Annotated in this window: 64 protein-coding genes (2 of these 64 only partly in view); 25 read left to right on the top strand and 39 right to left on the bottom strand. The window is 59.6% G+C overall.

The window, feature by feature from the left end; translation table 11 throughout:
• The 3 genes from FHT86_RS11860 to FHT86_RS11870 all read right to left on the bottom strand — a co-directional run.
• A protein-coding gene (locus FHT86_RS11860; RefSeq protein WP_133706918.1) for a chromosome segregation SMC family protein crosses the window boundary here: on the bottom strand, positions 1 to 480 show its start. It extends 2,982 nt beyond the left edge of the window; the window shows 480 of its 3,462 coding nt (coding positions 1–480); it begins with the start codon at positions 478 to 480; the stop codon falls past the left edge of the window.
• A 123-nt stretch (positions 481 to 603) separates the two neighbouring features.
• On the bottom strand, positions 604 to 1,341 hold the full coding sequence (locus FHT86_RS11865) for a DsbA family protein (protein WP_133706919.1): 738 nt from the start codon (positions 1,339 to 1,341) through the stop codon (positions 604 to 606).
• A gap of 163 nt (positions 1,342 to 1,504) precedes the next feature.
• Positions 1,505 to 2,002, bottom strand: a complete 498-nt coding sequence (locus tag FHT86_RS11870) for a DUF721 domain-containing protein (protein WP_133707135.1) — start codon at positions 2,000 to 2,002, stop codon at positions 1,505 to 1,507.
• A 95-nt stretch (positions 2,003 to 2,097) separates the two neighbouring features.
• Between FHT86_RS11870 and mutY the strand changes: the two genes are divergently transcribed.
• The 3 genes from mutY to FHT86_RS11885 are packed head-to-tail and all read left to right on the top strand — an operon-like array spanning position 2,098 to position 4,194.
• Positions 2,098 to 3,213 carry an A/G-specific adenine glycosylase gene (gene mutY / locus FHT86_RS11875; protein WP_133707136.1) on the top strand — a complete coding sequence of 372 codons (1,116 nt, stop codon included), beginning with the start codon at positions 2,098 to 2,100 and terminating at the stop codon, positions 3,211 to 3,213.
• A complete protein-coding gene (locus tag FHT86_RS11880) occupies positions 3,210 to 3,824 on the top strand; it encodes an HAD family phosphatase (RefSeq protein WP_133706920.1) in 615 nt (204 codons plus the stop codon). The genes mutY and FHT86_RS11880 overlap by 4 nt, the downstream gene beginning before the upstream one ends.
• A 4-nt stretch (positions 3,825 to 3,828) precedes the next feature.
• Positions 3,829 to 4,194: a nuclear transport factor 2 family protein gene (locus tag FHT86_RS11885; protein ID WP_133706921.1), complete on the top strand. Its 366-nt coding sequence runs from the start codon at positions 3,829 to 3,831 to the stop codon at positions 4,192 to 4,194.
• A 174-nt stretch (positions 4,195 to 4,368) separates the two neighbouring features.
• Here the strand turns inward: FHT86_RS11885 and FHT86_RS11890 are convergent, their stop codons facing one another.
• The 3 genes from FHT86_RS11890 to FHT86_RS11900 form a co-directional block, all read right to left on the bottom strand.
• Positions 4,369 to 5,499: a site-specific DNA-methyltransferase gene (locus FHT86_RS11890; protein ID WP_133706922.1), complete on the bottom strand. Its 1,131-nt coding sequence runs from the start codon at positions 5,497 to 5,499 to the stop codon at positions 4,369 to 4,371.
• A 119-nt stretch (positions 5,500 to 5,618) separates the two neighbouring features.
• On the bottom strand, positions 5,619 to 5,993 hold the full coding sequence (locus FHT86_RS11895; protein WP_133706923.1) for an antibiotic biosynthesis monooxygenase family protein: 375 nt from the start codon (positions 5,991 to 5,993) through the stop codon (positions 5,619 to 5,621).
• Positions 5,990 to 6,319, bottom strand: coding sequence for an NIPSNAP family protein (locus FHT86_RS11900; protein ID WP_133706924.1), 330 nt, complete (start codon positions 6,317 to 6,319; stop codon positions 5,990 to 5,992). The genes FHT86_RS11895 and FHT86_RS11900 overlap by 4 nt, the downstream gene beginning before the upstream one ends.
• A 73-nt stretch (positions 6,320 to 6,392) precedes the next feature.
• On the opposite strand from FHT86_RS11900, the gene FHT86_RS11905 reads away from it, so the two are divergent.
• Positions 6,393 to 7,115: a helix-turn-helix transcriptional regulator gene (locus FHT86_RS11905; RefSeq protein WP_133706925.1), complete on the top strand. Its 723-nt coding sequence runs from the start codon at positions 6,393 to 6,395 to the stop codon at positions 7,113 to 7,115.
• A gap of 42 nt (positions 7,116 to 7,157) precedes the next feature.
• Here the strand turns inward: FHT86_RS11905 and FHT86_RS11910 are convergent, their stop codons facing one another.
• The 3 genes from FHT86_RS11910 to FHT86_RS11920 all read right to left on the bottom strand — a co-directional run bounded on the left by FHT86_RS11910 (position 7,158) and on the right by FHT86_RS11920 (position 9,116).
• Positions 7,158 to 7,583 (bottom strand): DUF1284 domain-containing protein, encoded by a 426-nt coding sequence (locus FHT86_RS11910; RefSeq protein WP_133706926.1) that lies wholly within the window; start codon positions 7,581 to 7,583, stop codon positions 7,158 to 7,160.
• A complete protein-coding gene (locus tag FHT86_RS11915) occupies positions 7,580 to 8,170 on the bottom strand; it encodes a biotin transporter BioY (protein ID WP_133706927.1) in 591 nt (196 codons plus the stop codon). The genes FHT86_RS11910 and FHT86_RS11915 overlap by 4 nt, the downstream gene beginning before the upstream one ends.
• A 277-nt stretch (positions 8,171 to 8,447) precedes the next feature.
• Entirely contained in the window at positions 8,448 to 9,116 is a 669-nt protein-coding gene (locus FHT86_RS11920) for a GntR family transcriptional regulator (protein WP_133706928.1), read from the bottom strand.
• A 190-nt stretch (positions 9,117 to 9,306) separates the two neighbouring features.
• Here FHT86_RS11920 and FHT86_RS11925 point away from each other — a divergent pair, with 190 nt between their 5' ends.
• Together FHT86_RS11925 and FHT86_RS11930 are read left to right on the top strand one after the other, a co-directional pair.
• Entirely contained in the window at positions 9,307 to 9,648 is a 342-nt protein-coding gene (locus FHT86_RS11925; protein WP_208116639.1) for a MarR family winged helix-turn-helix transcriptional regulator, read from the top strand.
• A gap of 355 nt (positions 9,649 to 10,003) precedes the next feature.
• Entirely contained in the window at positions 10,004 to 10,696 is a 693-nt protein-coding gene (locus tag FHT86_RS11930; protein WP_133707137.1) for an HAD family hydrolase, read from the top strand.
• Positions 10,697 to 10,783: 87 nt separating this feature from the next.
• Here the strand turns inward: FHT86_RS11930 and FHT86_RS11935 are convergent, their stop codons facing one another.
• A complete protein-coding gene (locus FHT86_RS11935; RefSeq protein WP_133706930.1) occupies positions 10,784 to 11,425 on the bottom strand; it encodes a hypothetical protein in 642 nt (213 codons plus the stop codon).
• A gap of 313 nt (positions 11,426 to 11,738) precedes the next feature.
• On the opposite strand from FHT86_RS11935, the gene thrC reads away from it, so the two are divergent.
• From thrC to FHT86_RS11955, 4 genes are read left to right on the top strand one after another with little or no spacing between them, the layout of a single operon-like run.
• Complete coding sequence (thrC, locus tag FHT86_RS11940) at positions 11,739 to 13,136, top strand: threonine synthase (protein WP_133706931.1); 1,398 nt, start codon at positions 11,739 to 11,741, stop codon at positions 13,134 to 13,136.
• A 20-nt stretch (positions 13,137 to 13,156) separates the two neighbouring features.
• Complete coding sequence (locus FHT86_RS11945; protein ID WP_133706932.1) at positions 13,157 to 14,455, top strand: pitrilysin family protein; 1,299 nt, start codon at positions 13,157 to 13,159, stop codon at positions 14,453 to 14,455.
• Positions 14,456 to 14,505: 50 nt separating this feature from the next.
• Positions 14,506 to 15,120 (top strand): GNAT family N-acetyltransferase, encoded by a 615-nt coding sequence (locus FHT86_RS11950; RefSeq protein ID WP_133706933.1) that lies wholly within the window; start codon positions 14,506 to 14,508, stop codon positions 15,118 to 15,120.
• Positions 15,117 to 18,029 (top strand): sensor domain-containing phosphodiesterase, encoded by a 2,913-nt coding sequence (locus FHT86_RS11955; RefSeq protein ID WP_133706934.1) that lies wholly within the window; start codon positions 15,117 to 15,119, stop codon positions 18,027 to 18,029. Before FHT86_RS11950 ends, FHT86_RS11955 begins: the two co-directional genes overlap by 4 nt.
• Before the next feature lie 6 nt (positions 18,030 to 18,035).
• On the opposite strand, the gene FHT86_RS11960 is transcribed toward FHT86_RS11955, so the two are convergent.
• From FHT86_RS11960 to FHT86_RS11970, 3 genes are all read right to left on the bottom strand, one after another.
• Positions 18,036 to 19,088 (bottom strand): putative zinc-binding metallopeptidase, encoded by a 1,053-nt coding sequence (locus tag FHT86_RS11960; RefSeq protein ID WP_133706935.1) that lies wholly within the window; start codon positions 19,086 to 19,088, stop codon positions 18,036 to 18,038.
• A gap of 140 nt (positions 19,089 to 19,228) precedes the next feature.
• Positions 19,229 to 19,420: a CsbD family protein gene (locus FHT86_RS11965; RefSeq protein ID WP_133706936.1), complete on the bottom strand. Its 192-nt coding sequence runs from the start codon at positions 19,418 to 19,420 to the stop codon at positions 19,229 to 19,231.
• Positions 19,421 to 19,516: 96 nt separating this feature from the next.
• Positions 19,517 to 20,122: a YqgE/AlgH family protein gene (locus FHT86_RS11970; protein WP_133706937.1), complete on the bottom strand. Its 606-nt coding sequence runs from the start codon at positions 20,120 to 20,122 to the stop codon at positions 19,517 to 19,519.
• 141 nt (positions 20,123 to 20,263) lie between these two features.
• On the opposite strand from FHT86_RS11970, the gene FHT86_RS11975 reads away from it, so the two are divergent.
• The 8 genes from FHT86_RS11975 (at position 20,264) to FHT86_RS12005 (ending at position 25,891) form a co-directional block, all read left to right on the top strand.
• The gene (locus tag FHT86_RS11975) at positions 20,264 to 21,103 is read left to right on the top strand and encodes a protein-disulfide reductase DsbD domain-containing protein (protein ID WP_183868733.1); all 840 of its coding nucleotides are present in this window, start codon (positions 20,264 to 20,266) and stop codon (positions 21,101 to 21,103) included.
• Positions 21,104 to 21,186: 83 nt separating this feature from the next.
• Complete coding sequence (locus FHT86_RS11980) at positions 21,187 to 21,672, top strand: peroxiredoxin (RefSeq protein WP_133706939.1); 486 nt, start codon at positions 21,187 to 21,189, stop codon at positions 21,670 to 21,672.
• 213 nt (positions 21,673 to 21,885) lie between these two features.
• A complete protein-coding gene (locus FHT86_RS38440; protein WP_281413652.1) occupies positions 21,886 to 22,014 on the top strand; it encodes a hypothetical protein in 129 nt (42 codons plus the stop codon).
• Positions 22,011 to 22,793: a metal ABC transporter ATP-binding protein gene (locus FHT86_RS11985; RefSeq protein WP_133706940.1), complete on the top strand. Its 783-nt coding sequence runs from the start codon at positions 22,011 to 22,013 to the stop codon at positions 22,791 to 22,793. The genes FHT86_RS38440 and FHT86_RS11985 overlap by 4 nt, the downstream gene beginning before the upstream one ends.
• The gene (locus FHT86_RS11990; protein WP_133706941.1) at positions 22,790 to 23,662 is read left to right on the top strand and encodes a metal ABC transporter permease; all 873 of its coding nucleotides are present in this window, start codon (positions 22,790 to 22,792) and stop codon (positions 23,660 to 23,662) included. The genes FHT86_RS11985 and FHT86_RS11990 overlap by 4 nt, the downstream gene beginning before the upstream one ends.
• A 20-nt stretch (positions 23,663 to 23,682) precedes the next feature.
• Complete coding sequence (locus tag FHT86_RS11995; RefSeq protein WP_133706942.1) at positions 23,683 to 24,585, top strand: metal ABC transporter solute-binding protein, Zn/Mn family; 903 nt, start codon at positions 23,683 to 23,685, stop codon at positions 24,583 to 24,585.
• A gap of 128 nt (positions 24,586 to 24,713) precedes the next feature.
• Positions 24,714 to 25,208, top strand: a complete 495-nt coding sequence (locus FHT86_RS12000; protein WP_133706943.1) for a MarR family winged helix-turn-helix transcriptional regulator — start codon at positions 24,714 to 24,716, stop codon at positions 25,206 to 25,208.
• Positions 25,205 to 25,891, top strand: coding sequence for a GNAT family N-acetyltransferase (locus FHT86_RS12005; RefSeq protein ID WP_133706944.1), 687 nt, complete (start codon positions 25,205 to 25,207; stop codon positions 25,889 to 25,891). Before FHT86_RS12000 ends, FHT86_RS12005 begins: the two co-directional genes overlap by 4 nt.
• 135 nt (positions 25,892 to 26,026) lie before the next feature.
• Here the strand turns inward: FHT86_RS12005 and FHT86_RS12010 are convergent, their stop codons facing one another.
• The 6 genes from FHT86_RS12010 to FHT86_RS12035 all read right to left on the bottom strand — a co-directional run bounded on the left by FHT86_RS12010 (position 26,027) and on the right by FHT86_RS12035 (position 32,528).
• Positions 26,027 to 26,335, bottom strand: a complete 309-nt coding sequence (locus FHT86_RS12010) for a Dabb family protein (protein ID WP_133706945.1) — start codon at positions 26,333 to 26,335, stop codon at positions 26,027 to 26,029.
• A gap of 297 nt (positions 26,336 to 26,632) precedes the next feature.
• A complete protein-coding gene (locus FHT86_RS12015) occupies positions 26,633 to 28,582 on the bottom strand; it encodes a DUF3732 domain-containing protein (RefSeq protein WP_133706946.1) in 1,950 nt (649 codons plus the stop codon).
• On the bottom strand, positions 28,579 to 29,067 hold the full coding sequence (locus FHT86_RS12020) for a three component ABC system middle component (RefSeq protein WP_133706947.1): 489 nt from the start codon (positions 29,065 to 29,067) through the stop codon (positions 28,579 to 28,581). The genes FHT86_RS12015 and FHT86_RS12020 overlap by 4 nt, the downstream gene beginning before the upstream one ends.
• Positions 29,064 to 30,263, bottom strand: a complete 1,200-nt coding sequence (locus FHT86_RS12025) for an ABC-three component system protein (protein WP_133706948.1) — start codon at positions 30,261 to 30,263, stop codon at positions 29,064 to 29,066. The genes FHT86_RS12020 and FHT86_RS12025 overlap by 4 nt, the downstream gene beginning before the upstream one ends.
• A 406-nt stretch (positions 30,264 to 30,669) precedes the next feature.
• Positions 30,670 to 31,701, bottom strand: a complete 1,032-nt coding sequence (locus tag FHT86_RS12030; RefSeq protein ID WP_133706949.1) for an aldo/keto reductase — start codon at positions 31,699 to 31,701, stop codon at positions 30,670 to 30,672.
• A 77-nt stretch (positions 31,702 to 31,778) separates the two neighbouring features.
• Entirely contained in the window at positions 31,779 to 32,528 is a 750-nt protein-coding gene (locus tag FHT86_RS12035; RefSeq protein WP_133706950.1) for an SDR family oxidoreductase, read from the bottom strand.
• A 119-nt stretch (positions 32,529 to 32,647) separates the two neighbouring features.
• Here FHT86_RS12035 and FHT86_RS12040 point away from each other — a divergent pair, with 119 nt between their 5' ends.
• On the top strand, positions 32,648 to 33,274 hold the full coding sequence (locus FHT86_RS12040) for a TetR/AcrR family transcriptional regulator (protein WP_133706951.1): 627 nt from the start codon (positions 32,648 to 32,650) through the stop codon (positions 33,272 to 33,274).
• A gap of 90 nt (positions 33,275 to 33,364) precedes the next feature.
• Here FHT86_RS12040 and FHT86_RS12045 read toward each other — a convergent pair whose 3' ends face one another.
• The 6 genes from FHT86_RS12045 to FHT86_RS12070 form a co-directional block, all read right to left on the bottom strand.
• A complete protein-coding gene (locus tag FHT86_RS12045; RefSeq protein ID WP_133706952.1) occupies positions 33,365 to 33,649 on the bottom strand; it encodes an acylphosphatase in 285 nt (94 codons plus the stop codon).
• 39 nt (positions 33,650 to 33,688) lie between these two features.
• Positions 33,689 to 34,129: a ribonuclease HI gene (gene rnhA / locus FHT86_RS12050; protein ID WP_133706953.1), complete on the bottom strand. Its 441-nt coding sequence runs from the start codon at positions 34,127 to 34,129 to the stop codon at positions 33,689 to 33,691.
• Positions 34,126 to 35,091, bottom strand: coding sequence for a homoserine kinase (locus tag FHT86_RS12055; RefSeq protein ID WP_133706954.1), 966 nt, complete (start codon positions 35,089 to 35,091; stop codon positions 34,126 to 34,128). The genes rnhA and FHT86_RS12055 overlap by 4 nt, the downstream gene beginning before the upstream one ends.
• Positions 35,092 to 35,124: 33 nt before the next feature.
• Positions 35,125 to 36,132, bottom strand: coding sequence for a 4-hydroxy-3-methylbut-2-enyl diphosphate reductase (gene ispH, locus FHT86_RS12060; protein ID WP_133706955.1), 1,008 nt, complete (start codon positions 36,130 to 36,132; stop codon positions 35,125 to 35,127).
• A gap of 104 nt (positions 36,133 to 36,236) precedes the next feature.
• Positions 36,237 to 36,983 carry an SURF1 family protein gene (locus tag FHT86_RS12065; protein ID WP_133706956.1) on the bottom strand — a complete coding sequence of 249 codons (747 nt, stop codon included), beginning with the start codon at positions 36,981 to 36,983 and terminating at the stop codon, positions 36,237 to 36,239.
• A gap of 7 nt (positions 36,984 to 36,990) precedes the next feature.
• A complete protein-coding gene (locus tag FHT86_RS12070) occupies positions 36,991 to 37,410 on the bottom strand; it encodes a DUF983 domain-containing protein (RefSeq protein ID WP_133706957.1) in 420 nt (139 codons plus the stop codon).
• 273 nt (positions 37,411 to 37,683) lie between these two features.
• Between FHT86_RS12070 and FHT86_RS12075 the strand changes: the two genes are divergently transcribed.
• On the top strand, positions 37,684 to 38,334 hold the full coding sequence (locus tag FHT86_RS12075; RefSeq protein ID WP_133706958.1) for a chloramphenicol phosphotransferase CPT family protein: 651 nt from the start codon (positions 37,684 to 37,686) through the stop codon (positions 38,332 to 38,334).
• 60 nt (positions 38,335 to 38,394) lie between these two features.
• Here the strand turns inward: FHT86_RS12075 and FHT86_RS12080 are convergent, their stop codons facing one another.
• The 10 genes from FHT86_RS12080 to coxB all read right to left on the bottom strand — a co-directional run bounded on the left by FHT86_RS12080 (position 38,395) and on the right by coxB (position 46,240).
• Positions 38,395 to 38,811, bottom strand: coding sequence for a GFA family protein (locus FHT86_RS12080; RefSeq protein ID WP_133706959.1), 417 nt, complete (start codon positions 38,809 to 38,811; stop codon positions 38,395 to 38,397).
• A gap of 49 nt (positions 38,812 to 38,860) precedes the next feature.
• A complete protein-coding gene (locus tag FHT86_RS12085) occupies positions 38,861 to 39,325 on the bottom strand; it encodes an SRPBCC domain-containing protein (RefSeq protein ID WP_133706960.1) in 465 nt (154 codons plus the stop codon).
• Positions 39,322 to 39,651, bottom strand: coding sequence for a helix-turn-helix transcriptional regulator (locus FHT86_RS12090; RefSeq protein WP_133706961.1), 330 nt, complete (start codon positions 39,649 to 39,651; stop codon positions 39,322 to 39,324). The genes FHT86_RS12085 and FHT86_RS12090 overlap by 4 nt, the downstream gene beginning before the upstream one ends.
• A gap of 245 nt (positions 39,652 to 39,896) precedes the next feature.
• A complete protein-coding gene (locus FHT86_RS12095) occupies positions 39,897 to 40,706 on the bottom strand; it encodes a hypothetical protein (RefSeq protein WP_133706962.1) in 810 nt (269 codons plus the stop codon).
• Between the two features lie 219 nt (positions 40,707 to 40,925).
• Complete coding sequence (locus tag FHT86_RS12100) at positions 40,926 to 41,804, bottom strand: cytochrome c oxidase subunit 3 (RefSeq protein ID WP_133706963.1); 879 nt, start codon at positions 41,802 to 41,804, stop codon at positions 40,926 to 40,928.
• Positions 41,805 to 41,865: 61 nt separating this feature from the next.
• The gene (locus FHT86_RS12105; RefSeq protein WP_133706964.1) at positions 41,866 to 42,477 is read right to left on the bottom strand and encodes a cytochrome c oxidase assembly protein; all 612 of its coding nucleotides are present in this window, start codon (positions 42,475 to 42,477) and stop codon (positions 41,866 to 41,868) included.
• 9 nt (positions 42,478 to 42,486) lie between these two features.
• Positions 42,487 to 42,627: a hypothetical protein gene (locus FHT86_RS12110; RefSeq protein WP_034488087.1), complete on the bottom strand. Its 141-nt coding sequence runs from the start codon at positions 42,625 to 42,627 to the stop codon at positions 42,487 to 42,489.
• Positions 42,624 to 43,583: a heme o synthase gene (locus FHT86_RS12115; RefSeq protein WP_133706965.1), complete on the bottom strand. Its 960-nt coding sequence runs from the start codon at positions 43,581 to 43,583 to the stop codon at positions 42,624 to 42,626. Before FHT86_RS12115 ends, FHT86_RS12110 begins: the two co-directional genes overlap by 4 nt.
• 57 nt (positions 43,584 to 43,640) lie before the next feature.
• A complete protein-coding gene (gene ctaD / locus FHT86_RS12120; RefSeq protein WP_133706966.1) occupies positions 43,641 to 45,335 on the bottom strand; it encodes a cytochrome c oxidase subunit I in 1,695 nt (564 codons plus the stop codon).
• Positions 45,336 to 45,349: 14 nt separating this feature from the next.
• Positions 45,350 to 46,240 (bottom strand): cytochrome c oxidase subunit II, encoded by an 891-nt coding sequence (gene coxB / locus FHT86_RS12125; RefSeq protein WP_133706967.1) that lies wholly within the window; start codon positions 46,238 to 46,240, stop codon positions 45,350 to 45,352.
• A 338-nt stretch (positions 46,241 to 46,578) separates the two neighbouring features.
• Here coxB and FHT86_RS12130 point away from each other — a divergent pair, with 338 nt between their 5' ends.
• From FHT86_RS12130 to maiA, 3 genes are all read left to right on the top strand, one after another.
• Positions 46,579 to 47,202, top strand: a complete 624-nt coding sequence (locus FHT86_RS12130) for an invasion associated locus B family protein (protein WP_133706968.1) — start codon at positions 46,579 to 46,581, stop codon at positions 47,200 to 47,202.
• A gap of 63 nt (positions 47,203 to 47,265) precedes the next feature.
• The gene (gene tldD, locus FHT86_RS12135; RefSeq protein WP_133706969.1) at positions 47,266 to 48,681 is read left to right on the top strand and encodes a metalloprotease TldD; all 1,416 of its coding nucleotides are present in this window, start codon (positions 47,266 to 47,268) and stop codon (positions 48,679 to 48,681) included.
• A gap of 99 nt (positions 48,682 to 48,780) precedes the next feature.
• Positions 48,781 to 49,413, top strand: coding sequence for a maleylacetoacetate isomerase (maiA, locus tag FHT86_RS12140; RefSeq protein ID WP_133706970.1), 633 nt, complete (start codon positions 48,781 to 48,783; stop codon positions 49,411 to 49,413).
• Positions 49,414 to 49,462: 49 nt separating this feature from the next.
• Here the strand turns inward: maiA and FHT86_RS12145 are convergent, their stop codons facing one another.
• Positions 49,463 to 49,771 carry a pyrophosphatase gene (locus FHT86_RS12145; RefSeq protein ID WP_133706971.1) on the bottom strand — a complete coding sequence of 103 codons (309 nt, stop codon included), beginning with the start codon at positions 49,769 to 49,771 and terminating at the stop codon, positions 49,463 to 49,465.
• Between the two features lie 112 nt (positions 49,772 to 49,883).
• On the bottom strand, positions 49,884 to 51,167 hold the full coding sequence (locus FHT86_RS12150) for a D-alanyl-D-alanine carboxypeptidase family protein (RefSeq protein WP_133706972.1): 1,284 nt from the start codon (positions 51,165 to 51,167) through the stop codon (positions 49,884 to 49,886).
• Positions 51,168 to 51,394: 227 nt separating this feature from the next.
• Here FHT86_RS12150 and FHT86_RS12155 point away from each other — a divergent pair, with 227 nt between their 5' ends.
• Entirely contained in the window at positions 51,395 to 52,441 is a 1,047-nt protein-coding gene (locus FHT86_RS12155; protein WP_133706973.1) for a polysaccharide deacetylase family protein, read from the top strand.
• Between the two features lie 120 nt (positions 52,442 to 52,561).
• Here FHT86_RS12155 and pdxH read toward each other — a convergent pair whose 3' ends face one another.
• Complete coding sequence (pdxH, locus tag FHT86_RS12160; RefSeq protein ID WP_133706974.1) at positions 52,562 to 53,182, bottom strand: pyridoxamine 5'-phosphate oxidase; 621 nt, start codon at positions 53,180 to 53,182, stop codon at positions 52,562 to 52,564.
• Between the two features lie 63 nt (positions 53,183 to 53,245).
• Between pdxH and FHT86_RS12165 the strand changes: the two genes are divergently transcribed.
• Positions 53,246 to 53,704, top strand: a complete 459-nt coding sequence (locus tag FHT86_RS12165) for an RT0821/Lpp0805 family surface protein (protein ID WP_133706975.1) — start codon at positions 53,246 to 53,248, stop codon at positions 53,702 to 53,704.
• Positions 53,705 to 53,720: 16 nt separating this feature from the next.
• Here the strand turns inward: FHT86_RS12165 and hutH are convergent, their stop codons facing one another.
• On the bottom strand, positions 53,721 to 54,258 hold the 3' portion of the coding sequence (gene hutH / locus FHT86_RS12170; protein ID WP_246779429.1) for a histidine ammonia-lyase. The gene runs 986 nt beyond the window's last position; 538 of the gene's 1,524 nt are visible here — the last part of the coding sequence; its start codon lies beyond the right edge, outside the window — the gene reads right to left on this strand; its stop codon occupies positions 53,721 to 53,723.

A 54,258-nucleotide genomic window follows, 5' to 3' on the forward strand; every position in this document is an offset into this window, starting at 1 on the left:
TCGGGCCTGGGGCTTGGCCTGGATCAACTCGCCGATACGTCCCTGCCCGACCATCGACGGCGAACGCGCGCCGGTCGAGGCATCGGCGAACAGCAGTTGCACATCCTTGGCACGGGCCTCCTTGCCGTTGATGCGATAGAGCGAACCCTGCTCCCGCTCGATGCGGCGGGTGACCTGGATTTCGTCACTGTCGTTAAAGGCGGCGGGCGCCGTGCGGTCGCTGTTGTCGAGATAAAGACCGACTTCCGCAGTGTTGCGCGCCGGGCGATTGCCGGAGCCGGAGAAGATGACATCATCCATACCGGAGGCGCGCATGTTCTTATAGGAATTCTCGCCCATCACCCAGCGCAGCGCTTCGACCAGATTGGACTTGCCGCAGCCGTTCGGGCCGACGACGCCCGTCAACCCGCGCTCAATGACGAATTCCGCCGGCTCCACAAAGGATTTGAAACCGACGAGACGAAGCCTGTTGAACTTCATGAGCGCCACTCCCCCTCTCCGCGCCAGCGGGGAAAGGAAGAAACCCCTATCTTTTTAGGAGTGAGGGACAAAAAAACGGGCGCACAGGTTTCCCCGCCGCCCGCCGTTTCGAAAAGGCACGGATCAGAGAAGGCTGTCGATGAGCTTCGACATGGCACCAACCGACATGTCCCCTGCATAACGCTTGCCGTTAATCAAGAAGGTCGGCGTAGCATTGACGCCGAAGTCTTTGGCTGCGCGTTCCCTAACTGAGTTGACATCATCCAGAAGCTTCTGGTTCGTCAAGCATTTCGTAAAGCTATCCTCAGTAAAACCGGCAAGTTTCGACATTTGCAGCAGTGCGGCACGGCCATCGACATCCGGCGACGCCCAGGCGATCTGCTGCTTGAACAGCATATCGACCATCGGAAGGTACTGTTCCTGCGGGGCGCAACGGGCCAGCATGAAGGCAGCAGCGGCACGCGGATCGAAGGGGAATTCGCGGATGATGAAGCGGACTTTGCCGGTGTCGACGTATTTCTGCTTGATCGTGTCGAAGGTGGTGACGGCGAAATGCGCGCAGTGTGGGCAGGTCAGCGACATGTATTCGACGATCTTGACCGGAGCGTCTTCCTTGCCGAGCGCAATTTCCGGCAGGGCGCCGGGCTTCAGCACTTCGTTCATGTCGACGCTGCCATCCGGCGACGGAACTTCATCCTCCGAAGAGGTGGCGGTATTGGTGGTCTCTTGGGCGCCGCCGACCGTGGTGGCATTGGCGGCGGATGCGGTGTCGGCAAAGGCAGCGAACGCCAAGGAGAGCGCCGCAACGGCGGTGCCGCCCAGCAGGTGGCGTTTGGTCAAGAGCATGTCGGACATCGGCATAGAGTCACCCGTCGTTAAGAGGTCTTTGAATAGTCATGCGATATAACGGCTGGTTGCCGCTAACAAGGCACGGTTGACCAACTTTCTTCAAAGAATTGTGACTTAGCAAAGACAAAGAGATTAAATTATCGTCAGAATTACTGCGAATAGCGGCTTAAAATAGCTATCGCCCCCGCTTCCAGACCATCGCGGTGCCCAACCTTTGAATTGCGGCGCGCAGCTTGTCGTCCTCGATACCATCCATCATGCCTTCGAGCTTACGGGCCGCCTCGCCTTTCAGTGGCGGTGGCGTGCGCGAGCGTTTGGAGGCAATGGAGACTGGCTTCTGAACGATGCGGATCTGGCTGACGGCGTGGAAGCCGAAGAAGCCGTTGATGCGCTGGATGAGTTCGCCCTGCGCGTGGGTCAGGAACAGGGCGCGGGCGCCCTCGCAAGCGATGGTCAGCACACCGGGCTGGTAACCGCCATCTTCGCCCGAACCGCCGCGTTTCGCCCAGGCGATCTTTTCCGGCCGCGTGCATTCGGCGAAATCCTCACCGGCGATTTCGTCCCAGGAGCCGAGCAGCGCGGTATTGATTCCCGCACGCTTCGCCAAAACGGGATCGACGATACCATTGGTCAGCTCGGAAATCTGTTTTTCGCCTTTTCGGGGATAACTCATTGGATAGTGGACCCGGAACCGTGTTTGCGCATCCGAGACCTTGATCGGCCGGCGCAGCTTGGCCAAGTATAGAGCACTTCCCCTCGATGCGGCAAATCATGACGACGACATTAGAATCCCCAACCGCCGCACCCCTGCTTGCCTGGTACGACCGCCATCACCGCGACCTGCCGTGGCGCGTCTCGCCGACGATGGCTGCGCGCGGCATTCGGCCTGATCCCTATCATATCTGGCTGTCGGAGGTGATGCTGCAACAGACCACGGTGCCGGCGGTCAAAGCCTATTTCGCCAAATTCCTGGAGCGCTGGCCGACGGTTCACGATCTCGCGGTGGCGCCCACCGACGATGTCATGGCCGCCTGGGCGGGGCTCGGCTATTATGCCCGCGCCCGCAACCTGAAAAAATGTGCGGAGGCCGTGGCAGCGGAACATGGCGGACGGTTCCCAGACACCGAGGATGGGCTGCGGGCCTTGCCGGGAATCGGCGACTATACGGCGGCGGCGGTCGCGGCCATTGCATTCAACCGGCAGGCAGCTGTCATGGACGGCAATGTCGAGCGGGTCATCTCCAGGCTTTATGCCATTGCCACACCATTGCCCGCCGCCAAGCCGTTGATGAAGCAGAAAGTGGCTTTACTGACGCCTGACGATCGTCCCGGCGATTTCGCGCAGGCGATGATGGATCTGGGTGCAACGATCTGCACGCCGAAACGGCCGGTCTGTTCGCTCTGTCCCTTCAACAATGCCTGCGAGGCACTGCGGCTGCATGATCCCGAACATTTTCCGGTCAAAGCAGCAAAAAAAGAAAAGCCGGTGCGGCAGGGGGCTGCCTTCGTGGCGGTGAATTGCGATGGCGAGATCTATTTGCGACGGCGCATCGCTAGCGGCCTTCTCGGCGGCATGACAGAGGTGCCGACCACTGGCTGGACCGCGCGGATCGATGGCGAGACCAGCACCACCGCCGCTCCCTTCCCGGCCGATTGGCAGGCTGCGGGCACTGTGACGCATGTGTTCACTCACTTCGAATTGCGGCTGTCGATCTATCGCGCTCAGGTCGCATCGAGCACGACCTGCAATGACGGATGGTGGGAGCCGGTTACAAATCTTGAAGCGCAGGCCTTGCCGACTGTCATGAAAAAAGCGATCGCTCAGGCTATTCCACGCGCATTCGCAAAGACCAAGGCATTCGAAAAGGCAGGGCATAATTCATGACGACGGAAATCCGGCATATCGTTTTCGATATCGGCAAGGTTCTTATTCACTACGATCCGAACATTCCCTATAGCCGCGTCATCCCCGACGAGGCTGAGCGCGCTTGGTTCTTTGCCAACGTCTGCACACATGAATGGAACATCGAACAGGACCGCGGCCGGACCTGGGAAGAAGCCGAAGCGCTGCTGATCGCCGAGCATCCCGAGCGCGAAGAACAGATCCGCGCCTTCCGCAAATACTGGCATGATATGGTCCCTCATGCCTACGACGATAGCGTCGCAATTATGGAAAAGCTGATCGCCGAGGGCCGCGACGTCACCATGCTGACCAACTTCGCCTCCGACACATATCGTGAGGCGGAGGCGCGCTTCTACTTCCTCACCAAGCCGCGCGGCGTGACCGTGTCCGGCGACATTGGCCTGATCAAGCCGGATGTTGCGATATACCGGACACATGCGGAAAGCTTCGGTCTGGATCCAGCTTCGACCATCTTCATCGACGACACGCTCGTCAACGTCGAAGGCGCAAAAGCTGCGGGTTGGAAGGCCGTCCGTTTCACCGGCGCTGAGCAGCTGCGCAGCGATCTCGCCGCCTACGGCATCAAGGTTTAGGCTCATGACTTTCGATCCGGCAGAACGCATCACCCAATTCCACGACGCGATCAACAGGCTCGATTACGAAGCAATCGAAAATTTCTTCGCGGAGAATGCCACCTATGTCTCCAACGGCGTCGGCAGCCTTGCCGGCCGCGAGGCGATCATGGAGGCCTTCCGCGGCTATTTCGATACCTATCCGGATCAAACCGCCGTCAATTCATTGGTGGAAACGCTGACGCCGCTTTCGGGCCGAAGCGTCTGGTCCGTCCGGGCAACGAACAGCAAGACTGGCAAACCGCTCGTCCGCGAGGGCGAGGAGACGATTACCTTCGACGAAGATGGACACGTCGTCCGGGTCGATGTGACCGACTATCAGGAATTCTGAGTCGTCAGGAAAAAAATGGCGCCCAGGGTTTGTATCCCCTGGGCGTCTCGCCTTCTTCCCTAACTGGAGGTACTTGACGGAAGAAGGCGGGTATGCGGATCCGGCGGCTGCGGCATGATCCCGAAAGGCAGGAAACGGTTTTCGGATGAGATCACGCCGCTCGAATAACTGGGATTATTCCACTTTCGCCAGATCATTGCGGACGATCGAACGCAGATCGTCGATCGGGCGCAGGGACTGCCCGTCGTCGAAGTACCAGAACGTCCATCCGTTGCATGCATCAAGGCCCTGGACTTTCGCGCCAAGGCGATGAATGGAGCCGGCCTCGCCGCCGGAGGCGACAGTGCCGTCGGCACGCACGATGGCGCTATGGCGCCGCCTCGCATCCGTCAGCACCTGGCCGGGCTTGATTAGGCCGCTTTCGATCAGCACGTTGAAGGCGACGCGAACCTCGGCCTTTTTGCCGGTCATCACCGTCAGCTCCGCCTTGCCCAGCGGCTCGACGGCGGCAATGCGGGCGCTCGCTGCATCGATGTAATCCTGCTCGCGTTCGATGCCGACGAAGTGACGGCCGAGACGCTTGGCAACGGCACCCGTGGTGCCCGAGCCGAAGAAGGGGTCGAGAATGATGTCGCCGGGCTTGGACGAAGCCATGATGACGCGGGCAAGCAGGGCTTCCGGCTTCTGGGTGGGATGTGCTTTCTTGCCGTCCTCGCCCTTCAGCCGCTCGTTGCCGCTGCAGATCGGGAACAGCCAGTCGGAGCGCATCTGCACATCGTCATTTGCGGCCTTCATGGCGTCGTAGTTGAAGGTGTAGCCCTTGGCCTTGGCGTTCGGGCTCGCCCAGATCATCGTTTCATGAGCGTTCTGGAAACGTCGGCCCTTGAAATTCGGCATCGGGTTGGTCTTGCGCCAGACGATGTCGTTGAGGATCCAGAAGTTCAGATCCTGCATCGTCGCTCCGACGCGGAAAATATTGTGATAGGAGCCGATGACCCAGATCGTGCCGGTCGGCTTCAGCACGCGGCGGCAGGCCAGCAACCACGCGCGGGTGAAGGCATCATAGGCCTCGAAGGAAGCAAATTGATCCCATTCGTCATCGACGGCATCGACCAGCGATTGGTCGGGGCGATGCAGCGTGCCACCGAGCTGCAGATTGTAAGGCGGGTCGGCGAAGATAACGTCGACGGAATGGGTGGGCAGTGCTTCAAGAGCCGCCACGCAATCACCCTTGATGATCGTGTCGACCCAAGAGCCCGGCGTTACGGAAGTCCTGAGGTCGGCAAGCGGGAAAACTGACGCCATGTGATACTCGCTGTTACACTTACTCGATACGCTTAACTGAGTGTTATGGTTACCTAAGTTGGTTACCAAAGGCTAAAGCGAGCAGGACATTTTACAAATTTGCGAAAATACGCCCGTTGTCAGGCGTCGCCAGTCCTCGCTGTCTCGGGTACATCATGCACCGCCCGGCTATCTTCCGGCACCTCCTCCCTCTCGTTCATTCCGTAATCGCGGACCACATGCGCAATGCGTAGCCGATAGTCGGCGAATATCGCCCCTCGTCCGGCCTTTTGCGCGGCGCGGTGTGCCTCGCGATTGCGCCATTCCATGACGGCCGCCTCGTCCCGCCAGAACGAGAGGGAGAGAAGCTTGCCCCGTTGCGTCAGGCTCTCGAACCGCTCGATGGAGATGAAACCATCGATGGTCTCAAGCTCGCTACGCAGGCTGCCGGCGAGATCGAGATAGTGATGGCGCTCGCCGAGATAGGGAATGACCTCGAAGATGACGGCGATCATGGCGACACCTTTGGACCATGTGGCAGCGACACGTTTTTCAGGAAGATGCGGTCTTCCCTGATAATGAAGCGTTCGCGGCAGGAGAAATCGTAGTTCGCCTTGCCCAGCGGATCAGCGGCGAGACGAGCGCGATAGGCCTCATAGGCAGCCAGGCTTTCGATGTTGTAGACGCCGTAAGCAGTCGTCGCCGAGCCTTCGTGCGGGGCGAAGTAGCCGATGAGGTCGGCGCCGTTGCGCGGGATGACCTGGCCCCATGCCCTGGCATATTCGGCAAAGGCATCCTTCTTGAAGGGATCGATCTCGTAGCGGATGAAGCAGGTGATCATGGTTTTTTCTCCTTTGGTGATGGAGATGTTATCGCATATTGCGCGACGCGGATGCTTCGGTTACGATCGAAGTATGAAGGAAGGTCCTGACATAGCGCAAATTGGCGCGCTCATCGGCGATCCGGCGCGGGCGAACATGCTCACCGCGCTGATGGACGGCCGTGCCCTGACGGCCACGGAGCTGGCGGAGGCTGGCGGCATTACGCTGCAGACGGCCAGCACGCATCTGTCGAAGCTTGAAGCGGGTGGTTTACTTGCGCAACGCAAGCAAGGCCGGCACCGCTATTTTACGCTCGCCGACGACGGCGTCGGCAAGCTTCTCGAAAGCATCATGGGTTTCGCTGCGACGCGTGGACATCTGCGCCACCGCCCTGGCCCGAAAGAGCCGGCACTACGCAAGGCGCGCATCTGCTACGATCATCTCGCCGGCGACTACGGCGTGCGTATGCTCGACAGCCTGATTTCGACCGGTGCGATTTCTGCGGTCGGTGACGGCTTGAATCTGACAGAGCGCGGCGAAACACAGCTTACCTCGATCGGCATAGACGTGACCGGGCTGCGCTCGACACGACGCCCCCTCTGCCGTTCCTGCCTCGACTGGAGCGAACGCCGCGCGCATCTCGCCGGTAGCCTCGGCAAGGCGCTGCTTTCCAACTTCTTCGACAAGGGCTGGGCACGGCGAACGGAAAACAGCCGCTCGATCCTGTTTACCTCGGAGGGCGAACGACGGTTTCTGGCGCTGTTTCCTGTCGAAGCTGGCGCGATGAACAAAGAGCAGGAAAGTGTCGACGCCTGAGTTTCACGGCGCACCCTCCATGCTGCCGGAGACATGCCAGTCTTAGCTTGAACCGATCAATATCCCTTTGAAATTGCTTGCAGCAATACGGCTGCAAAGTTCCTTCCATTCACAGCCACGACAGGCGTAGCGAATATCACCACTCGCGAAATTCTGGCGTAACCTTGCGAGAAGACCGGCATCAGGCACGAGAACTGAGCCGGATTCGATCTTTTCACCCAGAAGCGTAGCCACATCCGCCAATGCTGCAGCGTCACGCGCGATCACGCTGTCTCTGAAACAATGTGGCTCCTTCTCGTCAAGAAGCGGCGCGCAGATATCGTCAGGACCGGAGACGAGTTCAATCTCTTCTCCGGCCGTAAGACGCTCAGCGATGCGACGGTAGTTGGCAATGAAGGCCGGCGTATAGCCTTCACCGACAAAGGTCAGCATGCAGAGCAGATGATGGGCGCGAAGCCGAACGGTCAATTCAGCCGTGCCTTACCGCCATAGATTTTCAAACCCATGAGGACGGCGGCGGCGAGCGCCGACTTCAGGACAGCGCCGAGAATGAACGGCGCAACACCGAAGAGCCAGCCCTTTTCCGCGCCCATCAATACGGCGAGCCAAGCGCCGCCGATCACCAGGCAGAGAACGTTGCCGGCAAGGTGAGCCGCAAAGCTGCGCACGACACGGTCGCCGCTCCAACCACGCTCGGCAAGCCAGCCGACCAATGCGCCGATGATCGGGAAGGACACGAGATAGCCGACAGTGGGCCCCGTGAAGGGAGCAATGCCACCGGCGCCGCCAGCCAGAACCGGAAAACCGACCATTGCCTCGCCCAGCCAGGCGAGAATGGTGAGCGCGCCAAGGCGCCAGCCGTAAAGCGCGCCGATCATCGTGACCGCCAAGGTCTGCATGGTCACCGGCACCGGCACCATCGGCACCGAAATCTGCGAAGCTAGCGCCAGCACCAGTGTGCCAGTGAGAACGAAGACGGCCTTGACAACCAACGACCGTTCGCCGAGGCGCAGCGGATCAAAAACGGTATCTTCATGGTGATGCGATAGGGACATACAATTCTCCTTCTTCAAATTATAGATAGTTTTTGATTCTCATCTATTTTTATGATGGAGCTTGCGAATTCGGGCAAGGGGAAATGCAGCTTTTTCCTTCTTTCCAAACCAACGGACAGCAAAGTTTCAGTGCATTGACGGAGGCTAGAGCATGATATCGCAGGGCATCAAGCGTCAGCGAAAGTTCAATTCCACCCGAGCGCACCTCAAAATTGCGCAAGGCTTCACCTCCCTTCGCGGGAAGGCAAAGCCGCAATATCAAAATTATCTATAATTTTTAGCCAACGATGGCAAAAGCTTCGCGCGTCGTGCCCGAGGGCGTCCTTACCGGCGCCCGGCCGATCCATTGCACATGCTTCTGCAGGATCGAAGCCGCCTCCTCCGTCCGACCCTGGCGCAGGGCGGCGAGGATGGCGCGATGGTCGTGATCGGTGCGTTTTTCCCAGCCCGATTGCCAAGCGGAGAAAAGGAAGCGAGCGCTGGCGGCGTGCAGGTCATCGATCGACGCGAGCAGCCGCGCCATGCCGCAGGGCGCAAGGATCAAGCGGTGGAAGCGACGGTTGGCCTCTTCCCAGGCGCGGACGTCGGCAGCAGCATCCCCTTCCCGCGTCGCCTCTTCGGCGGCATCGAGGATTGCCGGCGTCAAGTGTTGGGCCGCGTGTTTCAGTGCCAAACTCTCGAGCGCCGCCCGCATTTCCGCGACTTCACGGACTTCCTTGAGATCGAAGGAGGCGACCCGAACGCCGCGGCGGGGCACACTGATCGCCAGCCCCTGCGCCTCCAGCCGTCGAAACGCCTCACGCACCGGCACATGGCTGGCGCCGAACTCCTCGGCGATGTGATCTTGCCGCAGACGCGCATCGGGCGCGATCTCGCCACGGATGATGCGATCGGCAAGCACCCGGCTGATACGGCTGGCAATCGTGTCGTCCCGCTCTTTGGCCATGGCCGATCCTTAAAGATGGCGATCGGCCTTGTCGAGCCATCCAGTTCAAATGTAACGGCGACTTGACTTAGTGCATATGCACACGCATACTAAATCCATGCAAACGGAAGACGATCTTGGTCCCCTCGCCTGTCATTGCCTTGCGACCCGGCAATTAGCGCGGCATGTCTCGAAACTCTACGAGCGGCATATGGCGCCGACGGGCATAACCAGCACCCAGTTTTCACTCCTGCATTTCCTCGACCGCAATGCGCGGATGACGATGAACGAGCTGGCAGCCGCAATGCTGATGGATCGTACGACCCTGCTGCGGGCCGTGAAGCCACTGCAACAACAAGGGCTGATCATCAGCGCGCCGGAGACGGAGGAGAGCCGACGACTGATGCTGGCGCTATCTCCGGCCGGACAAAGCAAGATTGTGGAGGCGGGACCCTTCTGGCGCGCGGCGCAAGAGGAATATGAAGCGCAGGTCGGCGAGTTGCATGCCAGAAGCCTGCGCAGCGACTTTTTCAACATGACCCATCACGGCTGACTCCTTCTCAATGAGGCTTTTTTGATAGGTCTTGGCGAGGTCGCCGGCATTCATGTCGGCTATAGCCCCCTCGGCGTCGTGCTCGCGATTTCATCCAGGCTGGGTACGCTGTTGTCTGCGGAATTGGGAGCAGGTCGGTACCTATAAGACGTGCCGGAAAGCCGAGATCAGTCTCCGAACTTCGACTTATCCTTTCCGCCAGTGCACCACTGCTATGCCTGCTGATTGGTTGAGCTTTGCCGGCGCATCGTGTAAAGCCGCACGATCCCTTTCAGAGCAGGCCCCAAAAAGCGCGAAGCGGTTTTTGGATAAGGGCATGCCAAATCCAGAGCCCCTTCAAAGGCAGTATATTCTTATGAGCAATGGCTTCGATCTCATCATCTTCGACTGTGACGGCGTTCTGGTCGATTCCGAAATCATAGCGGCGGACGTGGAATCCAAGCTCCTGACTGAAGCCGGGTACCCGATCAGTGCCGAAGAAATGGGCGAGCGCTTCGCCGGCATGACCTGGCAGAACATACTGTTCCAGGTCGAACACGAAGCGAGCATCCCGCTGTCGGCATCGCTGCTCGACAAATCCGAAAAGCTTCTCGACCTTCGGCTCGCCAGCGACGTCAAGGCTATTCCAGGCGTTCCCCTTGCCTTGTCGCGCTTGCCGATGCGGCGTTGCGTCTGCTCGAACTCCAGCAGCGCACGGCTTGACATGATGCTCTCCAAGGTTGGCTACAAGGAATTGTTTGCGCCGCATATCTATTCCGCCAAGGATCTCGGCGCCGATCGCGTCAAGCCGAAGCCGGATATTTTCCTGCACGGCGCCAAGCAGATGAACGTTCCGCCGGCTAATGTCATCGTCGTCGAAGACTCGGTCCATGGTGTCCAGGCGGCGCGTGCCGCCGGCATGCGCGTCATCGGCTTTACCGGCGCCTCGCACACCTACCCTTCGCATGCCGACCGCCTGACGGATGCAGGCGCGGAAACGGTCATCGCCCGTATGGTCGACCTACCCGGCGTGGTGATGGCATTGGCGGAATGGGACGGGGTTTTGTAAGCGGCCGCGAATGAAGCAATAGGCAATAGTTTCAGCCTTGAGGCCGGCCTTCGGCTTCCTCCTGCCTATCCTACATATCCAAATCGCTTAGTGCTTCTTCCGGACCGGCTTCTGGCCCTTCTCCGGCTTCTGAGGTCCCTGATCGAAGCCCACCTGGACGCTGGTGAAGCCGCCTGAGCCGCCAGCAACCTTGATGTCGTCGTCGGTGAAAAGAAACTGCGTGGTGGTCTCGCCCGGCGGGATTTCGGCGGTGAAATTAATGGTCTTCTCGTAGAGTGCGGTATTGTCGTCCATAACGGCGACATGGATCGGCATGGTTACCTTACCGGGACCGCCCGTCGGGCCGGCGACGAGACGCCCTTGCGCGACGACGTGGATACCAAGGCTGGCGCCATCGGTCGTGCACTGGCGCGTCGCCTGAGCGAGCGAGGCTTGGTACATCAACTGGTTCGGATCGTCCTTGGCACCCTTTGCATAGGTGCGGTAGACTGAAGCCTCGTCGCGGATCACCACTTGCGGGCACTTGCCGGCGACATAGGCTTGGCCACCGGTCACTTGAGGCGCAGGACTTGTCGCCGACGCATCGCCGGCCACCGTCTGCGGCGCCACCGTTACCGCTACATCCGACGCGGCCTGCTTGTCGCCGCCGCCGAAACCAAGAGAACTACAACCAGCCAACAATGCCAGAAGCGAAGCGGAGAAAAGACGACGCGAAACCCTGCCAAACACTATTATTCCACCCTCTGCATATAATTCACATTATAGGCCTGCAGCCCGTTCGACGGGCCTTTAATGACACTTGGCGATGGTCTATACCAGCGGCGCAGCGAAAAATCGATTGGGTAGGCACCGTTTTGGCTCACTTTTCGACGTCGACAGATTGGCGCAAGCCGCCGCCCGCCGGAAGCAGCCGGACGGACATTGCGCAAACGCGAAAACCACGCGGCTGATCCGACGCAAAAAGACGGGCTGCCATCGCTTCGTTCTTTTACTCTCTCACCCCACCACTCCGGCAATTTTGCGACCAAAGGAATTCTAGACCGTGGACTATATCTCAACGCGGGGAGAAGCCCCTGCTCTTGGCTTCTGCGACGCCCTTCTGGCCGGCCTTGCACGTGATGGCGGCCTCTACGTACCCCGTGATTGGCCGACCCTCACGAAAAAAGAGATCCGCGCTTTCCGCGGCAAGAGCTATCAGGAAGTCGCCTTCGCCGTTCTGTCGCCTTTCACCAACGGCGAAATTCCGGATGACGTCTTTCGAGGCATGATCGATGAAGCCTATTCCACCTTCCGCCACCCGGCTGTCGCGCCACTGGTGCAGACAGGCCCGAACAACTTCGTGATGGAGTTGTTCCACGGCACGACGCTTGCCTTCAAAGACGTCGCTATGCAGTTGCTTGCACGGCTGATGGACTATGCACTGGAAAAGCGCGGGCAACGGGCGACCATCGTCGGCGCGACATCGGGCGACACCGGCGGCGCTGCGATCGATGCCTTTGCCGGCCGCGAACGGACCGACATCTTCATCCTCTTCCCGCATGGCAAGGTCTCGCCGGTACAGCAGCGGCAGATGACCACCTCGACGGCGGCCAATGTGCACGCGCTGGCGATCAACGGCAATTTCGATGATTGCCAGAACCTGGTCAAAGCCATGTTCAACGACACCGGCTTCCGCGACGGCGTCAAACTTTCGGGGGTCAATTCGATCAACTGGGCGCGGATCATGGCGCAGGTGGTCTACTATTTCACCACCGCCGTCGCGCTCGGCGGACCGGACCGGAAGATTTCCTTCACTGTTCCGACCGGCAATTTCGGCGATATTTTCGCCGGTTATGTCGCCAAGCGCATGGGCCTGCCGATCGACCGCCTGGTGATAGCCACCAACGAGAATGATATCCTTGCGCGCGCACTGAAGACTGGACGCTACGAAATGCGCGAGGTCAAGGCCACCACCGCGCCGTCGATGGACATCCAGATCTCGTCCAACTTCGAACGGCTGCTGTTCGAAGCCTATGGCCGTGATGCGTCGAAGGTGCGCGCGGCGATGGAAAGCCTGAAGCAATCGAACGGTTTTTCGATTGGCGAAGACGCTCTGAAGACCATCAAAAAGGACTTCCGCGCCGGCCGCGCCAGCGAGAAACAGGTGGCTGCGACGATCCGCAAAACGCTCGATGATACCGGCTATCTCATCGATCCGCACACCGCGATCGGCGTCTTTGTGGCGGAAAAAAACGAGAAGCCGGCAAGCCCGATGGTGACTCTTGCAACGGCGCATCCGGCAAAATTCCCCGCCGCAGTAAAATCGGCATGTGGTATTGACCCGGCGCTCCCGACGTGGCTTGCTGGACTGATGAACAGGGAGGAGCGTTTCGACGTCCTCGATCCCGAGCTTAAAGCCGTTGAAACTTTTATCGGCAAACATGCCCGGGCCGGGGAATGATAAACGCAGAAAGACAGACGATGACAGTGGAGTGCACCCGGCTTGCGTCCGGGCTGACAGTAGCGACCCAAACGATGCCACACCTCGAAAGCGTGGCACTCGGCGTCTGGATCAAGTCGGGTTCGCGTAACGAAACCGAGGCGGAGCACGGCATCGCGCATCTGCTCGAACATATGGCATTCAAGGGTACGGCGCGTCGCACGGCGCGCGAGATTGCCGAGGAAATCGAGAATGTCGGCGGCGAAGTCAATGCCGCCACTTCGACCGAAACGACCTCCTACTATGCCCGCGTGCTGAAGGACCATGTGCCGCTCGCCGTCGATATCCTCGCCGATATCCTCACCGAATCCGCTTTCGACGATGACGAACTGCAGCGCGAAAAGCAGGTCATCCTGCAGGAAATCAACGCTGCGAACGACACGCCCGACGACGTGGTCTTCGACAAATTTTCCGAAGTCGCCTATCGGGGCCAGACGCTTGGCCGGGCGATTCTCGGTACTCCGGAGACCGTCGTCTCCTTCTCACCCGGACAAATCCGCGGTTATCTCAGCCGTAACTACACGACCGATCGCATGTTCGTGGTGGCCGCCGGCGCGGTGGATCATGAAAGCTTCGTACGCCAGGTCGAAGAGCGCTTCTCGAGCCTGCCGACCAAGCCGTCGGCGCCGCCTGTCATCGAGCCTGCCCGCTATATCGGCGGCAATATCCGCGAGACGCGCGACCTGATGGATGCACAGATCCTGCTCGGCTTCGAGGGGCGCGCCTACCACACGCGCGACTTCTACTGCTCGCAGATCCTTGCCAACATCCTTGGCGGCGGCATGTCCTCGCGGCTGTTCCAGGAAGTGCGCGAGTTCCGTGGCCTCTGTTATTCCGTTTATGCCTTCCATTGGGGCTTTTCCGACACGGGCATTTTCGGCATCCATGCCGCAACAGGCGGCGAGAACCTGCCGGAGCTGCTGCCGGTCATCATCGACGAGCTGCATAAATCCTCCCACAACATCGAGCAGCAGGAAATTGAGCGCGCCCGCGCCCAAATCCGCGCGCAGTTGCTGATGGGGCAGGAAAGCCCGGCGGCGCGCGCCGGCCAGATCGCACGGCAGATGATGCTCTACGGCCGGCCGATCCCCAACCAGGAGATGCTGGAGCGGTTGCAGGGCATTACCATCGACCGTCTGACGGATCTTGCCGGCCGCCTCTTCTTCGACACGGTGCCTACGCTGTCGGCGATTGGGCCGTTGGAGCAGTTAGCGCCGATGGAAGATATCGTCACGTCCTTGTCAGCGCCAACCCCTGCCTCCAAAAGCGCGAGTGGCTAAGACCGCATCGCGAGCCGATGGGTTCAATCTTCCGGGGAGTGATGGGCGGAATGCAAAAATCGGTCTTTCGGTTTCTGTCACGTCATCCGGACGCGGTTGAACTCGAAGACGCGACCTATTTACTGCGGCTGCCGCGTTACTCCGATTTTAACCAATGGCACCGGCTGCGGGCCGAAAGTCGGCGCTTCCTGGAACCCTGGGAGCCGACCTGGCGCCACGACGAACTGACCGAGGGCGCCTATCGGGCCCGTGTTATCCGGGGAAAACAGGAATACAGCTCCGGCCAGGCCATCCCACTTTTTATTTTCCTTAAGGAGAATATGACCTTGCTCGGCGGCATCACGATCGGCTACATCCGCCGGGGTGCCGCACAAAGCTGCATGATCGGCTATTGGATGGGCGAGCGGCATTCAGGCCAGGGCCATATGTTCGCCGCACTTCAGTTGGTTATACCCTATATCTTTTCGGGACTTGAGTTGCACCGTATTGAAGCAGCCTGTATTCCGGATAATGAGCGTAGCATGCGGCTTTTGGAAAAGGCCGGTTTCCAACGGGAAGGTCATTTGCGCGGTTATCTTAAAATCAACGGTCAGTGGCGTGATCACGTGATGTTTTCCCGGTTGGCGTCCGACGTCGACCCGAGCAGAAAATCCGACCAGCGATGACCGCCGATCTCACGCCGACCATGCCGTTGACCAAATGGTTGTCCGCGATCCTCGCGACGCTTGCGGCTGCCATGTTGCTCTTTCTTGCCGGCATGGCGCATGCCGCCGAACCCGTGAAGATTTCGCGCGACGACACCGCGCTGGATTTGACGGCGACGACGGAGATCTACACCAATCAGGGCGAAGCCTTCCAGGTTTCCACCGCCGCCGGCGCCGACGGCATTCGCCGCCGCATCGAGGTGCGGTCCTCATCGCCGAACCATCAGGGTGACTGGGCCGTCTTCGCACTCGCCAATGTCTCGGAAGAACAGCTCGAGCGCGTCATTGTCGCACCCCACTTCCGCCTGGTGAATTCGAAAATGTTCTGGCCGGACCTCGGCTCGCAGCGCATTATCGCGATCACGCCGAGCGAAGGCTTCGCCCTCGACCGGCAGCCAAGCGACGAAGCTGATGTCTTTCGCATCACGCTGAACCCCGGTGCCGTCGTTACCTTCGTCGCCGAACTCTCTTCGCCGAACCTGCCGCAGCTCTATCTCTGGGAGCCGAACGCCTACAAGGACACGGTCAACGCCTTCACGCTCTATCGCGGCATCGTGCTCGGCATTGCCGGCCTGCTGGCGGTTTTCCTGACCATTCTCTTTGTCGTCAAGGGAACCTCGATGCTCCCGGCGACGGCCGCGCTTGCCTGGGCGGTGCTCGGCTATATCTGCGTCGATTTCGGTTTCCTCGGCAAACTCATCAGCATCACCTCCAGCGATCAGCGAATATGGCGCGCCTGTGCGGAGGTGGCGCTCGCGTCGAGCCTCGTGATCTTCCTGTTCACCTATCTGAACCTTAATCGCTGGCACGCGCATCTGGGCTACGTGACGCTTGCATGGGTGCTTGGTCTCGCTCTGCTCTTCGGCGTGGCGATCTATGACCCGTCGATTGCCGCTGGCATCGCGCGGCTATCGCTGGCGCTTACAGCGACCGCTGGTCTGCTATTGATCATCTATCTCGGCTTCAGCCGTTACGACCGCGCCATTCTGCTGGTGCCCGCCTGGGCGCTGATCCTGGTCTGGCTGTTTGGCGCCTGGATGACGATAACCGGCAAGCTCGACAACGACATTATCCAGCCGGCACTCGGCGGCGGCCTCGTTCTGATCGTGCTCCTGATCGGTTTCACCGTAATGCAGCATGCTTTCGCCGGCGGCGCATTCCAGCAGGGCCTGTTCTCCGATCTCGAGCGGCAATCCCTGGCGCTCACCGGCTCCGGCGACACGGTCTGGGACTGGGACGTGGCGCGCGACCGTGTGGTGACGACGCCGGATATCTCGATGAAACTCGGCCTGTCGCCCGGCACCATGCATGGCGCGGCGCGCAACTGGCTGCCGCGATTGCATCCCGACGATCGCGATCGTTTCCGCGCGACGCTCGACGTGCTTCTCGAACATCGCCGCGGCCGGCTGAACCATGAATTCCGCATTCGCGCCGAAGACGGGCATTTTCATTGGCTGTCGATCCGCGCCCGACCGGTACTCGGCTCGAACGGCGAGATCATCCGCTGCGTCGGCACCATCGTCGACGTCACGGAGCAGAAGAATTCGATCGAGCGGCTGCTTCACGACGCACTGCACGACAATCTGACCGGTCTGCCCAATCGCCAGGTTTTCATTGACCGCCTGCAGGCCGTTCTCACCTTGGCGCCGGAAGGCAGCCAGGTGCGCCCGACGGTGATGGTGATCGACATCGACCGCTACAAGCTGGTCAACGATACCCTCGGCGTTGCTGCTGGCGACAACATCCTGATCGCCCTTACACGCCGCCTGCGTCGGCTGATGAAGCCGCAGGATACGCTGGCGCGGCTCTCCGGCGACCAGTTCGGCCTGATCCTCGTTTCCGAGCGCGACCCGGCAAAGGTCGCCGACTTCGCCGATGCGATCAGCAAGGCGATCATGGTGCCGATCAATTTCGCCAATCGCGAAATCATCCTGACCGCTTCGATCGGGCTTACGTCCTGGGTCGACCAGCAGGAAAGCGCTACCGGTCTGTTGAGTGACGCCGAACTTGCCATGTACCGGGCCAAGCGCGCCGGCGGGAATCGCGTCGAGCCTTTCCAGCCCGCTTTCCGCAGCTTCGGCACCGACCGCCTGCAGCTTGAAACGGACCTACGCCGTGCCGTCGAGCGCAAGGAGCTGTCGCTGGTCTACCAGCCGATCGTGCGGCTGGAAGATGCCGAAATCGCCGGTTTCGAGGCGCTGATGCGCTGGGAGCATCCGAAACGCGGCAATATTCCGCCATCGGAATTCATACCGATCGCCGAAGCCTCGGACATCATCGGCCCGCTCGGCATGTTTGCGATGGAACAGGCGACCAACGACCTGATGGCCTGGCAGCGCCAGACCGGCGACCTGCCGCTCTTCGTTTCCATCAATCTGTCCAGCGTGCAGCTCCTAAACAATGAGCTCTACGACGATATCCGCGCTTTGCTCGCCAAAACCCATTGCGAACCGAACCGCATCAAGCTCGAATTGACGGAATCGCAGGTGATGGAGAACCCGGAACAGGCCCGCCTCGTGCTCGGCAAGCTGCGCGAAGCCGGCATCGGCCTGGCGCTCGACGATTTCGGCACCGGCTATTCCTCGCTCTCCTACCTCACCCGTTTCCCCTTCGACACGATCAAGCTCGATAAGGCGATGGTGCGTGACGAAAGCGATAAGAAAGCGGTGCTTCTGCGCTCCGTGATTTCCATGGCGCGCGAGCTCAACATGCGTGTGGTCGCCGAAGGTATCGAATCGGAAGAGGATGCGCTCGAACTCGCCAAGATGGGTTGCGCTTACGGCCAGAGTTTCATCTTTGGCCCGCCGATGGGTTCGGACTCAGTACTGCGGCTGCTGAAGGAACGCTTTCCGCTGACGAAGCGGGCGTAGCAAGAGCTACGCTCCCCTGATCACTCCATGTAGATATTCCAGCTTCGCTATCACCGGCGGCGACAGGATGAAGGGATAGGAATCCGGCTGGCCCATACTGCGCTGGATGGCATTGATCGCGACGCTCAGGGGAATCCAGGCACTAACGAGCTGTTCGGCGCTTTCAGCCTTGTAGGGATTGAAATCCACTGCCGCTGCCATTTCGTGATAGCCGTAGGGATCGACCGCCAAGCCGAAGGAGCGGGCCGTCTCCAGCGTATCGACAATATGAAGATAGTGCGCAAAACATTCGGCAAAATCCTCCCAGGGGTGAGCGCTGGCATAGGCGCTGATGAAATTTTCCTGCCAGTTTGGCGGCGGGCCGTTGTCATAGTGCTGCTGCAGGGCCGCGCCATAATCCATCCGCTCTTCACCAAACACGGCACGGAAGGCATCGAACCGATTGCGGTCGCGGATCAGCTTGTTCCATATGAAATGACCGGTCTCGTGGCGGAAGTGGCCGAGCAACGTGCGGTAAGGTTCATTCATAGATGTTCGCGCCTGTTCACGCGCAACATCATCGGCCTCAGCGGCGCGGATGGCGATCCGCCCCTCATCGTGGCCGGTCCTAGCCGGCACGATGGTACCGCCCTGCATGGCGTCCTCGAGGAAATCGAAGACTAGCCCACCTTGCGGATCCTGTTGGCGATCGGGATGCGGCAGGTTCCAACGTAGCAGCGAATAGAACAGATGCCGCTCGGCCTGACCGATCCGCCGCCAACGGTCTATGCCCTGCTGCGTATCCGTATTCGGCACCAGCCTGTTGTGGCGACAAGCAATGCAGAAGGGTTCGGGATCTCCGGCCTCAACCACCCAATTGCAAATATCGAGCTCGGCATTGGCGCAGAAACGGACAATACGGGTCGGCTCGGCAACCAGACGCCAATTCGATCCGTCAGCCTCCAGCGCATATATCGCAAGACGCTCAGGAACAAAGCCAAGCTGATGGCCGCAGCGCACACATTGACGGTTATCGAAATGCACCGGTTGGCCACAATGGTCACAGGCGAAAAGCCTCATGGAAAGCTCTCCAAAATCAGGCCATTACAGGCATGAAAAGAGCCTGTCGCGAATTCGTGACAGGCTCTTTCACTGCGCCGCGCATGCGACAGCACGCGAAAGGACGCAGCACTTAAATAGGCGCATATCAGACTGCCGGACTACATCCGGTCGACCGCGCCCTTGGCCTTATCCTTGGCTTTGCCAACCGCTACCTGCGCCTTACCCTTGGCCTCCTGGGCCGTGCCTTCGGCGCGCATCGTCTTGCTCTTGGTAGCCTTGCCAACAACCTGCTTGGCCTTGCCGGCCGCCTCGTTGGCCTTACCGGATACCTTGTCACTCATGCTGCCCATGTCGAACGCCTCCTCATTCGGCACCAGCGGGGTTGCCGGTGCAGTGACAGGGAAACGTCACTGATGATATTTCGTTCCACCAGGACGCGGAACGGCTCAGGCATGCCCCGCGTGCGGCGACAGCATAGCGGCATTGATACCCATCAGCGCCAGGGCGCGTTCATACTTATCGTCAAGGCTGCGGTCGAAGATCAGCTCCTCATTGGCCGGGCAATTGAGCCAGCCGTTGTTACTGATTTCCGCCTCCAACTGACCTGCACCCCAGCCGGCATAACCGAGCAGCATGGTGGCGCGCTTCGGCCCACCGCCTTTGGAAATGGCGCGCACGATATCCAGCGTCGCCGTCAGGCTGATGTCGTCGCTGACCGGGATGCTGCTATCGCTGATGTAGTCGTCGGAATGCAGGACGAAGCCGCGGCCACTTTCAACCGGCCCCCCGGTCTGAATCGGGAAATCGCGGGCGACTGCAGGCAGAAGAATAGCATCGTCATCCTTGATCATTTCAAGATGCAGCAGCACGTCGGTAAAGGTCAGGTTCTGTGCCCGGTTTATGACGAAGCCCATGGCGCCGGCGGCAGAATGAGCACAGATGTAGATCACCGTGCGATTGAAATTCCGGTCTTCCATGCCGGGCATGGCAATCAGGAACTGGCCGTCGAGAAATCCTCTTTCGCGTTTATTCTTCAGCGTCGATAGGGACATCGTACCTCCTGACTGCAGTCTGTAACTGCGCCCCTTAAAAAGGAAGATGGGGCAATGTCATAAATCAATCAACTGAAAATGATCATTTCTTTTTCGCACTGTTCTGGCACAGCACCGCGCCATCCGGTAAATCCTTGTTCCATGATCGGAAAAACTTCTTTTGCCCTCCTGCTGACAATGCTGCTCGGAACGCTCGCCGCCGCAATATCGACCGGTGGTATCGCATACGCGGCCATGAGCGATTGGGCCGACAATGAGGGTGGCCGCATGCGGTTGGTGGCGCTGGCGCCGGATGCGCAAGGCCATATCCGCGCAGCGCTACAAATCGAGCCGGCGCCCGGCTGGATCACCTATTGGCGCGAACCCGGCGAAGGTGGAATTCCGCCGCAGGTGAGCCCGGCACCCGAAAGCGGCGTTACGCTGGAAAAGACCAGCTATCCCACGCCCAAGCCGATCACGGTCGGCGCGATCCAGGAAATCGGCTATGACGCGCCGGTGACGTTGCCGCTCGATTTCCGCGTCAAAGGTAAGCAGCCGACGACGCTCGATCTCACCGCCTTCATCGGCCTCTGCAAGGACATCTGCATCCCCTTCCAAGCCGAATTTTCTCTACCGCTATCGGACGCCAGCCAATCGACGTTGCATGAACAAGCCCTGCTGGACGCCGCCAACGCGTCGCTGCCGCAGGCCCCTTCCCCGGATTTTGCCGTCGAAAACCACAGGCTTTCACCCGATGCGAAAACCCTTTCGCTGCACCTGACGCTGCCGGAAACAACCGGCGACGCGCCGTCAATCTATGTGACTGGTCCCACAGGCTATGTCTTTTTCAAACAAATCAACGCCAAACGCGATGGCAAGATTTTTGCGACCGATATCGCCATCGGCAAGCTTCCGAAGAATTACGATATCAAGGGCAAAAGCTGGGGTGTCCTCGTTATTGACGGTGAACGCGCCATCGAAACCACGCTTGCGTTCGAATAGCCCGGATCTATAGTTTCGCCCTACTATTTTCACTCAAAGGGCGGCTATTCAACCGCCCTCAATCTCGACCTAAGGAGAGTGCCATGACCATCGCTGTCGGCGATAAACTGCCTGCCGCCACATTCAAGGAAAAGACCGCTGACGGTCCGGTTGAACTCACCACCGATCAGCTTTTTGCTGGAAAGCGTGTCGTGCTCTTCGCCGTTCCCGGCGCCTTTACTCCGACGTGCTCGCTGAACCATCTGCCGGGTTATCTGGAAAACCGTGACGCAATCCTCGCCAAGGGTGTCGACGACATCGCCGTTGTTGCCGTCAACGATTGGCATGTCATGGGCGCCTGGGCACAATCCTCGGGCGGCATGGGGAAGATCCACTTCCTCGCCGACTGGGACGCCTCTTTCGCAAAGGCCCTCGGCCTCGATATCGACCTCACCGCCGGCGGCCTCGGTATCCGCTCAAAGCGCTATTCCATGCTGGTGGAAAACGGCGTGGTGAAGACGCTCAACATCGAGGAAAGCCCAGGCCAGGCAACGGTTTCGGGCGCGGCAGCGATGATCGAACAGCTTTGAATTTTCCGACTCTGAGAAACAAAAGAGGGCGCCCAACAGGCGCCCTCTTTTGTTTTGCGGCATTGCAGGTGACGCCGGCCAGCGCGATATGCTTCGAAGGTATTTCTCCCTCAAATTTTCGGCTCGGAACAGTCTCATTCTATATGTTGCCTCTTTTTTGCCGCATTCCCTCCGCTACAACGCGTAATGTTATTACATTATGAAAGCTTCCGGATGCCCTTCAGCAACGATCCCTTCGCCTCTTCCTTGATCGGGCGTTCCGCGTTGACGCGCCTCGCCTTCGTAGCGATCGGCATCGCAATCCTCTGGGCGACGATCGGCTGGGCGGTGGCATTGGCATGAGTGCTCCGATCCGTCTCGATAATCTCACCGTCACCTATGAGCGCCATCCCGCTGTGCATCACGTTTCGGGCGCCTTTCCGGCCGGCAGCCTGACGGCGATCGCCGGACCGAACGGGGCGGGCAAGTCGACACTCCTCAAGGCGATCATCGGCGAATTGAGGCCGGCGGAAGGGTCTGTCGATCGCGGCGCACTGACGCGCAATGATTTCGGCTATCTGCCACAGGCGGCGGAGATCAATCGTCGCTTTCCCATTTCTGTCGCCGATACGGTTGTGCTCGGCGCCTGGAAGAATTCTGGCGCCTTTGCCCGATTCTCGCGCGCAGACGCTGAGCGCGCCCGGGGAGCGCTCGCAGCTGTGGGCTTGGCAGGCTTCGAGCGTCGGCATATCGGCTCGCTCTCGGCCGGGCAATTCCAGCGCGTACTCTTCGCGCGGCTGCTGCTGCAGGACGCTCGCGTCATCCTCCTCGACGAACCCTTTACCGCCATCGACCAGCGCACGACGCGCGACCTGCTCGACATTGTTCTACGTTGGCATGGCGACGGGCGCACGGTGATTGCCGTGCTGCATGATTTCGATCAGGTGCGCGCGTATTTTCCCGAGACGCTGCTGATCGCCCGCGAACTGGTAGGCTGGGGCAAGACACAGGATGTGATGAGCCCCGCTAATCTCGTCAAGGCGCGGGCGATGGCCGAGAGTTGGGACGAGGATGCTGGGGACTGCCTGCCGGAGCCAGAGCTTACCCAACGGGGCTTGGCGAAGCGGGAGCCGGCCGAATGACGGCCTACGACATCTTTCTCGCGCCCTTTGCCGACTACGGCTTCATGCGGCGCGCGCTCATTGCCTGCCTCTGCCTCGGCCTTGGCTCCGGACCGATCGGTGTCTTCCTGATGCTCCGGCGCATGAGCCTGATGGGCGACGCCATGAGCCATGCCGTGCTGCCGGGGGCGGCCATCGGCTATCTGATTGCCGGCTCACTATCGCTGACGGCGATGGGACTTGGCGGGCTGGTGGCCGGCCTGTCGGTGGCGCTGCTCTCCGGGCTCGTCAGTCGCATGACAGTGCTGCAAGAGGATGCAAGTTTCGCCAGCTTTTATCTGACGTCACTGGCACTCGGGGTGCTCATCGTATCGCTGCGCGGCTCCAACATCGATCTGCTGCATGTCCTCTTCGGGACCATCCTCGCCATCGACGCCCCTGCCCTCTACCAGATCGGCGCGATCACCACCGTGACGCTCCTGGCGCTCGCCGTCATCTATCGGCCGCTGGTGATGGAGTGCTTCGATCCCGGTTTTCTGCGGGCCGTCGGCGGGCGCGGGCCGGTCTATCATTTCCTTTTCCTGCTGCTGGTGGTGCTCAATCTCGTCGCCAGCTTCCAAGCGCTCGGTACGCTGATGGCGGTCGGGCTGATGATGCTGCCGGCAGCGATCGCGCAGCTCTGGTCGCGCAGCCTGCCAGCAATGATGACGATCGCGGCGGCGACGGCGACCGCGTCGGGCTATATCGGGCTCATCGCCTCCTATCATCTCGAATTCGCCTCCGGCCCGACCATCATCATCACGGCGAGCCTGATCTACGGCTTTTCCATTCTGTTCGCACCTTCGGGCCTGGCCCGCCGGTTTATTCCCCGTCCCCATCTCAGGGGCTAATTTTGATCAAGGAGATTATCGTGACCAAATACAGACTGCTTCTCTCCGCGGCGCTGCCGGCCTTCATCGCCTTCGGTATCGCGGCACCCGCTTCTGCCGAAACCTTGAATGTCGTCGCCTCCTTCACCGTACTCGCCGATGTCGTCAAGCAGGTGGGCGGCGACCATGTGAAGGTGTCGAGCCTGGTCGGCCCGAACGGCGACCCCCATGAATTCGAACCGTCGCCGGCCGACGCCAAGAAGCTCAATGCGGCCAAGGTCACCTTCGTCAGCGGCGAAGGTCTGGAAGGCTGGATGGACCGATTGATCAGCGCCTCCGGCTACAAGGGCACGCCGATCGTCGCCTCGGAGGGTATCGACACGCGCACCATGGTCGACGACGGCAAGACCATCACCGATCCGCATGTCTGGAACAGTCCAGTCAATGTGAAGATCTGGGTCGCCAATATCGAAAAGGCGCTGGCAGCCGCCGATCCGGCCGATGCCGCCGATTTCAACGCCAATGCCGAACGCTACACCAAGACGCTGACCGAGCTCGACGCCTATGCGCATAGCAAGTTCGACAAGATTGCGGAGGATCGCCGCAAGATCCTGACCAGTCATGACGCCTTCGGTTATTTCGGTCGCGAATACAACGTCAGCTTCCTGTCGCCGCTCGGCATCTCGACCGAAACCGAGGCCTCGGCCGCGGGCGTCGCCAAGCTGATCGAGCAGATCAAGAGCGAACATGTGAAGAGCTATTTCTTCGAGAACTCGAACGACCCCCGCCTGGTCAAGCAGGTCGCCAAGGCCACCGGCGCTGAGCCTGGCGGTGAGCTCTATGTCGAAGCCCTCTCCAAGGCCAACGGTCCGGCTCCGACATATGAAAAAATGTTCCGTTATAACGTTGATCAGCTGGCCGCCGCGATGGCGAAGTCGAGCTGAGGAAGCCGCACAAGCATGGCCGCGGGCATCTGCCTGCGGCCTGCAGCTACATCAGCCGAAAGAGCGCTTGACGATAATTATATAACAAGTTATATAATGAGTTATATAAATCAAAGCAGGAAAGCGCCTTGGTTGAAGATATTGTGAAATCGCTGGGCTTCCTCTGCCTCGGCAGCCGGTTCCGCCGCATCGGCGAACGCCTTCAGGCCGACACCCAGCAGATCATTGAAGAGCTCGGCGTCTCTCTCCAGTCCGCCCAATATCCCTTCCTCGCGGCAATCGACCACGCCGGCCCGCTTACCATCGGTGAACTTGCCCAGACCGTCGGCATTACCCAGCCGGGTGCCACACGCACCGTCTCGCAGCTTCTGGAAATGGGTTATGTCGACATGCAGGCCGCGGCCGAGGACCAGCGCCGAAGACTGGTCTCGCTGACGCCGAAGGGTCAGGAACTCATCGATTATTCGAAACGATCGGTCTGGCCGCGCATAGAGCAGGCCGTGACCGAGCTTTGCGGCGGCCTCTCCGGGCCGATCCTGGAGCAACTCGCTGCAATCGAGGATGGGCTTGCGGAAGCACCGCTTGTCCGTCGAGGCAATCTCGACAAGGAACAGAAACTATGAGCCATATTCTCGACCGTCCGGCCTGGAACGCCCTTCGAACCGCCCATACGACATTGGCCGAAGGCAGCGAGCGCGCCCGCCGCTATCCACCCTCCATCGTGCCCTTCGCAGCCCCTGCCGATGATACGGCGGAAAGCCTCAATGCTCTGGAGAACCTGCCGGCCGCCGATGAGGTCATGGCGCTCGTCGAAGCCAACCCCGTCACGATCCCGCAGGGACTGACGGTCATCTCCGAAGGCAAGCTGGTGCAGATGATCGCCGAACGGCCCTATGAGCAGGTGTCGGACAGCCGGATCGAGCCGCTGACGGAAGCCGATGCAGCGGATATGCTCGCCTTGGCCACGCTGACCAAGCCCGGCCCCTTCACGCTCCGCGCCCAGAGCCTCGGCACCTTTTGGGGTGTGAAGATTGATGGCCGCCTCGTTGCCATGGCCGGCCAGCGCATGCGCCAGCCCGGTTTTGCCGAACTCAGCGGCCTTTGTACCCATCCCGATTTTCAGGGACGCGGCCTCGGCACCCTGCTCTTCCGCTTCGTTGCCGGCGAGATCTCGGCGAGGGACGAGACCGTCTACCTGCATGCCTATGCCTCGAATACACCGGCCATCTCGCTTTACAAGGCGATGGGCTTCCGCTTGCGCTCCGAGATGAATCTCGTTGTCGTCACTCCCCGGCGGCCAGCGTGATCTTCCCTTCGGCTGCGAGCACTCTCTCATCTTGCCGATGGTGAGCACTTCGTGGGCGCCACCCAGCCGCCGTCGATGAACCTTGTCGATAGGAACAAAGCGGCCGCGGGTATATGCCTACGGCCCCTTTATTTTTTAAAGATTGAGATCGAAAACCAGCAGGCCGGCAAGGCCACCATCGGTCGACGAGACGATACGCTCACCGACAGCGACGTGTTCGGGATGCACGAGATAGGCGTCGCGCACTTCGGGGTTCTCGAACGTCACCACGAAGCCATCAACGAAGCCGCCATGCAGCCCCTCCGGCGAGACATTCGGTCCGTATTTGACATCGATGATGCCGGGAATGACCTGCTTCAGCGCGGCGACGGACTCGAAAAGCGCCTTTTTCTCATCCTGCGTCATGGCGGATTTGAGTCGCATGAAAACGCTATGCAGGATCATATTAATCTCCCTAGATGTTTCGCCCAGCATAGAGAGAGAAAGGACCGATGGGCAAGACATCACTGCCGCCATCTTTGCGGTTTTCGGCGACTGCCACACTGATCGTAGTCGGCCCAGAGCTGAACCTATGGGACATTCTACCTACACATGGGCAGTATCCGCTGATCTTGCCCACGACCTGCCACAACGCCTCCTCTGTCAACTGTGAAGCACTTGCGACGGTCAGCGAAAGTGCTCGCTCGTAAAGCTTTCTGTGTGGTCTGTACGGCAACGAACCTTCACGAAATCCGGCCGCGCTTAGTCTATCGGCACATCAGGCCAGTCCTCAGGAACAAGTGCCGGTGGCTTGGTCCATGGCTCTTCGACCAGGGCCTGCTGGAACCATTCGTCTCGAAGGTTAGCGTGCTCAATAACGATGAGCTGGAAGCCAGGCGCGTCTTCAGTCGTGAAATGCGACAGCATTTCGAACAGGCGCCTTACGGCTTCCAAATCCGCGTCCTTCTCCGTTCGCTCAATGGAGCCCCCTGCTTCTTCATAAGCCTGCTCGGAGGGAAAATAGACCTGCGTTGGCTGGTCGATGAGCATGAAACGCGGGATGGGCTGACCGTATGCCGCAGCAAACCTATGAAGGGAAAGTAAAGCCGCCAGATGATAGGCAAGATGGTTTTCCCCACCCCCAGTTCTGTTCATGTAGACCGGTCGTCCCGGACGGTCGATTACCACCGTGAGATTGTGCAGATCAAGTCGTGCAGGGAACTGACCGAATTCCCCACCTAGGCTATTGATGTATCCCCCCATGTAGCTGGCGACGTTGCTCAACGTCGACATAAGACGTGCATCAGAGTCGTCGGCGCCGAGCCTACGCTCCAGATCCGACACCCGGGACTTTAGACGTGCCTCCTCGTTTTTGAGCCGAGCGAGTTCCGTGTCTGGCACAAGATTTTCAATGAACAAACTAATCCGGCCGACGACGCGCGAGGCGGCATTGTTCCTGTTACCCATTTCAGTAATGAACTCGCTGGCGGATATCGCCGACGCGAGCTCGAGTTCCTTGGTTCTTATCTGTTCACCGATGGAGACCACTTCTTCCTGCTGCTCCGTCAGGTAGGAATTAAGCGCAGGCCGCTCTCCTGTCACCGCGTTCAGTTCGCGGTCCAAGGACTCAACTTCCGACAGAAGAGCCTGGGCTATGGACGTCGTCATTCCAAGGTTCTCTTGGGCAAAAGGCCACTGCCACGCTCCTGTCGCTTCGTTGAACGGCAAGGCCTTGATCGACGTCAACCGATCCTTCTGTTCGAATGCCTCGCTTTGGAAACCGTCCGCTCTTCGCGCGAATTGTTGCGCGCCATCGATCCGGCGCTGTGTTTCCCGGCGTCGCTCGCGAAGATCTATAAGCTCGCGCTCTATCGTCGATAAGCGCTGTCCGTCGTCATCAGGAACCGGCTGCGGCTGCCAACTCAATGCTCGGCGGAGCAGATCAATGACTTGCCCTGGATCTATCGCAGCATCCGATGGGATGATGCCAACGGCGCGCGCCTCAGATAAAAGACCAAACGCTCGTTCCTCTGAATTGTCTACAGCCTCCCTGGCCTGCTGGACCAGCTTGGTCTTGAGCCTGAGTTCGCGCTGCAAGACACGAAGCTGCGCCTCCAAGGCAAATTTGTCCCTGCCAGAGACTCCCAGCAAAATCGGCAAAGTATCCCTGATTGCTTGCGGCTGGAACGGTTCATTCTGGCGATAGAACAACTGGTCTTTGTTGGTGACGATGGTTTGCTTCTGGAACAGATAATACCATGTGTGCTTGATGGTCGTATTGAAGCTATCGCGGCTGTTGTCGATCGGCACATCCGTCATGTTGTCGGGAATTCCGAGCAACTGGCTCAAAAGGGTTACGACGCCATCGTCATTGTCGTTGATCTTCAATTCGGAGAATTCCGGTGCCTCAATCACCGCACCCCTTCGAACCATGGCCATGCTTCCACTTTGAGCGGCAGGCGCCGGCGCCGGTTTGGCAACCAGGACTTCCTCTCCCTCAAAACGGTAGATAACCGCGTACCAGGTGACGCGATCCCGGATCGCGCCTTCCGGTATCTTGAAGTCCGAGCCGCCCATGCAGTACTCGATTATCTCTGAAAGAGCGGATTTACCCGTCGAGGAACGACCAGTGATGACATTGAGTCCATCATGGAAATTGACGTCACGACGGCGGCCATCATCACTGTAGACGTGGATCGATTTGATCTTCATGGTCTTATGCCAAGTGTGGTGTAGATTGTTGCCCGATCGCCCACTCGGGCGAATTCTTTGCCAAGGTATGCCGCAACACGCTGGCATGCGATGGATTCAGCAGTTCCGCTGATTGTCTTGCGCACCCCGTCAGGGTTCGTCAGGAGCCGGCCATCCGGATTGATAGCGAGCGCTTTGACATGCGTGAGAACACCAAGCGCTTCTAACGTGAACGGAAAAACGTCGCTGCAGCGCCTTGCAAAATCGACCTGCATCTCAGGATGCTCGGCCGTGATCTTCAAGAAGTAGCTGCGGTTTCCTCGCTGTAGGATGTCGCGCGACTGGCGCTGAAGGCACAGCGGCAGTACCAAAAGCGATAGAGAAAACGGCATGCCCGCTTTGTCCACCTCCCGATAGGCGTTTATCGCCCGAAACAGTACCAAGCCGCAAAAGGCGGGGTTGAAAAGGTTGCGTATTTCGATCGGCCGCTGATGCCAGGCCTTCATGCGGCAACTCCAAGTATCTCGGCCAAGTGCTCTAGGAAGCGGGGATGCCAGTGGACGCGCGGAACAGGGTTAGAGTTGGCAAGAATGTGAAATGCGCCGCGGACGACGTAAGGTTCCGTGACGCGCTCACGGATGCGAAGCTGAGTGGTATCGCGTTCCGCCCAACGCAGGAGTTCTCGCCCCGCCACTAGCAGAGCTTCCTCTTGGCTGCCATCCATCAAAGATTCGAAAGCGACCTCCTTGTAACGTGCCCACTCCTCGACGAGGCGGTCCTCATATTCCTCGATCTCGCCGGAAACGATAAGGTTCTCTCGCGCCCAGCTCGACCGCTGTTCAAATGCTCGGTAGTAGTCAATAATCGCAAACTGTATGCGGGCTTCCGATAACTGTAAGGCATGAAGCTGTCGGACGAATGTCCGTTGGTCGTGCAGAGCGTCAATTTCGCCAGCGGGCATTCTGTTCCGGAAATTGATCGGCAGGTTGTCCGTCCTATATTCCTCGGCAAATGCCGCGAGCTTGTCGGAGACTTCCTGAACGCTGATCGGCTCATGCCTTTCTCGCGTCAGAAGCTTTATGACGTTGTTAGTCCACCAGCCTTCCAATCTCTCAAATAACGGCGTGCGAAACTCTCGCCTGATCGTGCGTAAGCGCTGATCGACCAAGGCGGGAATTTCGTTGATACGAGACGTCTCGGGGAAGATCGCTATGCGGCCGAAGAAGTCACGGGCTTCGTCGGTGCCGAGGCGGTTGAGGTCGACTTTGAGCTTGAGGAGCGTTTCGCTGGAGGTCTGCGATATTGCTTCAATCGCAGCTTCCGCTTTCGTGTCGTCGTCTGCCTTCGCATCGACGAAGAGATTCAAGAACGAACCTGGGGAAACGCTTCCGGTATGGTACAAAAGGAACCGGGCATTCGATTCGCCCCTTCCGGTGCCCTCGTAGTGCTTCAACCATATTCGTACAGACTTCCAGAAATCGGACGACAAATCTGTTAGTCTGTCACCTGGCGCTTTGTGCTTGAGCGAGGCGAGCGAAAGCGAGTCGTCCTCAGTCGCGACGAATTCCACGTCGTCGTTCCGCTCGATGAAGATCGCACCATCTTCTGGAAGATCGAGGACCTTCAGCAGCGCAAACCTCGATTGGAAAATATAGCCTAGACCCTGCTCCGCCGCTGAAAACGCGGACCTATCGTTCGACATGCAAGATTAAACTCAACAGTTCGAAATAGTTGATGTGTATCGACTCTCCCAGAAGTTGCTAGTATCGATATACTTGCGGTCGAATGCAATCGGCTATTCGACAATCGCGGTGATTTCTTTTTCGGGAATTAGTGGTCCACGCGTCGGCGGCCGACGGGAGACACCACGCAGCTGTACCATGCATCGATCATGCAGGCGCACGGGGGCGTTTGAACTCCTGCGCGTCCAACAGTCTACTTCTGGCGCAAAGCGATCACAGACTCTCGTTAACAATCACAGGCGTTCATCGATGCAAGGCGTACCGGACGATCCCTCATTAGCATTCAAACATCGCGTAAAAGCCCGTCTCGGACTCCTGCACGCGGGGCCGTGTCCTGAAGCTTCAGAACACGGCCCTTCATCCCGCTTATGCGGCGGCGCGGTGAGCGATTGGTCGGCGGCGCAGCTCCGCCTTCAAAATCGCCGGTGGGTTGTAATTCGCCTCAAGCGGTCCGACATCGGTGCCGGGCGGAACAATCTCGTCGATCCGATCGAGAATTTCGTCCGTCAGGCTCACCTCGGAGCCTGCGAGCAGATCGTCGAGATGCTCCATCTTGCGGGGACCGATGATCGCCGATGTGACGGCCGGGTGAGCCATCACGAAAGCCAACGCCATATGCGTCAGCGGCAGCCCTGCCTCCTCCGCCAGAGGGATGAGCTGCTCCACCACGTCCAGCCTGCGTTCGTCAGACATCTGTCTGGGAAATCTTCTGGCGCGCCCGCTGTCGGGCTGTGGCTCGCCCTTGCGGTAGCGGCCGGTGAGCATGCCCATCGCCAATGGGCTCCACACCATCGCACCCATACCGTACCGCTCGCAGGCGGGCAGCACCTCGCGTTCGATACCGCGGTTCAGGATCGAATAGGGCGGCTGCTCGGTGCGGAAGCGCGCCAGCCCGCGTCGCTCCGCGATCCACTGGGCTTCGATGATCTCCGATACCGGGAACGTCGATGATCCGATCGCGCGCACTTTTCCCGCCCGCATCAGATCGGTGAGGGCAGAAAGCGTTTCCTCGATGTCGGTATCCGGCGCTGGCCGATGAACCTGATAGAGATCGATATGGTCGGTCTGCAGGCGACGCAACGAAGCGTCCACTTCGCGGACCAGCCAACGCCGCGAATTGCCTTGCTGGTTCGGGTCGTCACCCATCGGAAGATGTGCTTTGGTGGCCAGCACGACATTGTCGCGCCGGCCTTTGAGAGCCTTGCCTACGATCTCTTCCGATTCACCTCGACTATATGCATCAGCGGTATCGATGAAGTTGATTCCTGCATCCAAGGCCCTGTGGATGATCCGGACCCCCTCGTCATGGTCGGGATTGCCCGCGGCGCCAAACATCATTGCGCCGAGGCAAAAGGGGCTGACTTTGATGCCGGTTTTTCCCAGTGTGCGGTATTGCATGGTCTATTCCTTCTATTGTTCGTTGATGTGGGGTCAGTGCCGCCCTGCTGCGCTAATTTCCAGCGCTCGGGCATACGTCACCATGGGAGCGGGCCGTCCGCGCTCGAGAACGTGCCCGTCGGACCGTTCGCGTCGAGGGCGACGCGCACAGGATTGCGGGCACCCTGTTCGACCGTCTCAAAGCCCTCGAAGTTATTGAGGGCCGTTGCGGTGAAGCCCGGGCTCGCGGCGTTGACTTTGATGTTTGTCGACTCGAGTTCAATCGCGAAGGAAAGCGTGATCGCGTTGAGGGCAGTCTTTGAAGCGGCGTAAACGACGCCGAATCCAGTGCGATACGGATAGGTCGGGTCCGCGTTCAACGTTAGCGAGCCGACGCCGCTCGTTACGTTGACGATGCGTCCCGCCGGCGCGTCACGGAGGAATGGAAGCATCGCTTGCGTGACGGCAATGACACCGAACACGTTCGTTTCGAACACCGCGCGCACCTCGTCGAGTGACGCAACGCTCGCACGGCTCGACTCCAGCATCTCCGCAAGCGATCTGCCCGGCTTTCCCGCATGCGAGATGGCCGCGTTGTTCACAAGCACATCGAGACGACCGAGTTCGATCCGGATGCGCTCTGCTGCTGCAGCGATTGAGGCCCGGTCCGTGACATCGAGCTGCAAGGCGCGGGCATCCGCTCCGATGCTTTTCGCAGCCGCCTCCCCATGCTCAAGGTTTCGCGACCCAACGAGCACGATGAATCCATGTGCCGCGAGTTCCCTAGCGATTTGAAGACCGATCCCTCGGTTTGCCCCGGTGACCAGGGCAACGGGTTTGTCCAGCATAGCAATCTCCTTTGCTGTAATGACGTATGGCGGCCACCGCCGCCCCGTGTTAGTGAAGTAAACGGAACACCATTCCGTTTATACGGAACGATGTTCCGTTTAGCAAATGGAAAAAGTGCATGAGCGATAAATTTGACAAGCAGGATGATGCCTTGGAGCCGGTGAGCCCGACGGACCGGCGCGTGCGAGCCGATGCGCAGCGCAATCTCGACGGACTGCTGCAGGCGGCCATGACAGTCTTTGCGGAGTCGGGAGTAGACGCGCCGGTACGGGAGATCGCAAAGAAGGCCGGCGTCGGCGTCGGCACCGTCTATCGCCACTTCTCGCAGCGTTCCGATCTCATCAAGGCAGTCTTTCGTCGCGAAATCGATGCCTGCGCAGATGCAGCATCGGTGCTGGCCAAAGAGCACGGTCCCGGCGAAGCGCTGGCGCAGTGGATGCAGCGTTACGTTGACTTCATCTCAGCTAAACGCGGACTGGCTGCAGCCCTGCATTCCGGCGACCCGGCCTATGAAGCCTTGCCAGCTTATTTCGACAAGCGGCTCCGTCCCGCGCTGGAATCATTGCTGGGCGCCGCGGCTGCGGCAGGCGAAATACGGGCTGGGGTCGAACCAAATGACCTTCTGCGTGCGGTCGCAAGTCTCTGCACGTCAGCGAACGATGTCGGAGCCGATCATTCCCGGCGGATGGTCGCGCTCCTGGTCGATGGCCTGCGCTACGGGGCGAACCGGCACAACCATAAGTGAGGCAGGCAGAGCACTGGCTTCCGCCGCAACTTCCGCCCTTGGCGCATCTGAACCCTGTGGAGATCGCATGTTTGCTATCTGCGGACACTGCTAGCCGGTGATGCGGAATCCTGTCGGCATCTCCGCGAGCGCGGTCGGCTGCTTCTCCACATTGGAAACCGATGCGCCAGAAGGCCCTTGCCAGAAACGCTCAATCATGGTCGAAATCGCCGCATCAGGTCCCGCAATCAAAGCGACTACGGACCCATCCAATTCGTTGCGAACCCAGCCTGCCAAACCGAGCTTCAACGCCTCGTCACGCGTCCAAACACGGAAACTGACACCCTGTACCCTACCAGTTATCCGTACCAGGGCAGCCTCATAATCATCGGACATAGCCACTCCCCTCCGACAACAACGACAGAATGACAGAGGTTACTTCCTCTTGAAAGGCTCCATGCCCTTGCGTGCCAGTTCGTCGGCGCGCTCATTTTCCGGGTGCCCGGCATGGCCCTTGATCCAATGCAACGTCACCTTGTGACGATTGTAGGCCTCATCAAGCGCCTGCCACAGTTCGGCATTCTTCACCGGTTTCTTATCCGCGGTCTTCCAGCCGTTCTTCTTCCAGCCGAAAATCCACTTGGTAATGCCATCCTTGACGTAGACGCTGTCGGTATAGAGATCGACCTCGCAAGGCGCTTTCAGAGCGCCGAGTGCCGATATCGCCGCCATCAGCTCCATGCGGTTATTGGTCGTATCCGCCTCGCCACCGGACAATTCCTTCTCCACCTCGCCATAACGCAGCACTGCGCCCCATCCGCCGGGACCGGGATTGCCGGAGCAGGCGCCATCCGTGAAGATATCGACGTGTTTCATGCCTTGAGCCCGTATTCGGCGCTGGAGGCGATCTGGCGATGGAAGCGCAGCTTGCGCAGATATTCGATCGGGTCCTTCTTGGTGACCAAGGCGCCGGCCGGCGTCGTCAGCCAATCGTAGAGGCGGGTCAGGAAGAAGCGCATCGCCGAGCCACGCGACAGCGTTGGCAGGGCGGCGATTTCGGCGTCGTCCAGCGGCCGGACGCTCTGATAACCTTCCAAAAGCGCCATGCCCTTGGTGATGTTGTAAGCACCATCCTTCTCGAAGCACCAGGCGTTGAGGCAGATCGAGACGTCGTAGGCGAGCAGGTCGTTGCAGGCAAAATAGAAATCGATCAGGCCGGAAAGTTCGTCGCCGAGGAAGAAGACGTTATCCGGGAACAGATCGGCATGGATGACGCCATCAGGCAGGTCTTTCGGCCAGTGGCTGCCAAGGAAATCGAGCTCGGCGCGGATCTCGTCTTGCAGGCCGGGCTCGACCTCGTCGGCGCGAGCTTCGGATTTTTCCCAAAGCCCCTGCCAGCCTTCAAGCGACAGCGCATTCGGCCGCTTGATGGCGAAGCCTTCGCCGGCGACGTGCATCGCGGCCAGCGCCTTGCCGACCTCACGGCAATGCTTTGCCTCCGGCTTGCGCAGCCACATGCCCTCGAGGAAGGAGATCAGCGCCGCCGGACGGCCGGAAAGATGGCCGAGCAGCGCGCCGTCTTTGCGCGGCAAAGGCAGCGGGCAGGAAAGGCCACGGCTTGCAAGATGCTGCATCAGGCCGAGGAAAAACGGCAAGTCGCCTTTCTCGACGCGCTTCTCATAGAGCGTCAGGATCAACGGCTCGCGCGACGTATGCAGCAGGAAGTTGGAGTTTTCGACGCCCTCGGCGATGCCCTTGTAGGAGAGCAATGTGCCAACATCATATTCCGTCAGGAACCACTTCAGATCGTCTTCGGTAATATCGGTATAAACGGCCACGAATTATTCCTGAAATAGGCGCTATGGGAAGGGTTATTCGCCATTGACGAAGGCCATGTCGGCCGCCGTCAGTTCGATATTGCGCAGCTCGCGATTGACGAGGAAATTCTCGGTCTCCTTGACCGTTTCGGCGAGCTCCACCACAGCATTGAAGCGGGCGCGGAAGGCCTCGATGATCTCGTTGACGATGACCTCGGGTGCCGATGCGCCAGCGGAGAGGCCGACGGTTTTGACATCACCGATACCGTCCCAATCGATCTCCGAGGCGCGCTGGACCAACACCGATTTCTTGGCCCCTGCCCTGAGCGCCACCTCGACGAGACGCTTGGAGTTGGACGAATTCGGTGCGCCGACGACGATGAAGAGATCGCAGCCCGGAGCCGCCTCCTTCACCACTTCCTGGCGGTTGGTCGTGGCGTAGCAGATCGAGTCGGCTGCCGGTGCAGTCAGATTCGGAAAACGCTGCTGCAGCCGCGCGATGACGCCGGCGGTGTCGTCAACCGAAAGCGTCGTCTGGGTGACGAAACCGAGATTATCGGGGTCGGCAGGCTGGTAGGCATCGGCATCCTCCACCGTCTCGATCAACGACACCGAACCCTCTGGAAGCTGGCCCATGGTGCCGATCACTTCCGGGTGGCCGGCATGACCGATGAGGATGACATGACGGCCGAGGCGGTTATGGCGCATGGCCTGCTTGTGTACCTTGGAGACCAGCGGGCAAGTGGCGTCGAGATAGAAGAGATTACGCGCGTCGGCATCCGCCGGCACGGCCTTCGGGACGCCATGGGCAGAAAAGACAACCGGCTGGGCGCGATGTTCCGCAGGGATCTCGTCCAGTTCCTCGACGAAGACGGCGCCCTTGGCTTCCAACCCTTCGACGACGTAGCGATTATGCACGATCTCGTGACGGACATAGACCGGCGCGCCATAGGCCTTGAGCGCCAGCACGACGATCTGGATGGCACGATCGACGCCGGCACAGAAGCCGCGCGGACCGCAGAGCCGGATGGTCAGGTCAGGTTTGGAAACCGCAATGTTCATGTCTCTTCCGAAATCCGGGACGATGGCAAAGCCATGGATAGGTTGGCCTTGCCGCTTGCTCTAGCCGAATATTCCATCGAAATGAAGCTATTCTATTGCGCAAACTATTGCGTCGGCGCATCCGGATGGCGTTTGCGCCACCAGGAGACGGCGACGATGGCGACCAGCGCCGCCGCCAGGCCATACCAGGTCAGGGCATATTGCAGATGGTCGTTCGGCAGATCGACGATCGTGACGCCGCCGATCGGCAGGCCCTGAGGATTAGGCGTCTTGTCGGCGTCGACGAAGAAGGGCAGCACCTTGTCCTTCGGAAGCCCATCGCTATCAGCCATGGCGTCCAGGTCTTTCCAGTAGAATATATTCTTCGCCAGATCATTGTCCGGTATGCCCGAGGGCTGGCCGGCGAGCTTGGCGCGGGCAAGGCCGGTGACGGTCTGTTCGCCCGTCAGCTGCCCCTGCACGCGCTTTTCCGGCTCCTTGGCATCATAGGGCACGAAACCGCGGTTGACGAAGAGATAGCGCCCATCGGCAAGCTGCAGCGGCGTATAGATATGGAAGCCGGGATTGCCGTCTAGGGTCGCGAAGAAATGCCGTTCCTTGTTGTTGAGGTATTGGCCGGTCGCGGTGACGACGCGATACTCTATATCGCCGCCGGATGCGGCCATGGCCTCGATCGCCGCCAGCGGCACAGGGGCAGCGGCCTGGCGCTCGGCAATGTCAGCGAGCAAGCCTTCCTTCCAGTGCAGCCGCTGGACCTGCCACGTGCCGAGGGCCAACAGTATGCCGAGAGCCACAATCAGGATCAGCACCTTGCCGACCTGCCAGAAAGGGTTGGCACGGCGAGCGGTCATGACGGCCTCAGTCACGATGAATGCGCCCTTCGCTGGCATTGTTGCGGTATTGCAGCGCAATCAGGATGCCCTTGCACCAGCGTAGCGACAGAAGCGACAGAATGATGGTCAACGGACCGAACAGCAGGATATGCACCCAGATCGGCGGCGAATAATTGACCTGCAGCCACAGTACCAAACCAATAACGATGAAACCGACGATGAGGATGACGAAGACCGCCGGTCCATCGCCGGCATCGGCAAAGGCATAATCGAGATCACAGGCGGCACAACGCGGCTTCAGCGACAAAAGCCCGTTGAAGAGCTTGCCGTTACCGCAACGTGGGCAACATCCCTGGATGCCGACCTTAAACGGATCGACAGGCGGAAATAGCGCCTTGTCGCTGTTTGCTCCTTGGCTGGGGGTTAAGTCTTGCTCTGGGCTCAAGGTTTGATCTCAATCGATTGCCATTCGCGACGAGCGTCCCGATCTCGTCCGTGTCACCATCAGTAACCACGATGCCGCCGCCCGTCCAATCCAAAAGCATGGTGACCCCCGCGCCCCTGCCGAAATATGGCCCTGTCCCTACGCCATGATGTCGCGGCCATGTTTTCCCGCTCCTTCGAACCGGCGTCGCGGGGATCGGAGGAAGAAGCGATACCGCCGCACTCTGAAATCGCTGCGCTTGAAAATCGTCGCTGCGGCCATAGAAAGAGGGATATGGACAACAATCATGACACGAAGACCGGTCAGATCATCATTCTGAACGGCGCGCCCCGATCCGGAAAATCGAGCATAGTGGACGCTATCCAGGCAAGTTTCGACGGTCCGTGGATGAATCTCGGCGTCGATGCTTATGTGAGGCACATCACCCCGCAGCGTTACCGGCCGGGGATCGGTCTGCGGCCGGGTGGCGAACGGCCTGATCTCGAAGGGCTGATTCCAACACTCTATTCGGCGCTCTATGCCTCGATTGCAGCCCATTGTCGGCTTGGGCTCAATGTCGTCGCCGAATTCGGCCACCACGACGCCTATTCAAAGCCACTTGGAATCCTGGCGAATTGCGCCCGGCAACTGGCCGGTCTGCCCGTTCTTTTCGTTGGGGTGCGCTGTCCGATCGAGACCATCATGCAGCGGCGTTTGTCGGAAGGCGCCGAAAGGCTCAACGATTACATCGGCGTTTCCGCCGATGCCTCGATTCCTGCGCCGATACTCGCCTGGCAGGCGCAGGTGCATCAGCCCGGCATCTACGATCTGGAGGTCGATACTTCGATCAAAAGTGCCCAGGCCTGCGCCGAGGAGATAAGGCAGCTTGTAGATCGCGGCGTTCCCCACCCGACAGCATTCGAACGCCTTGCGGCGGGCAGCTGAGCGACGGTATCGCCGCCGCTGCAATCTTCCGGCTCTGATCAATGAGTCCGGAGATTAGCTTCACATCGGCGGCATCTTCTCGAATTTCGTCACGGCCGGATCGAGCCGGTCCCAGGCATGACCGCGCAGCGTGTACGTCACCATCTGCGGCTCGTATCGGCCTGGATCGTCGAGGCTTGCGGCGTGAATGGTGAAGAAGTCCGGCATGGCCGCGAAGGTCAGATAGACAGGCGACCCGCAGGCGGGGCAGAAGCCGCGCGTCTTCACGTTCCCGCTGTCTCCGACCATGTCCCAATGCGTCGCTTCGCCCTCGAGCTTCACCGCATCTCTGTTCGGGAAGGTCAGATAGGATCCGTGTCCGGTGCCGCTCGTACTCTGGCAGTCGTGGCACTGGCAGTCATTCATCGCAATCGGCTCGGCCGAGATTTCATAGCGGATTGCGCCGCAGGCGCACCCGCCGGTGTAAGGCTTAGTCATGTCTCTCTCCTAGTAAAGCGCTAGATTGGCCGCGGCGATATCCGTCGCGTCAGTCCTTCCCCTCGACGATAGCGCCAATGTTCGGGACTACCTTCTTCCAGCCTTCGCTCATCTTCTCGAAGGCAGTATCGTTCTTCGGCAGGACGAAGCCGGAATGGACGAGGCGGAGGCGCGTGCCGTTTTCGACTTTGGAAAGGATGAAGGTGACCACGGTGTCGAGCTGAGAGCCGTATCCGACGTTACCCTCATGCCCGCCTCTCCAGGAGTAGGCGAAACGTTCGTACGGCTTCACCTCCAGCACCTGGCAGTGAATGGTGCCGTCCCACGCGCCGGCCGGCGTTGTCTGGTAGGTGAAGTGTTTGCCTTCCGCAGGCTCGAAGCCAGCCGGCACCATCAACCAGCGGCCCATCAAACTGGCCGTGGTCAGCGTTTTCCAGATCGCCTCCGGCGAATGGGGAAAAACCTCGTCGACCACTATGTCTTGCGTGTCGGATCTCAATGCGGCGTCGTTCATGGATCAATTTCCTTCAGCAGTGTCCTGAGATTTGCAAAGCGTTCGCGCCAGAAGACGCCGTAGTGGCTCATCCAGTCGAGCAGCGGCTCGAGGCCATCCGGCTGGGCGCGGTAATAGACTTTCCGGCCTTCGGGGCGCTCGGCCACCAGGCCGGCCTGCTTCAGAGCCTTGAGGTGTTGAGAAATGGCGCCCTGTGTCACACCACTGCCTCGCGTCAGTTCGACGACGGTGATCTCGTCGGAGCTGACGACCCTCTCAAACACGGCCCGCCGTGTGGGATCGGCAAGCGCGCGCATGATGGCGTTTATGGGAGCGGCTTCGGTCATGATGAAACCAATAGCCGATACTAATTGATGAGTCAATACTAATTGGTTTGACTAATTGCAACGCCTCCTCGCGCCGCAATGAGCCAACTGATCGTCATATCCGCAACTGGTTTAGTAGGTCCCGAGCCCAGTGAAAGACGATCTGCCGACCTTCACCCACTCGTCGCCGGATGGTCGAGCGGTGTGTCACCCGACCTGACTCCTCCAACAAATCATTGGCGTGGTTTTTCGGCGTAACCCAACGGCTACGATTCGAGCAGCCGGACGTAGCGTTCAGCCGAACGGCCAACACTTTCCTTCGCCTTGCTCGATATGAACTTATCTCTCCAAGCGCCGTAGATGCGATCAAAGCGCATGTCTGCAACTCGGCTGGCAATACGCCGAACTTCACGCGCTGGCAAAGGGATCAGGTTGGGGTAGGAATACATGAAAGAAACCCATCCCTTTCCCGGGACCACTTGAATCGTGTCCCCGGTGAGCAGCACTCCATTTTGGTCCGCGCCGGCCTCCCATTCCAAAACAGAGCTTCCCTCAAAGTGTCCACCCAGCCGATGAAGGATAATGCCAGGCAGCACCTCGCACCGATCTCCCAGCCAAGGTCGAATATGCTCGCTGGTGCGTGTGACATATGCCAGATCAGCTTGGGGCAGCAGGATCGGCACGCCGCCCAGGGCTTCGCTCCATTCCACCATGCCAGTATAGAAATGTGGGTGAGATAGGCAGATGGCCTTGATGCCACCGAGCTCCAAAATGCGGTCTCGCGTTTTCCCGTCCAGAATAGGGGTGCAATCCCACAAAACATTTCCGTGCGGAGACAGCACCAAGAGCGCGCGCTGACCGATGCCGATAGCCGGAGAGACACCAATGCTAATCAAGTTTGGTTCGAGCTCGATCCAATCATTCGCATGTGTGGAGGCAAGCGTTTCCCGGGCGATCCATTCCTGCCCGCCCTCAGGAACGAACTGTCGTTCATCATCACAAATAGAACATTTCGGAGGAGGAGCGTTGTTCGAGGCAGAGTGGGAACCACATGCTTTGCAGATCCAAATAGGCACCTGATTGATCCTTTATAAGGCCCAAGAGCTGTGGGGGCGAAAATGACGCTTGCGGTGCCATGGCCGCAATCGATACGGCAGCGTTGCGCCTGCTTTTTGCCTCGCCGGTCAACAACCACCGCATAGGCAAACAAAAATGCCGTCACGAAAACTCAGGCTAGGCCCGGTTTTCGCGACGGCAAGCAGTCGGTCAAAGGATGTCGCCAGAGCGTCCTCTGCTCAGCCAGCGGCCACCGGTGCGCCCCAGCTACCCCAGATGTAGATGCAGAAGAACAGGAACAGCCAGACGACGTCGACGAAGTGCCAATACCAGGCGGCCGCCTCGAAGCCGAAATGCTGCTTCGGCGTGAAGTCACCACGGATAGCGCGGAGGAGGCAGACCAGCAGGAAGATCGTACCGATCAACACATGGAAACCATGGAAGCCGGTCGCCATGAAGAAGGTCGCGCCATAGATCGAGTTCTTGAACTCGAAGGGCGCATGCGCATATTCATAGGCCTGTACGCAGGAGAACAGCGCACCGAGCAGCACGGTCAGGACCAACCCCTGGATCAGGCCCCTGCGGTCATTGTGCAGCAGCGCGTGGTGCGCCCAGGTGACCGTCGTGCCAGAGAGCAGCAGGATGATGGTGTTGTAGATCGGCAAATGCCAGGGATCGAGGACTTCGATGCCCTTGGGCGGGAACTGGCCGCCGAGGAAAGCCGTTCGCGAGGCCTGGATCGCTTCGTTCGGGAAGAGGCTGACGTCGAAATAGGCCCAGAACCAGGCGACGAAGAACATCACCTCGGAGGCGATGAACATGATCATGCCGTAGCGCAGGTGCAGCGAGACGACGCGGGTATGCGCGCCCTGATGCGCTTCCCGAACCGTATCCGACCACCAGCCATACATGACGTAGAGGATTACCGCCAAACCGATGAAGAACAGCCATGGCTGCGCCCAATTCAGGCCGAACAGATGCACCGTGCCACCGTTCAGGTAGCGCATGAAGCAGACGCCGCCGAAGGTAATGACAAAGGCTCCGAAGGCCGCTGTGATCGGCCACGGGCTGGGGTCGATGATGTGATAGTCGTGTTTTTTCGTATGCGCCTCTGCCATGTCAGCAATCCCCGAATGACTTTTCCCATATTGCTTCCGGCTGCGCCGAAAGCAGTCTCCATCAAAGTTTCTTTTCCGCTACCTTCGCTGCGCCCTCGTTGGAAGCCACGGGCTTCACGCCGTCGCGCGGATAGAAGGTGTAGGATAGTGTCAGTGCCGTGATCGTCTTGGTCTCTTCCGCCTTGGTGATCTCGGGATCGACGTAGAAAACCACCGGCATCTCGCGCTTTTCCCCCGGCGCCAGATCGGTCTCGTTGAAGCAGAAACACTGCACCTTATTGAAATAGGCGCCCGCTTCCACCGGCGAGACATTGAAAATGGCCTGCCCGCGCGTCGGCTGATCGGACTTATTCTCGACGAGGAAGTTGACCTGAACCGTCTCGCCGATCTTCATCGTGATCGCCTTCTGCTCCGACGTGAAGTCCCAGGGCACGCCTGGCGCAACATTGGTGTCGAAGGAGACCGTGACCGGCTTGTCGAGAATGACGCTGGAGGCCTGGTCGACGCGTTGCGTCGTGCCGTTGAAGCCGGTGACTTCGCAGAAAATGCGATAGAGCGGCACGGCGGCAGCGCACATGGCGCTCATACCGACCACGAAACTGAGGCACATGGCAACCACCAGGCCGTTATTGCGGCCGGCACTCCTTGCCTTGTTTGTTGTCCCCTCCTCCATCACGCCTCCTCAAACGTGTCCGGTGCCGACCTTGATAATGGTGATCGCGTAGAACAGGATCACCAGACCGGCGAGCACCAAGCCGAGCGCGATGTTGCGCCCTCGCCGCGATTTCTTTTGCGCTTCCGTGAGCTTCACGAGTTCGATCATTGCCAGCCTCCCGCACCGCCAGACATCAGCACGACCACAAGCCGGTCGATCAGCAATGCCGAAAAGATTGCGAAGAGATAGAAGATCGAGAAGCCAAAGAGTTTCTTCGCCGGGATCATCTTCACATCGCCATCCGGCATGCGCCAGACGGCGATGGAACAGTATATGAAGATCGCGCCGAGTGCGGCTGCGACAATACCATAGCCGAGGCTCGCCAAGCTCATGAATGCCGGCACGACGCCGACGACGGCCGTGAGCACAGCATAGGCGACGATCTGGTTCTTGGTGGCCGGCACGCCCGCGACGTTCGGCAACATGGGAACGCCGACGGCCTCGTAATCGCGCATCTTGAACAGCGCCAGCGCCCAGAAATGCGCCGGCGTCCACAGGAAGATGATCAGGAAGAGCACGACGCTCTCGATCGTGACATTGCCGGTGACGCAGGCCCAGCCGATGACCGGCGGGAAAGCGCCGGCGGCACCACCGATAACGATATTCTGCGGCGTCGAGCGCTTCAGCCACATCGTGTAGATAACGACGTAGAAGAAAATGGTGAAGGCGAGGATCGCGGCCGAAAGCCAGTTCACGGCAAGCCCAAGGATCGTCACCGAGAAACCTGACAGCACCAGCCCGAAGGCAAGCGCCTCGGAAGCGGTAACGCGGCCTGCCGGGATCGGACGGCGTGCCGTGCGGCTCATGACCGCGTCGATATCGGCGTCGTACCACATGTTCAACGCGCCAGACGCGCCGGCACCCACAGCAATACAGAGAATAGCGATCAGGCCGAGAACCGGGTTGATGTGGCCCGGCGCGAGCACCAGACCGGCGAAGGCGGTGAAGACGACCAGCGACATCACACGCGGTTTCAGCAGCTCGAAATAATCGCGCGCACTCGCTTCCGACAAGCCGTTTTCGCCTTTCTTCGCGAGCACTTCGTGATTGTCGATAACCGTCATTCTTTCATCCAATGTCAGTTCAGTCGGACGCCGCTTATCACGGCGTCCGAAAATAAGCTACTTGATGCGCGGCAGCTCTTCCCACTGGTGGTACGGCGGCGGCGAAGGGAGCTGCCATTCCAGAGTGGTCGCACCCTCACCCCAAGGATTGTTGCCGGCAACGCGCTTCTTCACGAAAGCGTCGATGACGCCCCAGAAGAAGAAGCAAAGGCCGACGGCTGCGACATAGGAGCCAATGGAGGAGACGAAATTCCAGCCAGCGAAAGCATCCGGATAATCGATGTAGCGGCGCGGCATGCCAGCACGACCGAGGAAGTGCTGCGGGAAGAATATCATGTTGACGCCGACGAAGGTGATCCAGAAGTGCGCGTTGCCGATCTTCTCATTGTACATGTAGCCGGTCATCTTCGGGAACCAATAGTACCAGGCGGCGAAGATGGCGAAGACAGCGCCGAGCGACAGCACGTAATGGAAGTGCGCCACGACGTAGTAGGTGTCATGCCATACGCGGTCGAGGCCGGCATTGGCGAGCTGGACGCCGGTGACGCCGCCGACCGTGAATAGGAAGATGAAGCCGATCGCCCAGATCATCGGTGTGCGGAACTCGATCGAGCCGCCCCACATCGTCGCGATCCAGGAGAAGATCTTCACGCCGGTCGGGACAGCGATGACCATCGTCGCGAAGACGAAGTAACGCTGCGTGTCGAGCGACAGGCCGACCGTATACATATGGTGCGCCCAGACGACGAAGCCGACGGCACCGATGGCGACCATAGCGTAGGCCATGCCGAGATAGCCGAAGATCGGCTTGCGCGAAAAGGTCGAGATGATGTGGCTGATCATGCCGAAGCCGGGCAGGATCAGGATGTAGACTTCCGGGTGACCGAAGAACCAGAACAGGTGCTGATAGAGGATCGGATCGCCGCCGCCTTCCGGCGCGAAGAACGTCGTACCGAAGTTACGGTCGGTCAGTACCATGGTGATGGCGCCAGCGAGAACCGGCAGCGACAGGAGCAGCAGGAAGGCAGTGATCAGCACCGACCAGGCAAACAGCGGCATCTTATGCAGCGTCATGCCCGGAGCGCGCATGTTGAGAATCGTGGTGATGAAGTTGATCGCACCGAGGATCGACGAGGCGCCGGCGATATGCAGCGCGAAGATCACCAGGTCGACCGCCGGGCCGGGATGTCCGACGAGGCCAGATAGCGGCGGATACATCGTCCAGCCACCGCCCGCACCATAAGCGCCAGCCGGGCCTTCGACGAACATCGACAGGATCAGCAGCAGGAAGGCAGGAACGATCAGCCAGAAGGAAATGTTGTTCAGACGCGGGAAAGCCATGTCCGGCGCGCCGATCATGATCGGCACCATCCAGTTGGCGAAGCCGCCGATCATTGCAGGCATGACCATGAAGAAGATCATGATCAGCGCATGAGCGGTGACGAAGACGTTGTACATCTGCTTGCCGCCATCGATGGAGGCGTCGCCAGAATAGCCGTAGACCATGGAAGCCAGACCGCTGAAGATCTGGATGCCTGGCTCCTGCAATTCCATGCGGATCGCGACAGACAGCAGGAAGCCGACGACGCCGGCAAAGATCGCGAAGATCAGATAGAGGGTGCCGATGTCCTTGTGGTTCGTCGAAAAGAGCCAGCGGTCGGCGAAACTGAGCTTGTGAGAGTGGTGATCGTCATGCGCATGGGCGTCATGAAGAGCGTGCGAATGATCGTCGTGTGCCGTAGATCCAGCCATTGTCCCTATCCCTCTTACTCAGCCGTGTTTTCAGCGACGTTGACGGTAGCCGGCTGATCGACGGCGGCCATCAGGGCCTTGTTCGCCTTGCTCAGGTCGCTGGCGGCAGTGGTCAGCCACTGCTGATATTGATCCTGGGAGACGATGCGGATGGCGATCGGCATGAACGCGTGGTCCTTGCCGCAGAGCTCGGAACACTGGCCGTAGAACAGGCCTTCATGGTCGGCCTTGAACCAGGTTTCATTCAAACGCCCCGGAACGGCGTCAATCTTGAGGCCAAAGGACGGCATGCCGAAAGAGTGGATGACGTCCGTCGGTGCAGCGGTGACGAGAACGCGCACGACCTTGTTGACCGGCAGCACCAGCTCGTTGTCGACGGCGAGAAGCCGCGGATATTTCGACTTGTCTTCCTTGCCGGCGGCAGTGCGGTCTTGATCCTTCAGGAGGAAGGAATCAAAGTCCAGCGGGGTGTTGCCGCTATTTTCGTATTCATAGTTCCACTGCCACTGCGTGGCCGTCGCCTTGACGGTCACGTCAGGATTTTGCGGAAAGGTTAGCTGCGCAGTCAGAAGATCGAAGGACGGAACGGCCAAGAACAGAAGAACGAGAACCGGCCCCACGGTCCAGATGACCTCGATCAGCGTATTATGGCTCGTTCTGGAGGGCACCGGATTTTTCGAGGCCCGGAACTTGACCATGACGACGATCAAGAGGACGAGCACCAGCAGCGTGACCGGAACGATAAACCAAAGCGTGTATGCTTCGAACCAGCGGATTTCATGCATGTTGCCGGTCGCCGCCTCTTGCAGGCCGGTTTCCCACGGTCTTGGCTGATCGGCATAGCTGCCGGTCGCAAAAAGCAGACAGGCGATAGCCGCCAGAGCTGCGTAAGCCCTCTTAATCACGATGTCTCTCCCTCCAGCGTTTGATCCCAGATCAATCTCAAACGCAGTATCCCTACAGTCCTTTGCGCTTCAAACCACAGTTTGGGGCACTCCGCAACAACTCCCGACATTTGTCCGTGCGGCATTTTTGCGCGAAGTATACTCCCTCCGCCCGTCGAAACATGGCAAGCATTTCATCATCATACGAAAAATTGCATGATGGTCCATCGCATTGCCGGGGCAAAATGGGATACAGGTCGTATTTCCGCCGCAGTCGATTGGAATTCAGCACGCGGGGCTTTTCATTTGCCGGCCTGGGCTTCAACAATAGCGGCACTGATTCGAATCTAGAGGTTTCCATGGGTTTACGTTCCCTCGCCCGGCTTTGGTTTGTCACCGCCAGCATCGCTGCCGCGGCTGCAGCGCCCGTTCTGGCGCAGCAGGCACAGCAAACACAGCCGGCGCCGCAGACCCAACAACTGCAACCACAGCAACAGGGCCAGCAGCCGCCGGCGCATACCCAGCAGCTTCCGACCAGCCAAGTTCCACAACCGCCGGGTACGGTGCGTTCGAGTCACGGCGCATGGTCCGTCGTCTGCGACAAGCCGGCCGGCGCATCAACCGAACAGTGCGCGCTGATGCAGAACGTCATCGCCGAGGACCGGCCGGAAGTCGGGCTTTCGGTCGTCGTGCTGAAGACCGCCGACCGTAAATCGAAGATCCTTCGCGTGCTGGCGCCGCTCGGTGTGCTGCTGCCGAACGGCCTCGGCCTCAACGTCGACGGCAAAGATATCGGCCGCGCCTATTTCGTGCGCTGCTTTTCGGACGGCTGCTATGCAGAAGTGGTGCTTGAGGACGAGCTGCTGAAGACGTTGCGGAGTGGCGCGACCGCCACCTTCATCGTCTTCCAGTCTCCGGAGGAAGGCATCGGCATCCCTGTCGATCTCAAAGGCTTTGCCGAGGGCTACGACGCGCTTCCGTAAATCGACAGGGCTTGCTCTCTCGTCGTCCGAAACCTACATCGGCTCTGAACGGAGCACCTTATCATGAATACCGATCTCCTTACCTTGTTCGACACCGACGAAACCAAGCTGCGCGGCATTGTCGCCGAGGCACTTGCCGGTGCCGACGACGGCGAGCTTTTCGTCGAGCATATCCAGGCGGAATCGCTGACCTTCGACAACGGACGCATGAAGGGTGGCAGCTTCAACACCGAACAAGGCTTTGGCCTGCGCGCCGTTGCGGGCGAAGCGGTGGGCTATGCCCATGCAGGCGATCTCTCGGAAGCGGCGCTGAAGCGCGCGGCCGATGCGGTGCGCGCCGTCACCAGCGGCTATGCCGGTTCCTACGCCGCCGCCCCTCAGCGCACCAACACGGTGCTTTACAGCGACGAGAACCCGATCGGGAGCCCGAGCTTCGAGGATAAAGCGAAGCTGCTGCAGGAGATCGACAGCTATCTGCGCGACAAGGATGGTAAAGTGCGTCAGGTGACGGCCTCCATTGGCGCGAGCTGGCAGGTGGTCGATATCCTGCGTGCCGACGGTCATCGCGTTCGCGACATCAGGCCCATGACGCGCATCAATATCTCGGTGATGGTCGGCGACGGCGACCGGCAGGAATCAGGTTCGTTCGGCACCGGCGGCCGCGTCGGCTTCGGCGATTTCATCACGCAAGAAAGCTGGCGCCGTGGCGCCGACGAAGCTTTGCGCCAGGCGCTGGTCAATCTCGAAGCGATCGATGCGCCGGCCGGCACGATGGATGTCGTTCTCGGCTCCGGCTGGCCGGGCGTCATGCTGCACGAAGCGGTCGGCCACGGGCTGGAAGGCGATTTCAACCGCAAAAAGACCTCGGCTTTCGCCGGGCTGTTGGGCGAGATGGTCGCCGCACCGGGCGTGACCGTCGTCGACGACGGCACGATCGAAAATCGCCGAGGCTCGATCACCGTCGACGATGAAGGCACACCATCGGCCTACAATGTGCTGATCGAAAACGGCAGACTGGTCGGCTATATGCAGGACCGGCAGAACGCACGCCTGATGGGCATGAAGGCGACCGGCAACGGCCGCCGGCAGGGCTATGCCCACACGCCGATGCCGCGCATGACCAACACCTATATGCTCGGCGGCGACAAGACGCCGGAAGAGATCATCGCCTCGGTGAAGAAGGGCATCTATGCCGTCTCCTTCGGTGGCGGCCAGGTGGACATCACCTCCGGCAAATTCGTCTTCGGCTGTACCGAAGCCTATCTGATCGAAGACGGCAAGGTCGGTGCCCCGATCAAGGGCGCCATGCTGATCGGCAATGGTCCGGATGCGATGAAGCGCGTCTCGATGATCGGTAACGACATGAAGCTCGATACCGGCATCGGCAATTGCGGCAAGGGCGGCCAATGGGTCCCCGTCGGCGTGGGCCAACCGCATCTGCGCATGGATCAGGTGACGGTCGGCGGGACAAAGGCTTGAGGTTTGCCTCTGGGGCATGTTTGGAAACATCGCCCTATAAAAGGGTCGGCTCGACCGGCGACCATTGAAACCTTGGATGACCCATGAGGGCTTTCCCTGATGCGCTTGTTGTCACGCTGGCAGAATTCTGCGGGAGAAAGAGTGCGCATAGCACTGCACCTCAAGGCCATATCGTTCATCTATGTTCCCGTGAGTGCGTTGGAACCTGGAGAGTATGCGCGGCTCAACCCTCAAGGTCTCCTGCCTGCCCTCGATATCGACGGCCGCATCATAGCTCAATCTTCGGCAATCCTCGATTATCTGGAAGGGACTTATCCTCAACCAAGCTTGCTGCCTGCCGATCCTGTCGTCCGTGCGGAGGCAAGAGCTTTTGCCGCCCTCATTGCCTCGGAGAGGCATTCCCTGAGCGTTCAGCGCGTGAGGCGCTTTCTGCAATCCGATATGGGGGTCGATGACGAAAAGGTCGCGACCTGGGTCAATCATTGGCTGGTGCTGGGTCTGGAAGCTCTAGAAGAAACTTTGCGACGCAGGCCGATTCAATGGTCCTTCTGCTTCGGCACCGATCCCGGTTGGGCCGATCTGCATCTCGTTCCTCAATTGAGTGCGGCCCGCCGCCTTGGGATCGATCTATCCGCCTATGCGCTGCTTCTGCTAACGGAAGAGCGCTGCAACGAACTCGAGGCTTTTCAGCTTGCGCGCCCAGAGGCACAGGCCGACTTCCCTCGCTCATAAGCAGCGGTGCGCTAATGGCTCAATAGCGCAAATCCGCCAATCCACAGCCTCACCCCTCCTCTGGCCGAAACAGCCACTTCCGCTCGACGGCGGCGGCAAGATCGAGGCCATTGCGGTGGGCGAATAGGAGGACATGGCCAAGGACGTCCGCGGTCTCGTCGGCGAGTGCCGTCGCCAGTTCTTCGTCAGTCATGCCCTTGTGTCTTCCTCGGCCTGTGATCTTGTTCCAGATCTGGGTAAGCTCGCCCATCTCCTCTTGCAGCTTGAGAATAAACCAGTCGTCGTCGCGCTCGACACCGTTTGCCGTGGCGTAAGTGGCGGAGGCTTTTTCGAATTGTTGAATCAAGCCGGACAGCATCAATATCGTTCCCCGTATGTTCTCAAAACATACGTGAACGATTCTACTGCAAATGTCGAGACGGCAGAGCTTGCGCCCCGCCGTCTCGATAGTTCCATATCTTGACTTCTGCTCAACCCTTGCTCGGCAGCAGCATGCAGTTGAAATCTCTGCGCTTCAGCGCGATGCAGGCGGAATTCGCGTCATCGCGGCTGCCGAAGCCGACAAAGCGGGCGCGGTAGACCGTGTTGCCACCCTTTCCGACAGCCTCGGTATAGGGCGAGGCATTGGCAAGCGCATCGCCGGCCTTGGATTGCGCTTCGGAAAGCAGGTCCTTGGCGGCCTGCGCCGTCGGAGTGGCCGCGATCTGCACCTGCCAACCGCCGGTCGCCGGCCTGCCGGCATTTTGAATTTCATCCATCGCCATCGGGCGATCCATCGGCACGGTCACATTCGTCGTGGCAGCAAAAGCGAGTGGAGCCTGAGCCGGGGTGAACTCGGCGTGTTTGCGTGTCGTGGCCGTGGTTTGGGTATCGACATCGACAGCAACTTCATCCGTCACCGAAGCAACTTCAACCTGCTTTGCACCGCCGACGCTTGCCACGAGGCGCGACGCGGCGGCGGGAGTAGCCTTCGGCACGTAACGATTGAGAAGGGAAGCCATGAATGCGTCACGGCCGCGGGCAGTCGCGCCGCCCATGACCACGCCAATGACGCGGCGGTTGCCCTGGCGTACGGCGCTGACGATGTTGAAACCGGAGGCATTGGTGTAGCCGGTCTTGATGCCGTCCATTCCCTCGTAGCGATACATCAGATTGTTATGGCCACGAATGCGGCTGCCCCGATAGGTGAAGCCCGACTGCGAAAACAGCCGGTATTCTTGAGGATAGTTGTTGATGAGCGCAACAGCGAGCGTCGACATGTCGCGCGCGGTGGTCACCTGCTGCATGCTCGGCAAGCCTGAGGGATTGGTGAAGACGGTACGGCGCATGCCGAGTTCGCGCGCCTTCTGCGTCATGATCCGGGCAAAGCCGCTTTCGCTGCCGCCCAGCGCTTCGCCCATGGCGGCGGCGGCGTCGTTGGCGGACTTGATGATCATGCCGTTGACGGCATCCCGAACCGTGAGAGTGCTGCCCGGCTTCAGGCCGAGCTTGGTCGGGGGCTTGCCGGCGGCGTTGCGCGACACCGGAATCGCCGTGTTCCAACTGAGCTTGCCGCGATGGATCGCCTCGAAGGTCAGGTAGAGCGTCATCATCTTGGTCAGCGAGGCGGGATGGTTGAGATCATCCGCATTGTCTGAAGCCAGAACCCTGCCGGACTTCGCGTCCATGATGAAATAGGCGCTGCCGGCAAAGCTCGCCACAGGTGCGCTCAACAGCAAGACGGCCGCAGAAAGGGCCATCAAAAGTTTTTTCATATTCGTCCCCAACTGAAACAAATGCCAATACACCGCATCAAACCATTGTGCGCCTTTGCGACAAAAGCCTGATTTCGGTGCGATATTGAGGCAACACCCTCGATAGATTTCCAATTTTGCCTTTGCTGGTAAAATAACGGTTAACACATTGAAAAGATGGCGTTGATTCAGCAAGACTTAACGGCGGATGAGCTACAGCATGGGCATTCATCAACCGGGTCAATCCCATGGAGCAGGACATCAGAATCCGTCTCAAGCGCGCCGCGATCTCCGGCGGGCTGGAAACCGCCGCAATTCTGAAAAGCCTCGGCCTGATGCGAGACGTCGCCGGCCTCGGCGCCATCTTCACCCTGCATCATGTCCGCCCTCCCTTGCCTCGAACATTCGCCCCGAACGCACATCTTGAAATTTCGCCCGAATTCCTCGATCGCGTAATCACCCGGCTGAAACGCGACGGTTATGATTTCATCGCTCTGGATGCGTTGCCGGAACGTATCGCAAGTGATCGCAACAAGCCACCCTTTGCTGCTTTTACACTCGACGACGGCAATCGGGACAATCTCGACCACGCGCTGCCGGTCTTTTCCCGCCACGGTACGCCCTTCACGGTCTTCGTCGCCCAGGGCCTGTCGGAGCGGACGCACAGCATATGGTGGGAGACGCTGGCCGACCTGCTCAACCGGCTAAACCGCTTGACGTTCGATTTCGGCATGGGCGCGGAAAGTTTCGACCTCAACAAAGCCGGCCAACGGCAAGCCGTGTTTGCCCGCTTCGCCGTTTATGTTCATGGCCGCGACGAGACGGAAGCCGTCGCGCGGATAGACGAGCTGGCTCGAAAGAACGGCCTGGAACCGCTCGATCTCGTACGTGCTTCGATCATGGACCGCGAGGAATTGAAGCAGCTTATCCATCACCCCCTTGCCTCGCTCGGCGCCCATACGGTGAGTCACCGGGCGCTTGCACGCCTGCCGGAGGCGGAAGCAGCGGCAGAAATGGCGCTGTCGGCGGACTATGTCGCCGACATCGTTGGCCGGCGGCCGGCGGCGATCGCCTATCCCTATGGCACGGCCGATGCGGTCTCCCCCCGCGAAGCCCGGCTTGCGGCAGAACTCGGGTTTTCTGTCGGTGTCACGACCCGGCCTGGGACGATCGCAGCGGCTAATACTGCTGCGATCACCCATCTGCCGCGGCTATCGTTGAACGGCCATTACCAGAAGGCTAGGTACGCCTCGGCGCTCGCCTCCGGCATTCCCATGCGGCTGATGGGCCGCTAAAGCGCATCGCGATCTTTCAGACTCGCTTCTCGCGCTTTAGGCTCTTGAATTTGCGAATGTCGTTATCGCAAAACCGCTGCGCACTTTTGCGCGACATGCTTTGGGCGTCGGCATAATCCGTTACGGATACATCCGCACCTTTTCCCAGGCGCCTTCCGGCACGTCGCGGCGGAACTCGACGCGATCGTGCAGGCGGAACTGGCGATCGTGCCAGAATTCGATCGAGAGCGGCCGGATGCGGAAGCCGGACCAATAGGGAGGGCGCGGAATATCGCCGATGGCGTAGCGGGCAGTATATTCGGCAACCGCCTTTTCCAGCGCGAAACGGCCCTCGAGCGGACGTGACTGCTTCGACGCCCAGGCGCCGATGCGGCTGCCGCGGGCGCGCGTCTTGAAATATTCGTCGGCTTCCTTTTCGCTCACCACTTCAACCAAGCCGCGCAGCCTGACCTGTCGGCGCAGTGATTTCCAGTGGAAGCACATGGCCGCTTTCTTCTGGGAAAGAATTTCTTGGCCTTTCTGGCTTTCGAAATTTGTATAGAATACGAATCCCTGACTATCGAAACCTTTCAGAAGAACCATGCGGACATTTGGCAATCCATCCTTATCAACCGTTGCCAAGGCAACTGCATTCGGATCGTTCGGCTCAGTGGCTTCGGCCTCGCGCAGCCAGGTAGCGAAAAGCGCGAAGGGCTCGTTCTGTTCGGTGAAGTCACCGCTTGTTAACTCGTTTTCCGACATATTAGCTTAAATACTCCGCATTTCCTAAAAATCGCCAGCTCCCGGCTTGGCAAACACACTCGGATGGAAGTCATAGCAAAGTCGACGGTTCATACAAAGCGCAAGCTTGCGAAAGGCGCGATGATGGCGATTGCCATTCTCTCCCTTTTCACCCTTGGCGGCTGCGTCGGCGGCGGCATGGATATGCTGAGCTCGGCGAAGGTGGACCGGAGCGTTTCCACAGGCACCGTTCCGACCGCCCCTGTAACAACCGACAGCGTTTCCGACGAGACCACCGTGCGCAATGCCGTGACTTCGGCAGATCTCAACAAGCTGCACGGACAGCCGGTGCCCTGGGCGAATGCCTCGACGGGAAGCGCCGGCGTCATCGATACGATCGTCGAAAACAACGCCTCGGGGCAGGTTTGCCGCCAGTTCCGCACGACCCGCCACTCCTATGACGGCATCGCCAATTTCTTCGGCAAGACCTGCCTTATTGGCCAAGGCGAATGGCAGTTGCTGAGTTTCCAGCAGGCTGGCTGACCGCCGCTACTCTATCTCATTTCATGGTCAAAAGCGGTGCGATCAGCGTTCCCGCGGCAATGCAATTTGCAAGCGCGTAGATATCGTTGCTGGGGGAACGATCGGACTCGAGCGGCGGGACGATGGAGCGCACGGTGGCAAACAGCGCCGCAGCCCCCTCACCCAACTTTATCGCGCCGCGCAAATCGATGGCGCGAGCGGCCACGATCAGCTCGATCGCGGTCAAATATCGCAGCTTCTCCACAAGCCGGCCGGACTTGTCGATTACCGACATGGCGAGCGACGCATAGTCCTCGACACGATCGGCGACCGGCGTCACTGCAAAGGGCATGGGCATCGCCAGATGGCCGATCTCCGCGGTCAATGCCGCAATCGTCTTTTGCAGTGCTCCAAAGCCATTGGCTCCGGCGCCGTCCGGGGCAAGAAAACGCCGCAGATCGGAGAAGCCCGGCGACAGCAGCTTCATGATGCGCTCGGCCGCCATGGCGGCGACACGAGCAAGCGCCAGCGCCAGCGTGTCGAAGGCCAGCACCATATGGGTCGGATCGAAATTG

The organism is Rhizobium sp. BK313 (assembly GCF_014193655.1).
Classification (GTDB): Bacteria; Pseudomonadota; Alphaproteobacteria; order Rhizobiales; family Rhizobiaceae; genus Rhizobium.

Excerpts from the sequence above, each read along its gene's own strand:
- tldD (WP_133706969.1), top strand. The coding sequence starts at position 47,266 with ATGAATACCGATCTCCTTACCTTGTTCGACACCGACGAAACCAAGCTG.
- FHT86_RS11975 (WP_183868733.1), top strand. The coding sequence starts at position 20,264 with ATGATCGGAAAAACTTCTTTTGCCCTCCTGCTGACAATGCTGCTCGGA.
- FHT86_RS11885 (WP_133706921.1), top strand. The coding sequence starts at position 3,829 with ATGACTTTCGATCCGGCAGAACGCATCACCCAATTCCACGACGCGATC.
- FHT86_RS12025 (WP_133706948.1), bottom strand. The coding sequence starts at position 30,263 with ATGTCGAACGATAGGTCCGCGTTTTCAGCGGCGGAGCAGGGTCTAGGC.
- FHT86_RS11960 (WP_133706935.1), bottom strand. The coding sequence starts at position 19,088 with ATGAGGCTTTTCGCCTGTGACCATTGTGGCCAACCGGTGCATTTCGAT.
- FHT86_RS11930 (WP_133707137.1), top strand. The coding sequence starts at position 10,004 with ATGAGCAATGGCTTCGATCTCATCATCTTCGACTGTGACGGCGTTCTG.
- FHT86_RS12165 (WP_133706975.1), top strand. The coding sequence starts at position 53,246 with ATGGAAGTCATAGCAAAGTCGACGGTTCATACAAAGCGCAAGCTTGCG.
- FHT86_RS11880 (WP_133706920.1), top strand. The coding sequence starts at position 3,210 with ATGACGACGGAAATCCGGCATATCGTTTTCGATATCGGCAAGGTTCTT.
- FHT86_RS12130 (WP_133706968.1), top strand. The coding sequence starts at position 46,579 with ATGGGTTTACGTTCCCTCGCCCGGCTTTGGTTTGTCACCGCCAGCATC.
- FHT86_RS11890 (WP_133706922.1), bottom strand. The coding sequence starts at position 5,499 with ATGGCGTCAGTTTTCCCGCTTGCCGACCTCAGGACTTCCGTAACGCCG.
- FHT86_RS11990 (WP_133706941.1), top strand. The coding sequence starts at position 22,790 with ATGACGGCCTACGACATCTTTCTCGCGCCCTTTGCCGACTACGGCTTC.
- FHT86_RS11915 (WP_133706927.1), bottom strand. The coding sequence starts at position 8,170 with ATGTCCCTATCGCATCACCATGAAGATACCGTTTTTGATCCGCTGCGC.
- FHT86_RS11905 (WP_133706925.1), top strand. The coding sequence starts at position 6,393 with ATGAAGGAAGGTCCTGACATAGCGCAAATTGGCGCGCTCATCGGCGAT.
- FHT86_RS12035 (WP_133706950.1), bottom strand. The coding sequence starts at position 32,528 with ATGCTGGACAAACCCGTTGCCCTGGTCACCGGGGCAAACCGAGGGATC.
- FHT86_RS11945 (WP_133706932.1), top strand. The coding sequence starts at position 13,157 with ATGACAGTGGAGTGCACCCGGCTTGCGTCCGGGCTGACAGTAGCGACC.
- FHT86_RS12010 (WP_133706945.1), bottom strand. The coding sequence starts at position 26,335 with ATGATCCTGCATAGCGTTTTCATGCGACTCAAATCCGCCATGACGCAG.
- maiA (WP_133706970.1), top strand. The coding sequence starts at position 48,781 with ATGCGCTTGTTGTCACGCTGGCAGAATTCTGCGGGAGAAAGAGTGCGC.
- FHT86_RS12155 (WP_133706973.1), top strand. The coding sequence starts at position 51,395 with ATGGAGCAGGACATCAGAATCCGTCTCAAGCGCGCCGCGATCTCCGGC.
- rnhA (WP_133706953.1), bottom strand. The coding sequence starts at position 34,129 with ATGAAACACGTCGATATCTTCACGGATGGCGCCTGCTCCGGCAATCCC.
- FHT86_RS12100 (WP_133706963.1), bottom strand. The coding sequence starts at position 41,804 with ATGGCAGAGGCGCATACGAAAAAACACGACTATCACATCATCGACCCC.
- FHT86_RS11970 (WP_133706937.1), bottom strand. The coding sequence starts at position 20,122 with ATGTCCCTATCGACGCTGAAGAATAAACGCGAAAGAGGATTTCTCGAC.
- FHT86_RS12090 (WP_133706961.1), bottom strand. The coding sequence starts at position 39,651 with ATGACCGAAGCCGCTCCCATAAACGCCATCATGCGCGCGCTTGCCGAT.
- pdxH (WP_133706974.1), bottom strand. The coding sequence starts at position 53,182 with ATGTCGGAAAACGAGTTAACAAGCGGTGACTTCACCGAACAGAACGAG.
- FHT86_RS11950 (WP_133706933.1), top strand. The coding sequence starts at position 14,506 with ATGCAAAAATCGGTCTTTCGGTTTCTGTCACGTCATCCGGACGCGGTT.
- FHT86_RS11980 (WP_133706939.1), top strand. The coding sequence starts at position 21,187 with ATGACCATCGCTGTCGGCGATAAACTGCCTGCCGCCACATTCAAGGAA.
- FHT86_RS12015 (WP_133706946.1), bottom strand. The coding sequence starts at position 28,582 with ATGAAGATCAAATCGATCCACGTCTACAGTGATGATGGCCGCCGTCGT.
- FHT86_RS11925 (WP_208116639.1), top strand. The coding sequence starts at position 9,307 with ATGGCGCCGACGGGCATAACCAGCACCCAGTTTTCACTCCTGCATTTC.
- FHT86_RS12150 (WP_133706972.1), bottom strand. The coding sequence starts at position 51,167 with ATGAAAAAACTTTTGATGGCCCTTTCTGCGGCCGTCTTGCTGTTGAGC.
- FHT86_RS12110 (WP_034488087.1), bottom strand. The coding sequence starts at position 42,627 with ATGATCGAACTCGTGAAGCTCACGGAAGCGCAAAAGAAATCGCGGCGA.
- FHT86_RS11985 (WP_133706940.1), top strand. The coding sequence starts at position 22,011 with ATGAGTGCTCCGATCCGTCTCGATAATCTCACCGTCACCTATGAGCGC.
- FHT86_RS12080 (WP_133706959.1), bottom strand. The coding sequence starts at position 38,811 with ATGACTAAGCCTTACACCGGCGGGTGCGCCTGCGGCGCAATCCGCTAT.
- ispH (WP_133706955.1), bottom strand. The coding sequence starts at position 36,132 with ATGAACATTGCGGTTTCCAAACCTGACCTGACCATCCGGCTCTGCGGT.
- FHT86_RS38440 (WP_281413652.1), top strand. The coding sequence starts at position 21,886 with ATGCCCTTCAGCAACGATCCCTTCGCCTCTTCCTTGATCGGGCGTTCC.
- FHT86_RS11965 (WP_133706936.1), bottom strand. The coding sequence starts at position 19,420 with ATGGGCAGCATGAGTGACAAGGTATCCGGTAAGGCCAACGAGGCGGCC.
- FHT86_RS12115 (WP_133706965.1), bottom strand. The coding sequence starts at position 43,583 with ATGACGGTTATCGACAATCACGAAGTGCTCGCGAAGAAAGGCGAAAAC.
- FHT86_RS12085 (WP_133706960.1), bottom strand. The coding sequence starts at position 39,325 with ATGAACGACGCCGCATTGAGATCCGACACGCAAGACATAGTGGTCGAC.
- FHT86_RS12105 (WP_133706964.1), bottom strand. The coding sequence starts at position 42,477 with ATGGAGGAGGGGACAACAAACAAGGCAAGGAGTGCCGGCCGCAATAAC.
- FHT86_RS11870 (WP_133707135.1), bottom strand. The coding sequence starts at position 2,002 with ATGAGTTATCCCCGAAAAGGCGAAAAACAGATTTCCGAGCTGACCAAT.
- FHT86_RS12075 (WP_133706958.1), top strand. The coding sequence starts at position 37,684 with ATGGACAACAATCATGACACGAAGACCGGTCAGATCATCATTCTGAAC.
- FHT86_RS11900 (WP_133706924.1), bottom strand. The coding sequence starts at position 6,319 with ATGATCACCTGCTTCATCCGCTACGAGATCGATCCCTTCAAGAAGGAT.
- FHT86_RS12065 (WP_133706956.1), bottom strand. The coding sequence starts at position 36,983 with ATGACCGCTCGCCGTGCCAACCCTTTCTGGCAGGTCGGCAAGGTGCTG.
- ctaD (WP_133706966.1), bottom strand. The coding sequence starts at position 45,335 with ATGGCTGGATCTACGGCACACGACGATCATTCGCACGCTCTTCATGAC.
- FHT86_RS12005 (WP_133706944.1), top strand. The coding sequence starts at position 25,205 with ATGAGCCATATTCTCGACCGTCCGGCCTGGAACGCCCTTCGAACCGCC.
- FHT86_RS12145 (WP_133706971.1), bottom strand. The coding sequence starts at position 49,771 with ATGCTGTCCGGCTTGATTCAACAATTCGAAAAAGCCTCCGCCACTTAC.
- FHT86_RS12045 (WP_133706952.1), bottom strand. The coding sequence starts at position 33,649 with ATGTCCGATGATTATGAGGCTGCCCTGGTACGGATAACTGGTAGGGTA.
- FHT86_RS11895 (WP_133706923.1), bottom strand. The coding sequence starts at position 5,993 with ATGATCGCCGTCATCTTCGAGGTCATTCCCTATCTCGGCGAGCGCCAT.
- FHT86_RS12040 (WP_133706951.1), top strand. The coding sequence starts at position 32,648 with ATGAGCGATAAATTTGACAAGCAGGATGATGCCTTGGAGCCGGTGAGC.
- FHT86_RS12020 (WP_133706947.1), bottom strand. The coding sequence starts at position 29,067 with ATGAAGGCCTGGCATCAGCGGCCGATCGAAATACGCAACCTTTTCAAC.
- FHT86_RS11865 (WP_133706919.1), bottom strand. The coding sequence starts at position 1,341 with ATGCCGATGTCCGACATGCTCTTGACCAAACGCCACCTGCTGGGCGGC.
- FHT86_RS11955 (WP_133706934.1), top strand. The coding sequence starts at position 15,117 with ATGACCGCCGATCTCACGCCGACCATGCCGTTGACCAAATGGTTGTCC.
- FHT86_RS11920 (WP_133706928.1), bottom strand. The coding sequence starts at position 9,116 with ATGGCCAAAGAGCGGGACGACACGATTGCCAGCCGTATCAGCCGGGTG.
- FHT86_RS12030 (WP_133706949.1), bottom strand. The coding sequence starts at position 31,701 with ATGCAATACCGCACACTGGGAAAAACCGGCATCAAAGTCAGCCCCTTT.